The following is a 42936-nucleotide window of genomic DNA, read 5'->3' on the forward strand; positions in this document are numbered from 1 at the left end:
CTCCCGCTCGTTCTTCTCGACCTCCTGGTCGAGCCGCTTGGTCGCGCGCTCGAAGTAGCGCAGCAACTCGACCGGGAAGGGCATCACCAGCGTGGAGTTCTTCTCGGCGGCGACCTCGACGACGGTCTGCAGCAGCCGCAGCTGCATCGCCTCGGGCGAGTCGGACATGATCCGGGAGGCGTTGGCTAGCTGCTGCGCGGCCTGGAACTCACCGTCCGCGGTGATGACCCGGGCCCGCCGCTCCCGCTCCGCCTCCGCCTGCCGGGACATGGACCGCTTCAGCGACTCCGGCAGCTGTACGTCCTTGATCTCGACGCGGTCGATGTGGATGCCCCACTCGGCGGCCGGGCTGTCGATCATCAGGGCGAGCCCCTCATGCAGCCGCTCCCGGTCGGTGAGCAGGTCGTCGAGGTCGCTCTTGCCGATGATGGACCGCAGCGAGGACTGGGCGACCTGGCCGACGGCGAAGACGTAGTCCTGCACCTCGATGGCGGCGCGGATCGGGTCGGTGACCCGGAAGTAGACGACGGCGTCGACCTTCACGGACACGTTGTCCTTGGTGATGCCCTCCTGGGTTGGCACCGGCATGGTGACCACCTGCACGTTCACCTTGCGCATCCGGTCGGCGAAGGGGATGAGGAAGGTGATCCCCGGGTGCCGGTACGTCGGCAGCGCCTTGCCCCACCGGAACACGACCCCGCGCTCGACCTGGTTGACCACCCGCATCCCGCTCCGCAGGACGAGCAGGGCCAGTACGAAGGCGACTACGACCCCTACGACGGCGCCGTCCATCGGCACTCACTCCATTCTCCGACGAGATCCCGACAAGGATCCGGTAAGGAAGAGGACACCGGCCGGGCTCCCCGGGATGCGGGGGCGGGCGTCAGGAGTGCGTAAAGAAAACGACCGGGACCCGCGGGCCCCTCGGTACGAGGTTCACCGCGCGGCAGGGGGCAGCCGGCCGCCCTCACCATGGCCCCGATCCGCCCCTACGGAGAGGACGCGGAGGAACGTAACACTCATGCTCCAAGGGGTTCTTGGCGCTGCGTGGGCCTGTGGTTCGGGGCCGTACGACTCGTCCGGCCGCGGCACCCGGAGCCGTACACCTGGCGCCCCCTGGGCCGGTGGCTCCTCGCCACAGTCCCGGTCGCCGGGCTCGTCCGGGCCTACGCCGCCCTCTGGCTCCGCATCCCCTGGCAGGCCGTGCCACCCGTCGCCATGGCCCTCACGGCCCTCGGCGCCGGCCCCCTGATCACCAGCCACCGGAACCGGCCACACGCCGATCCACCGCCGGCCCCGAGCCCGTAGACCCCGAACGGCTACCGGCTCCGAGCCCGTAGGTACGCCCAGCCAGAAAGAACGCCCGGCCGGGAGAACCCGGCCGGGCGCCTGCCCTGCCCTGTGTGAACCGTGCGCGTGCTGTCCGAGCGCCCCTAGTCGACGTCCACCGGACCGTCGTCCGACTTCCGCCCCTTGCTGGAAGGCAGCTGGAGCAGGGCGCTGCCGCTACCGCTGCCCTCGCTCTTTTCGGGGCGGTGGCCGTCGGAGTCCTGGTTGCCCAGGTTCTGCCGGACCGAATCGAGGATCGTCAGGCCCTGGGACACCAGGCCGGCGGCGATCTCGCCGAGGCCGTCCGCGCCGTTGAGGACGTTCACGTTGGCGCCGGCGAGGCCACCGGCGGCCTCCTTGACGATCTGCGGGAGCTGGTCGATCAGCATCCGGTCGAGCGCGACCCGGTCGTACGACGCCGCCGCCTCGGCCTGGATCTTCATCCGCTGCGCCTCCGCGGCCGCGAGGATCCTGACCCGCTCGGCCTCGGCCTCGGCGGGCTTCACGACCTCGGCGACCAGCTGCTGCTGGCGCAGCTTGGCCTGGCGCTGGGCCAGCTCCGTCTGGGCGGCCAGCACCTCCTGCTGGGCGTGCGCCTGCGCCAGCGGCCCGGCCTGCGCGGCCTGCGCCTGGGCGCGGTCCACCTCGGCCGAGTACTCCGCCTTGACGATCGCGGTCTGCCGGGCGTACTCGGCCTGGTTGCGCGCCGCCACCTGCTCCGCCTCGACCGAGGCCTGGGTGGCCTGCGCCTGGGCGATCTGCGCCTGCCGCTGGATGGCCGCCTTGTGCGGGGCGGACATGGCGTCGATGTAGCCGGTGTCGCCGTCGTCGATGGACTGGATCTGCAGCGAGTCGACGATCAGGCCGATCTTCGCCATCTCCGTCTTCGACGTGTCCAGGACCTCCGCGGCGAGCTTCTGCCGCTCGGTGACGATCTCCTCGACCGTCATCGAGCCGATGATGGCCCGCAGGTGTCCGGCGAAGATCCGGCCGGTGAGCACCGACATCTGTTCCTGGTCGGAGAGGAACCGCTGGCCGGCGTTGATGATGCTTTCACTGTCGTTGCCGACCTTGAAGGCGATGACCGCGCGCACGTGCAACGCGATGCCCTGCTTGGTCACACAGGTCTCGGTGACCTCGGACTCACACATGGAGAGAGTGAGGAACCGGACCTTCCGGAAGACCGGCAGCACGAACTTGCCGTGCCCCGTCACCACTCGGAACGGCGCGCCCCCCAGTCCCCGCCTGCCCCCCGAGATCAACATCGCCTCGTCGGGAGCGGGTACGCGGTATCCGAACATGCTTGTACTCCTCAGCCGGCCTCGGCGCTGTCGCCGAGCGCGTCCAATGGATCCACCCACTCGATGACGCCGACTTCGCGGCATCCACGTGATTCGATCACGAGCACCGTGGCGCCTACCGGCAGGGGATCCTCCGACCAGGCGAGGAAGGTCTCGGAGCCGCCTCGGACCCGTACCAGGACTTCGCCGGGGCCGGCGGAACCACGGGTTCCTATGAGCACCAGTCCCATACAGCCGATCACGGCGTCGTCCTGCGGCATCACCGGCCGCCCTCCTCGTCCTGGCCCATGATTCCGACGATAGACCCACCAGGCCCAGCACCCAACGGCCAGGCGGCACCTCCCGGGAGCCGGACCCGCCGGGCTCCCGCTCGCCCGGCCCGCCCCACGGGCCCGAGGCCCCTCTCCGGGCCACCGATCGTCACCCCCGCCGGGTCACCGGCCCTGCGCCCCCGCCGCTCACCGGCCTGCGCCCCCGCCGCTCACCGGCCCTGCGCTTCCGCCGGCTCACCGGCCCCGTACTCCCTGGACCCCACCGATCCCGCGCCTCCCCCGGGGCTGTCCACGCGGACCCCGCCCGCCCCGCCCTCGCCGCCCGCCCCGTCGAGACGACGATCGGGCACCGGATCCCCGGCCGCCGTCGAGGTGATCGCCGACGCTCGTGGCCGTCCGGTCCGCCTCCGTGGTGTCGTCGCCGTCAACCCGTCGGCTCCCGAACGCTTGTCGATCGGGACGCTTCCCGATCATTACGTTCCCCGATCGGGACGCTTCTCGATCGTCACGTTCCCCGATCGGGACGCTTCTCGATCGGTACGCTTCCGTCCGGAGGCGGGAATGGTCAATGCGGTGGTTTTTGGGGTTGGTGGTGCCATCTGCCTTGCTCTTGGGGCGTGGTTCGTCCGGAGGCAACGCCGTAGACATGCCAGCACCCTCGTGGGGTGGGGCGGACTTGCCATCGGACTGGGGCAGTTGATACGCGCGGTGGCCTCCTTGGCCGGAGACCGGCAGCCGCTCGGTCTCATCCTCGCCATCTGTTTCGCCGTACTCAGCGTGGTCGGCTACACCCTGGTGGCGCGTGGCCCGGACACGTTCCGGAACGGTCGCGGCGGCCGGAAGCGCCGGAAGCTGCCTCCGATCCGCCCATGACGGGCCGCAGCTCCAACAGGCCGGACAACCGCCCATGGCGCGCTCCTGTCACCCGACACCGACACCCACACTGACGCCGATACCGATACCGACGCCGGACCAGGTGCCGCCTCTCGGCTGTTGTCCTAGCCCCGGTCATCGTCGAAGACAAAGAGAGGTTTCGCGCCGTGTGCGGGTGCTTCGGCGAACTCGATGGCTTCGGCGAAGCGTTCGAGCGGGAAGGGCCGGCCCTGAGGGATGGTCATCACTCCGTCGGCGACGAGACCGCGAACCTCGGACAGCGCGCGCAGCGCCTCCGCAGGCGAAGTGCCGCCGAACCAGCGGTTCAGCCAGAAGCCGCGGACCGCTTTGGTCTCGTAGATGACGGAGCGTGCCTGCAGCGGGATCGTCAGCGCCGCCGGGTCGGTCTGGCGATGCGTGGAGAGCGCGCCGTAGACCACGACCTCTCCTCCCGGAGCCAGCGCCTGGGACACCTGGGCGCCCAGCGGGCCCGCGACACAGTCGGTGGCCTTGTGTACGCCGGCCGGTCCTGCGATCTCCTCCACCCGCTGCAAGAGGTCCTCGTCCTCGGTGCAGATGACCTCGTCACCGCCGAGCTCCTTGATCTCCTCGACGGCAGCGCGCCGTCGCACCACGTTGATCGTGGGAATCCCCAGATGCCTGGCCAGCTGAATGACGAGCCGGCCGACGGTGGAGCCCGCGGCCGTCTGCAACAACCATGCACCCGGCTGTACGTCGAGTTCGCGGGTGACCAGGAGCAGCGCGGTCAGAGGGTTGACGGCGAGCTGGCAGGCGCTGGAGTCGCTCAGACTGTCGGGGACGGGCAGGAGCCTGTGCTGGTCGGCGACAAGGTATTCCTGCCAGGTACCGGCCACCGGCGGCCCGGGCACCGCCGGGACGGCCACGGCCACCACGCGCTCGCCGACCTCCAGCCCCCCGGTGTCCGGCCCCAGGGCCTCGATGCGGCCCACGCATTCCATGTGCCCCCCGACGGCGGGAAAAACGGGGGAGAAACCGTAGCGGCCACGCAGCACGTGCAGATCACTGGCGTGCACCGGAGTCGCCTTCACCCGGATCAGCGCCTGGCCGGCCTCCGGCGTGGGAACGGGCCGGGATTCCAGCCGCAGGACATCGGCCGGTTCACCGACCGTACCGGCTACGAGCGCGCGCATGGATCGCGCCATGGGTGACCTCGTCTCTCAGCGCCCGACGAACTCGGCGGACGTCCTGGACAGGAAGAACGCGGACCGCTTGCCGCAGCGTGCAACAGGAGCGTGATGGGCGTGCCGCAGTCATCGCAAGGAAGAACTACGGGGTGCGTCAGGTTTCAGGTTGGCCGGCGGCCGGGTTTCCGGTCGTCGCCGCCCTCGCCGCCCTCGCCGGCAGCTACGGCCGTCGGCACGAGAAGACCACGGCCACGGGAGGGAACCTGCGCGAGGGGACTCCCGCTCCGGGGTGCACACGGGTCGCCCACGCCGGGACCGGGGGCCGTGCCTCAGGACGGGGGCTGGAGGACCGTGTCAATGACGTAGATGGTGGCGTTCGCGGCCTTGATGTTGCCGCAGACGATGTTCGCCTTGCCGTTGACCTTGAAGTCGGTGCCCGAGCCCGATGTGGTCAGTTTGCTTCCCTCCACCGTCGTGAAGGACCCCTTGGAGAGCTGGTCCGGGGTGATCTGCTGGTCCACGACGTGGTAGGTCAGCACCTTCTTCAGCTGCCCCTGGTTGCCGAGCAGCGAGGCGAGCTGCGACGCGGACGCCTTTTGGAAGGCCTGGTCGTTGGGAGCGAAGACGGTGACGTCGGGTTTCCCGTCGAGGGTGCCGCTCAGCTTTGCCCTGACCGCGGCTGCGACCAGATGACTGAGCTGCGGATATGCGGCCGCGGCCTCTACGACCTTGTCCTTGGCCGTGTTGGCCTTCTGGGCGAGCGCCGAGCAGCCGGGACCGAACGTCCCCGACGGGCTGGGAGAGGCGTCCTGCGCGTGGCTCTGCGACGCCAGACCTCCCAGCGCGAGCGGGATGGCGACCAGAGCTGCCGCGGTGGCCTTTGCCGTACGCATGCGGGTGAACCTCATCGCAACCTTCCTCCCATGGAGGCGTGAACACTGCAGAGGTTTGACTGCGGAAGACCTCGTAGCCGGTGGGCGGGGTGGGCGCGACTGCGCGCCCGGCCCTGGGCCGATGTCACCCGATCACTCAGCGAGCGTATCCAGCGGTTACGAGTGACCGCATCTCGGAACGTGCTGAACATCCCCCGAAACCCGCCCCGAAACCGCCCCGAAACCCGCCCCGAAACCCGCCCCGAATCTGTAGCGATCATGACAAATTCGGGTAGGCATGCCGACATGCCTTTACGTCGGTTACATCGATCACGTTCGGGAACCAAACGCCTCGTCCCGCTCGTCGCCGCCGCGGCACTGATCCTGGCGGCCTGTGACAGCGGCGGCACACCGCACTCCGGCGACGGCCGACAGCAACTGACCGTGGCGGCACTGCCGCTCACCGACTCCGCCGCCCTCTATCTGGCCCGGGACCGCGGGCTGTTCGCCAAGGAGGGTCTGGACGTGCGCATCCAGCCCGTGCAGCAGAGCATCCAGGCGCTGCCCGCGCTGCTGAAGGGCCAGGTGGACGTCATCGCGAGCGCGAACTACGTCACCTACTTCCAGGCGTACGAGAAGGGCACCCTGGACCTGCGCATCGTCGCCGAGGGCGTACGGATCGCCCCGCACATGATGGATGTCCTCGTGCCCAAGGACTCCGCCCTGAAGTCGCCCGCGGACCTCGCGGGCAAGAAGGTCGCCGTCGCCGTCCTGAACAACGTCCAGTCTCTGACGCTGAACGCGATCCTCGACGCCCGGCACGCCGGGCGACCCGTCTACCGGCAGATCCTCTTCCCGCAGATGGGCCCCGCTCTGCAGCGGGGCCAGGTGGACGCCGCACACGCGGTCGAACCCTTCGACTCGGCCATCCAGGGCGAGCTGGGCGCGCGGGTGCTGCTCGACGGCGGTTCGGGACCGGCGAGGGGCCTGCCCGCCAGCGGGTACATCACCACCGCCGCCTTCGTGAAGAAGAACCCGAAGGCGGCGGCGGGCTTCCGGCGTGCCGTCGAGGCGGCGTCCAGACTGGCCGCCGAGGATCCGGCGGCGGTCCGCACCGAACTGCCCGAGTACACCAAGGTGACCGCGGACCAGGCCAAGTCGATCCACCTGCCGGCCTATCCGCCGACCGCCGATCCGGCCGCTCTGCGCCGGCTCGTCCACCTCATGCGCACCCAGGGACTGCTGACGAAGGACATCGACCCGGCACCCCTGCTGGTGAAATGACCCGGCGTCAGGAGCTGTCGCTGGGCCTGCTCGGCGCGGCGGCGGCCTTCGGGATCTGTGAGGCGGTGTCCCGGGCCGGGATAGTCCGGCGCAGCTATCTGCCGCCCGCGTCCGAAGTCATCGCCCGCGCCGGGGGGTTGGCGGGTGACCCGGCCTTTCTCGACGGGATCGGGGTGACCCTGCGGGCGTGGGCGCTCGGCCTCGGGCTCGCCTGCGCGCTCGCCGTGCCGCTGGGACTGCTGCTGGGCGCGGTGCCGGTGGTGGAGGCGGCCGCACGCGCCGTGATCGAGTTCCTGCGGCCCCTGCCGTCCGTCGCGTTGATCCCCCTGGTGTCACTGCTGCTCGGGTCGGGCACGCAGACGGAGGTCACGCTGATCGCGTACGCCTCGCTGTGGCCGGTGCTGTTCAACACCGTCTACGGTCTGGGCGAGACCGACCCGCTGGCCAGGGACACCCTGCGCGCCTTCGGGTTCGGCCGGCTCGCGGTGCTGCTGCGGGTGGAACTGCCGGCCACCGCCCCGTTCATCGCCGCCGGCGTGCGGATCTCGGCCGCGGTCGCCCTGATCCTCGCCGTCGCGACGGAGATCCTCTCCGGCTTCGGTCAGGGCCTCGGCATCTTCATCGCCCAGGCCCAGAACGAGACGGAAGGCACCCGGGACGTGCTGGCCGGGGTGGTGTGGGCGGGCGGCCTCGGGCTGGTGATCAACGGCGTACTGGTCGGCGCCGAGCGGCGGTTGTTCGCCTGGGCACAGGAACCCCGTCCGGAGGCAGGGAAATCGAAGCGGAGCCGCCCATGACGCAGACGCAGACGCAGACGCATCGCAGCGAACGGCCTGGATCCGCACCCGGCCCGCCCCGCACCACCACCGTGCCCTTCCTGCTGCGCTGGTCGGTGTTCCTCGGCGCCGTCCTCTGCTGGGAACTGGCCGCCCGTGCCCAGCACAGCGTGTACTTCCCGCCACCGCTGCGGATCGCCCGGCACGCCCGCGACCTGTGGTTCTCGGGCCCGATCGGCCATCTGTTCCTCACCTCGGACGCCGTCGGCACCATCCTGCCGAGCCTGGGCCGGATGGTGGCCGGGTTCGCGATGGCCGCCGTCGCCGGGATCGCGCTGGGGCTCGCGCTGGGCCGCTCACGCCGGGCGTACGCGCTGTGCGACCCGGTGCTCCAGTTCGCGAGGGCCGTGCCGCCGCCCGCGCTGGTGCCGGTGTTCGTCGTCGTCTTCGACGTCGGTACGCCCATGCAGGTGGCGTCGATCGTGTTCAGCGGCGTGTGGCCGGTGCTGGTCAACTCGGCCGAGGGCGCCCGTGCCACCGATCCGCTGCGGCTCGAGGTGGCGGCCGTGCTGCGGCTGACGGCGCCCGAGCGGCTGTGGTTCCTGATCCTGCCCTCGGCGCTGCCCCGGATCTTCGCGGGGCTCCGGCTCAGCCTGTCGCTGTGCCTGATCCTGATGGTGTTCTCGGAGCTGCTGCCGGGCAGCGCCGACGGCATCGGGTTCACCCTCACCGACGCCCAGACGCGCTCCGACCTGCTCACGGTGTGGTCGGCGCTGCTCCTGCTCGGCGCAGTCGGGTATCTCCTCAACACCGGACTGCTGGCGGTCGAGAAGCGACTCGTCGGCCCGGTCTCGTCCGCGTCCGGTTCCGCGTCCGCAAGGAGGACAGCATGACCACGCCCACGGTGCGCGAAGCGGTCGTACGATTCCTGCGCGACACCGGCATGACCACGGTCTTCGGCAATCCTGGCTCCACGGAACTGCGGATGTTCCGCGACTGGCCGGACGACTTCACGTACGTGCTGGGTCTGCAGGAGTCCGTCGCCGTCGGCACGGCGGCCGGGTACGCGCTCGGTACCAGGCGGGCCGCGTTCGTCAACCTGCACTCGGCCGGCGGGGTGGGGCACTCGCTCGGCGCGGTCTTCAACGCCTTCCGCGACCGGGTGCCGCTGGTGATCGTGGCGGGTCAGCAGGCACGCTCGCTGATCCAGCTCCGGCCGTTCCTCGGCGCCGACGAACCGGCCCTGTTCCCACGCCCGTACGTGAAGTCCGCGCGCCAGCCGGAGCGGGCCGAGGACGTGCCGGCCGTGCTCGCCGAGGCGTACCGGGTCGCGATGGCGCCGCCACGCGGCCCGGTGTTCGTTTCCGTGCCCGAGGACGACTGGGACCGGCCCGCCGAGCCCGTCACGCCCCGCACGGTCCACTCGGGGTTCACGGCCGCGCCGGCCGCCCTCGACGCGCTCGCCGCCCGGCTGGAGGCCTGTACGCGGCCGGCGCTCGTGGTGGGCCCGGGCGTGGACGACGAGGACGCGCTGGAACCGGTCCGCGCGCTGGCCGAACGGATCCGGGCCGGGGTGTGGATCAGCCCGCTCTCCGGCCGCTCCGGCTTCCCGGAGTCGCATCCGCTGTTCCAGGGCTTCCTGCCGCCGGTCGCCCGCCAACTGTCCGCGCGTCTCGCGCCGTACGACGTGGTGGTCGCCCTCGGCGCGCCGGTGTTCACCTATCACGTGGCGGACGGCGGCCCGCCGCTCGCGCCCGGCACCGAGCTGTTCCATCTGGACTGCGACCCCGGCCAGGCCGCCTGGCTGCCCACCGGCACCAGCATCGTCACCACCCTGCGGCCCGCCCTGGAACGGCTCACCGGGCTGCTCAAGGAACCCGACCGCGCCCCGCCGCCGCCCCGGCCGGCACCTGTCCCGGCCCGCACCGAGGGACACATCACCCCTGAGCTGTTCTTCGATCTGCTGCGCGCCCGGCTGCCGCGCGACCGGGTCCTCGTCGAGGAGGCGCCGAGTCACCGGGACGCGTTCCACGCGCGCGTGCCCGTCGAACAGGGCGGCGGCTTCCTCACCACGGGCAGTGGGGCGCTCGGATGGGGCCTGCCCCTCGCGGTGGGCCGGGCCCTCGCCGACCGGCGCCGGGTGGTGTGCGTGGTCGGGGACGGCTCGGCGCTGTACTCGGTGCAGGCCCTGTGGACTGCGGCCCGCCACACGGCACCGGTCACCTACGTCCTTCTGGACAACGGCGGTTACGCGGCCGTCCGCGCGTTGGGCCGCCGGATCGGCATCGCGTCCGTCCCCGGCACGGACATCACGGGCATCGACTTCGCGGCACTCGCGGAGTCCCTCGGCTGCCCGGCGGCCCGAGTCGAGCACCCGGAGGAACTGCCGGCCGCCCTGGACCACGCCCTGGACCGGGGTGACCACGCCGGCCCCTTCCTGCTGCACGTCGCGGTGACCGGCAGCGCGGGCACCCTGTACGAGCCCTGGGCCGGGTGAGGGATGCTGCGCCTCGACTCCGTCAGCCGGCACTTCGGCGACCAGCACGTCCTGGACGGCATCAGCCTGACCGTGCCCGACGGACAGCTCCTCAGCGTGGTCGGCCCCTCCGGCTGCGGCAAGTCCACGCTGCTGCGCACCGTCGCCGGGCTGCTGCCCGCACAGGAGGGCACGGTCACGGTCGACGGGACACCGGTGACCGGCGTGCCCGAGCGGCTCGCGGTGGTCTTCCAGGAGTACGGCCGCTCGCTGCTGCCCTGGCTCACCGTCCGCGACAACGTGGCCCTGCCGCTGCGCCGCCAGGGGCTTGCCCGCGCCGCCCGCCGGACCGAGGCCGAGACGATCCTCGAACGCGTCGGCCTGCACGGGGTCGCCCGGCGCCACCCCCGGGAGCTGTCCGGCGGTATGCAGCAGCGCGTCGCCATCGCCCGGGCCCTCGTCTGCCGGCCGTCGCTGCTGCTCATGGACGAGCCGTTCGGCTCACTGGACGCGGGCACCCGCGAGGATCTGGAGGACCTGCTGCTGGAGGTCCATCGCGCCGACGAGACGACCATCGTGTTCGTCACCCACGACATCGACGAGAGCGTGTACGTGGGCGACCGCGTCGTCGTCCTGTCTCCCGGCCCCGGCTCCCGTGTCGTCCGGGACCTGCCGGTCGCCCTGCCGGACGAGCGGGACCAGATCACCACGCGCAGCTCTCCCGCTTTCGTGGCGCTGCGCACGGAGGTGGGACGGGCGGTGCGAAGCGCTCCGCCGCCAGGGCCGGAGTGACCGTGTGCGTCGGCTGTCACTGGGCGTCGCCGTCAGGCGGCCTGGATGGCTGTCCCTCCCGCGCACGGTCATTGCGATCTGCACGCTTACATCACAAGTATCCCCATATTCTTTCAGTTCTTTGGAAATCTTGACCACGGCTCTGGGGCTCCGGTAGCGCTCCCAGCCTCTCCCGGAGAGCCTCCCTGTGGCGTGTAAATCGGCCAAATCGCAGCGCAAGTGATCCGACGGCAGCAGCGGTGACCTGGTGTATTTGCCGATCCTTGATCGACTCTTTGCGTCACCCATGGCGGAATCTGATCGCCTCTCTACCTGAAGTGCAAGATCAGTTCGATCGGTTGACCGATCACAGAACTGACTTGGAAGGAAAGTGACTGTGCGTCACAGACCTGTGGTCCCTCGAGGACCGCGATCGGGACGTGCCCGTCAATCGCGTAGATTGCGGCAGATAGCCCTCGGCATAGTGCTGGCCATGGCGGTCGAGGGCGCTCTGGTGGCGGAGGGCAGCGGACTGGCGTTCGCCACCCCTGCCGAAAGCGCCCCGGCGGAAACGGCAGCCGCTTCCGCCGGCGCTTCAGCCCCCGCCGAGGCGCAGGACGAGGCATCGGCGTCCCTGATGGCCCGTCAGCAGGGCCGGAAGATCGAGGTACTGTCCGACCGGACAGCGGACTCCACGACGTACGCGCTGCCGACCGGGGGACTGCAGACCGAGGCATACGCCGGTCCTGTCCGCGTGAAGGAGAACGGCGAGTGGAAGGACATCGACACCTCGCTGTCCGACACCGGTGCCGACCTCACGCCCGCCGCGGCGGCCGCGGACATCGCGGTCTCCGACGGCGGTGACACCGACTTGGCTTCGGTGACCAAGGGCAAGGACTCCTTCGGGCTGGGCTGGGAGGACAAGCTGCCCGCCCCGTCGGTGAACGACAGCACCGCCTCCTACAACCTGGGCAGCGGCCAGACTCTGTCCGTGACCGCGCTGGCGCAGGGCTTCTCGGAGAACCTCAGGCTCACGCAGCAGCCCGATGACGACACTGTCTCCTACCGGATCCCGTTGAACCTGGACGGACTGAAGCTGTCCCAGGCCGACTCCGGGCACCTCCTGTTGAAGGACGCCGACGGCAAGCTGGTCGCCGAGGCACCGGCCCCGATGATGTGGGACGCCTCCAAGGACGACGCTTCCGGCGAGTCCGCGCACCAGGAGGCGGTCGCGACGAAGATCGAGACCGCTGGCGACGGCTCGCAGACCCTCGTGCTGACCCCGGACAAGACCTTCCTGGCCACCGCGACCTACCCGGTGACGGTCGACCCGACCACCACCCTCGCGGTCACCACCGACACCTGGGTGCAGAACCCGGACTACCCGGACTCGCAGATCTCCTCGCAGGAGCTGAAGTCGGGTACGTACGACAGCGGTACGGACACCGCCCGCTCGTACCTGAAGTTCGACGTCTCGAAGTTCGCCGGGAAGCACGTCACGTCGGCGACGATGTCGCTGTACAACTACTACTCGGCGACCTGCTCCACCTCCGGAGCGGCTACCCAGGCCCGCCGCATCACCTCCACCTGGTCCTCCTCGTCGATCACCTGGGGCGCCCAGCCCTCGACCACGACGACCGGCGTGGCGACCAACACCGGGCACTGGGGCTACTCCTCGTCCTGCCCGGCCAACTGGTCCAACTGGAACCTCCAGCCGATCGTCCAGGCGTGGGCCGACGGCTCCACCAACTACGGCCTGCAGATCCGCAGCGCCGACGAGACCGACTCCACCACCTGGCGGCGTTTCCGCTCCGCGAACTACACCACCTCCGGCTACGCACCGAAGCTGTCGGTGACGTACAACTCGTACCCCGCGGTGCCCACGAGCACGGCGATCGCCCCGTCGCAGGTCAACGCCTACAACGGCAAGCGGTACGCCACCTCGCTGACGCCCGCCCTGTCGGCGAAGGTGACCGACCCCGACGGTTCCAGCACCAAGGGCCAGTTCGAGATCACGGCGGACCCGGCGTACGCGGACACCACCTACTCGTACACCGGCACCAGCGGCTCGGTGGCCTCCGGGTCGACCGCGCAGCTGACGATCCCGTCGGCGAACGCGTTCCCGTCGGGCAAACACCTGCGCTACCGGGTCCGGGCCTACGACGGCACGGACTACGGCTCCTGGACCGGGTACACCACGTTCGTCCTGAACACAGGCAAGCCCGACGCGCCGACGGTCTCCTGCGACACGTATCCGGAGAACGGCTGGACGGCGAAGGCCGCCTCCGCGGTGTCCTGCACGATCGACACGGACTCCACGGACGGTGCGGGCTACTACTGGGGTCTGGACGACTCCTCGGCGCCGAGCAAGAAGCTGGACACCACCGACGGCTCCGGCGGTGACGCGCAGACCGTCTCCATCGCCCCGGCGAACGGCTGGCACACGCTGTACGCCCGGACGGTCGACTCCGGCGGAAACCTTTCTTCGGCCACTACCGCCTACAGCTTCGGCGTCGGCACGGACGGCGCCGCGATCCTGTCCCCGCGGGACGGCGACACCACCGCCCGCCGCCTCACTCTCGCCGCCAAGGGCCTGACCACCTACACGGGCGTGACCTGGCAGTACCGGCGCGGTGAGACCGACTCCTGGCATACCGTCCCGGTCGGCGACGTCACCGCCTCCGGCGACGCCGTCCCCGTCTGGCCGGTCGCGGTGAACTCGGGTGCCGCCACGAAGCTGGTCTGGAACACCGTGAGCAGCCTCTCCGAGGACGGTGTGATCCAGCTGCGGGCCATGTTCACGGACGGCATCAGCACCGGCTACTCGCAGACCGTCGAGACCACCCTGGACAGGGACGCCGGTACCGCGCCGACCGCCGAGGTCGGACCGGGCACGGTCAACCAGCTCACGGGTGACTACACGGTGTCCGCCACCGACGTCTCGGCATTCGCGGCCGAGGTGGAGCGCACCTTCTCCTCGCGCGCCGACGACACCGACACCGAGGGCCAGGCCCAGATCTTCGGACCGGGCTGGACCTCGTCGGTATCGGCTGAATCGAGCGACTACACGCAGCTCCGGAAGACCTCCGCCACCTCCGTCGAGGTGCTCAGCGGCGACGGCGGCTCGGTGGCCTTCACCGCGACCTCCGGCGGCGGCTGGAAGCCGCAGGACGACTCCGCCGACCTGACGCTGACGGGCAGCCTGACCGGCTCGACGTTCACCCTCACCGACACCGACGCCGACACCACGGTGTTCACCAAGGCCGCGGACACGGCGACGACCTGGACACTCTCTTCTTCCGCCGCGGCGGTCGACGACAGCACGGTCACGGTCGCCTCGGAGACGGTCACCTCCGGCAGCGCCACACTGGCCCGGCCGAAGTACGTCATCTCGCCGACCGGTGCGGTCAAGGCGGCCACCTGCCAGGCCACCCCCGCCACGGCGGGCTGCCGGGTCCTGGAGTTCGTCTACGCCGACGCCACCACCGCCACATCGAGCGTGCCCGGCGACTACCAGGGCCAGGTCAAGGCGATCAAGCTGTGGGCCACCGACCCCGGTGCCTCCGCCGCCACCGCCGAGACCGTCGCCTCCTACGCGTACAACGCCTCCGGGCAGCTGTCCCAGACCTGGGACCCCCGGATCAGTCCCGCGCTGAAGACGCAGTACGCCTATGACTCGGACGGCCGTCTGGGCACCCTCACCCCCGCCGGTGAGCTGCCCTGGACGTTCACCTACGGGAAGGCCGGCTCCGCGCTGACCGCGGGAGCGGGCATGCTGCTCAAGGCGTCCCGCCCGGCCCTGGCCCAGGGCAGTGCGGACACGACGTCCGGTACGGCCATCACCACGGTCGTCTACGACGTGCCGCTGTCGGGCAGTTCCGCGCCGTACCAGATGGACTCCGACACCGTCGCCACCTGGGCTCAGGGCGAGGCACCCACCGACGCCACGGCCGTCTTCACGGCCGAGGGCGTCCCCGCCTCCAGCACCGGCAGCGACCTGACGTCGTCGTCGTACGACCGCGCCACCATCACCTACATCGACGCGGAGGGCGAGGAGACCAACACCGCCAAGCCGGGTGGTGGCATCAGCACCACCGAGCACGACGTGTTCGGCAACACCACCTCACAGCTCACCGCCGCCAACCGCGCGCTGGCGCTGAGCGGTTCCTCCGACGAGCTGACGGAACTGGGCCTGGACGGTCTGTCCACGGCCGAACGCGCCCAGCAGCTCGCCACCGTCTCCACGTACTCGGCCGACGGCACGCACGTCACCGACACGTACGGACCGCTGCACCAGGTCACCCTCACCAAGGAACTGACTGGCTCCACCAGCGACTCCACCCTGCCCGCCGGCTCGGTGATCCAGGCCCGCACCCACACCGCGCTCACCTACGACGAGAACCGGCCGGACGGCGCGGCCGTCTCCGGTCTGCTCACCTCCAAGGTGACGGGCGCGGCCATCGCGAGCTACGCCACCGACGCCGACACCAGCACGGTGACCTACGCCTACGACTGGTCGACCGGTCAGCAGAAGTCCGTCACGGGCGGCACGACCAGCGATGTCGTCGCCACCTACGACAGCGCCGGGCGAGTGGCCAGTACCCGTACCGCGGGCTCCTCCGGCTCGGACGCGGACACGCTGAACTACACGTACTACAGCGCGAGCGCCACGGGCACCTGCGCCTCCGTGGAGTGGGACGGCCTGCTGTGCCGGACCGCTCCCGCGGCGACGATCAGCAACGGCGGCAGCAATCCGTCCGACGCGGTCACCACGGTCTACACCTACGACCGCTGGGGCCAGGTGGCCGGCAAGGCCGAGACCGCGAACGGCGTGACCCGCACGACCACCACCACGGTGGACGCGGCGGGCCGCACCACCAGGAAGGCCGTCACGGGAGGTACCGGCACCGGCACCCCGGCCGCCACGACGACCTACGACCAGGACACCGGGCAGCTCGCCAGCCAGTCCTCCAACGGCCAGACCATCGCCTACCGGTACGACGACCTGGGTCGCCAGATCGTCTACGACGACGGCGCGGGCAATACCACGACCACGTCGTACGACATCCTGGACCGCCCGGTCGGCCGCACCGACTCGGCCCCGTCCACGGTGACCTACGCCTACGACACCGCCGGTGACCTCAAGACCCTGACCGACTCGGTCGCGGGCACCTTCAGCGGTACCTACGACGCCGACGGCAGCCTGACCGCCGAGACGCTGCCCGGCAGCTACGCGCTGACCGTGGACACGGACCCGGCCGGGCAGGTCACGGACCGCTCCTACACCACGTCCGACGGCACCACGGTCGCCTCCGACACCGCCGGCTACACGGTCGACGGCCGCCGGGCCGGCCATACGCAGACGGACGGCACCACCGTCCAGTCCGCTTACACCTACAGCAGCGCCGGCCGTCTCACCCAGGCCGTGGACACCACCACGACCGGGTGCACGACCCGCGCGTACACCTTCGACGGGAGCGGCAACCGCACGGCGCTGGCGACCACGTCCGACGACTGCGACAGCAGCACCTCCGACGCCACCACGACCACCGCGTCGTACGGCTACGACACGGCCGACCGCCTGGTGAACAGCGGATACGCCTATGACGCCTTCGGCCGTACCACGGCCGACGGCAGCACGGCACTGGCGTACTACACCAACGACCTGGTCCGTACCGAGACCCTCGGCACCAGCCGCAACGTCTGGGACCTGGACGCGGCCGGACGCCTTTCCGTCCAGACGGCGCAGACCCAGGGCACGGACGGCACCTGGAGCACCGGCACCATCACGACCAGCCATTACGGCGACACGTCGGACAACCCGGTGTGGAACGTGACCGGCGGTACCGTCGCCCGTTACGTACACGACCTCGCCGGGTCCCTCGCGGCGACCACCACGGCGTCCGGCGGGGTGGTCCTCCAACTGTCCGACCTGCACGGCGACATCACCGTGCAGCAGCCGCTGGACACCTCGGCGGCCGTCACCGTGCGGCACTACGACGAGTACGGCAACGTGCTCGCCGACTCCACTGACGGCACCGGGAACGACTGGCTGGGCGCCTACCAGCGCTCGGGCAACACGCTCAGCGGCTACACGCTCATGGGAGTGCGGCTCTACGACCCCACGACCGGCCGCTTCCTGAGCCGGGACGCGGTCTACGGCGGCAACTCCGACGCCTACGACTACTGCTCCGGCAACCCGGTCACCTGTCTCGACCTCACCGGCCTCAGCAAGCACAACTACAACAAGCACGGCTGGCACTACTGGGGCTACGAGATGGACATGACCAACGCCCGGGGCTGGAACGTGGTCAACCGGTTCAACGAGCACGCCGCGGGAGTCACCCTGGTCGCCGCTATGATCGGCGTCTATGCCTGGGCGACGGGCGTGGGGGCGCTGGCGGCCGCGCTCGGCGGGGTCTTCGCCGCCTACTACTGGTACATGAGCGCCAGGATGCAGTCGGTGCTGTACAGGAACCCGCACCGGGGAGTGAAGCTCAAGATCATCTTCGGCTACCCCAGCATCAGCAGGGAGTGAACGTGAACACGGTTGTGGACTACACCGCATTCGTGGTGGGGTGCCTCCTCACGCCGACGGGCCTGGTCTGCGTCCTCTCCGGTTGGGCCCCGTCCTGGCTGCGGCACGTCGAGCGGCCCCGGCTGTTCGGCGCGTGGGCGCTGTCCCTCGGCATCTTCTGCGTCACCCAGCTGCCGGCGCTGCGCACCGAGGTGACCAAGCTCGGCTCAGCCGCCGTCGACGCGCGCGTCGTGCTGCTGCTCATCTCGGCGGCGGCTCTGCTGCTCGGCGTCAGAAGGACCCGCGGCCAGTAGCGGTTCCGCGCGATGTCCAGGGCGCCTCCCCGGCCGGGGAGGCGCCCTCTCGCGACTCCGGAGGGACACGGCCGATGCGGTGCCTGGAGTGACCGCTCACTTTTCAATCTCGTTGTGAACCAGCCGAACCCGAGTCCACGTGGTGTATCGGTCGACTCCCCCGGGGACGGTGAGTCGCCGGGGCCGACGGTGGGTCCGCGTTCGCCGGTACGAACCCGAAGGGAAGCCGGATCAGCGAACACCGGTACGGAGGCCCTCATCAAGCCCGGCACCGTGATGTTCACCAGCGCCGTCATGAACCGTGCCGTCGTCGACGGAATCAAGAACCGTGCCGTCGTCGACGGAATCAAGAACCGTGCCGTCGTCGACGGAATCAAGCAGGCGCCGGCACGGACGGGTTGACGCGGAGCGCGCAGATGTGGGGGAGTCAGCCCCCGGGGACGCCCGGGCGGTGGTCACCACGGCGACGAACTCGGCGGGATCTCCCCGCTCACGCGGCACAGGCGTGAACGGGGAGATCGTACGACCGGTCGTCGTGCGGGTCAGCAGGTCACCGGACGGCCGATCCGAAGGCCTTGCCGCCGGACGGGATGCCGCCCGTGCCCGGCCGGAGCACCGAGACGGCCCCGTCCGCGTCGGCGTTCGTGGTGTACGAAGTGACGTTGTTCCACGGCACCTCGTAGACCGCGCCGCCGGCCTGCGGGCCGTTCGGCATACCGACGTAGACGTGCGTCGGCGACAGGGCGATCGCCTGGCCCATGTGCTGGTTCGCGCCCGGTGTGCCCGGCACCTTGTTGTAGCCGGCGTACAGGACGTCGTTGTGGTCGCCGGAGGCGGTCAGCAGGGAGAAGGTCTGCACGGAGCCCGCGCCGGCCGCGGTGCCCTCGGACTCGCCCGGAACGCCGACCGCGAGCTGCGCGTCGGCCCAGGACGGCGAGGCCTTGCCGGGGGCGAGGTTGATGGCGGCGACGGTCTCGCCGAAGCGGTCGCCGGTCTCGATCCCGTCGGCCACGTTCGGCTGGTCCTGGTGGATGACCTTCAGCTGTGACCAATCGCTCTTGGCCGGGAAGTCGATCGTGTAGACGACGCCCGCGTTGGCCACGTTCGTCGTGCCGTTGGTCGCGACGACCGACTCACCCGGGGAACCCACAGCGATGATCGAGTCGTCGTCCGTGCCCTTCGGGATGATCGCGACGGACTGGCCGAACGCGTCGTCCTTCTCCGCGCTGCCGGCGATCTTGTCGCTGTCCTGGTCCAGGCTCGCGCGCAGGATCGGCCTGAGGTTCGGGCCCAGGTTGTGGGTCAGGACGGCGACGCCGCCCGCGCCGGGCTTGCCGTTGATGTCCTCGCCCGGCATACCGACGACGATGTTGGTCATGTCCGCCGCCACCGAGGTGCCCACCTTGTCCCCGGCCTCCGGGGAGCCGGGCAGGCTGCCGCGGCCGGGCAGGCCGCCGGCCCGGGAGAGGAAGACGTTGGTGCCGCCGTGCACGTACACCACGGAGCCCGCGTCGGCGACGGAGCCGACGTCCTCGCCCGGGTCGCCGATCACGATGTACGGCTCGTTGTCGCGGGTGATCCCGGCGGCGAGGGCGTAACCGAGCAGGTCGCCCTTCTCCTTCCCGGCCTCCTTCAGGTCGCCGTTGCCCTCGCCCTGCGCGTAGGTGTCGGAGGCGGGCCCCTTGCCCAGGCCGGCCGGGGAGCCGTAGACGACGGTGACCATGCCCACGTCCGCGATGGAGCCGGCGTCCTCGTACGGGCTGGAGACGACGAGGTCGGTGTAGCCGTCCTTGTTGTAGTCGACGGTGGCCAGGGCGTAGCCGAAGCGATCGCCCGCCTCCGCGTCGCCGGGCACGAAGTCCGTGCCCTGGTCGATCTGGGTGGTGCCCTTGCCGCCGCCGTAGACGACGTGGACGGCACCGGCCTCGGCGTTCCCGCCGACGGTGGCCTTGGGGTCACCCACGGCGGTGTCCTCGACGCCGTCGCCGTTGAAGTCGGCGAACGGGGCCGACTCGACGGTGGACTTGACCCAGGCGGCGATGTCATCGGTGCGGGTGACGACGGCGTTGGTGGAGGTCTGTGCCGCGTCGGTGCCGAAGCAGCCGCCCTGGTCGGAGCGGGAGGCGATGCCGAGCAGGCCGGCGGAGGTGAACACGGGCGCGCCCGAGTCGCCGGCGCAGATCGCGGCGCCGGAGGCGCCGTGAACGGCGAAGTCGGCGGTGTTGACCTGGTCGACCTGGAACGTCTCGCCGTGGAGCTTCAGTGGCACCCACTCGTCCTTGGTGCGGCCGTAGCCGGTGACCGACACGGCCGCGTCCTTGGCGGGCGCGGCGGTGGCGATGCCGGGGAGGCCGATGTCGGCGACGGGCGCGGAGAGCCGGGCCAGGACCAGGTCGCGGTCGTCGCGCGGGACGAGCTGCACCACTTCGCGGACGGTGCCGGTGGTGGTGGTCAGGTCTGTGCGTCCGATGGTCGCCGTGGTCTTCAGCTTCGGTGCCCCGGCGGGGATCTTGATGGACGCGGCCGGGTTGTCGGCGAAGCAGGACGCGGCGGTGGCGACCCACTGGGGGGCGATCAGGACCCCGGAGCACGCCTTGGTGCCGTTGCCGATGTCGAGGCGGGCGGTGAAGGCGTGGCTGGTGTCTGTCTCGGGCTTGCCGGACACGGCATGCGCGGAGAGGGCCGGTGCGCCGATGACGGCGGCGGCCATGAGGGCTGCGAGCGCGGTGGATCGCTTGCCGGTTGTGGTCATGGTGGTGTGGTCGTCTTCCCCGTGTGTCGGCTACTTGCTCATGCGGATCTCGACCAGGACGAAGTCACGCCCGTCCGGGTCGGCGGCCTCACCGGCTGCTTTCCACTCGCCCTTGCCGACGTCGATGCTCTGCGTGGCCCCGTCGGTGGTGAGCTTCACGGCCGCCTCGTGGTCGGCCTCGCCCTTCACTCCGTAGACGGAGGGGATTTCGAGGCTGAGGTAGCCGGAGGGGCCGGTGGCGCGGAAGCAGATCTTCTCGCTCTTGCGGGAGTAGACCTCCATCAGACCGGTGCCGGAGGCGCAGTCGGCGAGCGTGATGTGGCCGTCGCCGCGCTTGAGGGTGATGCCCTTCTGCGCCTTGATGGTGTCGGCGCCCGGGTAGTTGAAGTCCTCGGCCAGGTAACCGGGCGCGCCATCGACGACCGTGGCCGTACGGTCGGCGGAGGCGTGGTGGGAGGTGCTGAAGGTCGACGCGAAGGCGACCGCGCCGACGCAGGCCGCGGCGACCGCACCGGTGGCGATGATCCGCCGTGCGAGATTCACTCATGTCCCCCTGTGTGAGAGTCCCTTGTATTCCCTTGCGGAAAGGGAGGGTTGAAGTCCGTGAAACGCCTGAGGAATGCCGGGAGGGCATCCGGCGTGTGACCGTGGGTCAGACGGCCACATGGGACGGTGCATTGAAACAGGCGTGCGGGTCGGGCGCTACTGGTTTGACCGATGAATCTCACATGAATGCGGACATATGGGTCGTGTGGCGTTTCTCATCGCTTCCGCGCAGCTGAGTACTGGTCAATTCACACAGGAATCCCATAAGTTCACCCCTGCAACAACATCATCTGTTGATACGTGCGGCAGCACCGCCGTGTTCGCGAGGGCCCGACCAGCCCGTTCCGCAGCGGCACGGACCCGCACAGGTTCAGCCGACGACACCCGGCGGCCCGCCCCTGACCAGGGCGCCACCGCCACCGGGTGCATATCCATGGGGGATTCTTGGACACCACGTACTGGAGCAGGCGCCGACTTCTCACCGTCGCCGGCGCGGCCACCGCGGCCACCGCGGTCTCTCTCGCGGCACCCTCCCGAGCTCTGGCCGCCGCCACCGCCGCCACCGCCACCGCCACGGGGTCCGCGGACCTGCCGAGGCTCCCGCAACTCCCGGACACCGCCCGCGCGAAGGTCGTCACCGCGTGGAAGATCGGCGGACGGTCCGTCAAGAGCGCGGCAACCCAGGCACTGACCGGCTCTGCCGCCGACGTCGACCGCTTCCTGGCCGAGGGTCTGGCGAGCGCCACCGCCGAGGACAACCGCTTCGCCCTCCTCAAGGCGCTGCCCGCCACCGGCAAGGGCACCGCCCGCGACGCCGCCGCCGCGCTCACGGCCGGCGACGACGCCGTCGCCGCCTTCCTGTCCGGCGGCTTCAAGACCGCCGAGCTGGAAGACCTCAGGGTCACCACCCTGACCATCCTGAACAGCGGTGGCACGGGCGTGAAGCGCGAGGCGCAGAAGGCCCTCGACACCGGCACCGACGACGCCCTGACCGACTTCCTGCTGAACACCCAGATCACCGCCCGGCGCGAGGACGAGCAGGCCGAGGTCTTCACCATCCTCGCCACCGCCTCCCCGGAGGTGAAGAAGTACGCCCAGCGCGCCCTGGACGACGGCAGCCCCTCCGCGATCCACTGGTTCCTGAACACCGGTCAGTACATCGCGCGCGCCCGGGACCGGGAGACCGCCACCATCGAGCAGCTGGTGGCGATCGTGGAACGCGAGGGCAAGCGGGCCCAGCTCACCTCCGACCGGGCCGTCGCCGCTTCCGCCAAGGCGAAGGAGGCCGCCGCCAAGGCGAAGGAAGCGGCCGAGAAGGCCGCCGCCGAGGCCGCCGCGGCCCGCGACGACGTCGCCAAGTCCGGCCAGGCGGCCCGCAAGGCCGCGTCCGCCGCGCAGGGCGCCGCCGCCGCGTCCCGCACCGCCATCCAGGCGTCCGCTGCCGCGCACTCCGCCGCCCGCCGAGCCTCGTACGCCGCCACCGCGGCCGCCCAGGCCGCGGCGACCGCCGGACGGGCCGCGTCCGCCGCCTACTCCGCCGCCCTCGACGCGGCACAGGACGCTTCCAAGGCCAAGGCCGCCCGCCTGGCCGCCGACGGGGCGAACAAGGCGGCGGCCCAGGCCCGTACGGCCGCCAAAGCCGCCGATGCGGCGGCGACCGCGTCCAACCAGGCGGCGGCGGCCGGTTCCGCCGCCGCCGGCGCCGCCCGCGACTCCGCCGCCGCGGCCCAGGCCGCCGCCACCGCCGCGGCGGCCTCGGGCGCCGCCCAGTCCGAGGCCGCCGCGGCCCAGGCCGCAGCCGCCGAGGCCGATGCCCAGGCGGCCCGCGCCACCCGTGCCGCGAACACCGCGCAATCCCTGGCCAGCACCGCCGCGCAGGCCGCTGCCGCCGCCCGCGACGCGGCCAACTCCGCCGCCACCCACGCCGAGAACGCGGCGAAAGCGGCCAAGGCCGCGGCGGACGGCGCCGTCAAGGCGGCCGAGTTCGCCGCCACGGCCACCAAGTGGGCGAGCGAGTCGGTCACGGCCGCCGAGGCCGCGGTGAAGGCCGTCCAGGACGCCCAGGCCGTCGAGAAGGCCGCCCGCGATTCCGAGGCGCAGAAGCTGACCGAGGACACCGAGCAGTCCCTCGCCGAGGCCCGGGAGATGGCCCGAGCGGAGGCGGAGGACCGGGAGAAGGCCCGCAACGCCACCACCCAGTCCGATGCCCTGGACAGCGCGAGCAAGGACCTCATCGCCAAGGCCGAGAAGGCCTACGCCGCCGGGGACACCGCCCAGGCCGTCTCCGTAGGCCGCCAGGCCGCGATGAACCTGATCTCCACCACGATCGGCACCTGGAGCCGGGACGCCGCCGACCACGCCCTGGCCGGAGTCGACGAGGATGTCCTGGCCTGGGTCGCCGCCGACCGGCAGATCGCGCAGAACCAGGACGACCGCGAAACGGTCCTGGCCGTGGCGAAGGTGTCCACCGAGCTCGTCGCGAACGCCGCCCAGGCGGCGCTGGATGCCACCGACGCGGGCGCCGTGGGCACCTTCCTGACCTCCGGGATCAAGGCGGCCGCCGCGGAGGACAACCGTGTCGCCGTCCTGAAGATCCTCAACGGCAACCCCGGCAAGGCGGTCTCGGCGTCGGCGCAGGCCGCGCTCAACGACGGCTCGCCCCAGGCCCTGCACGGTTTCTTCACCACGTACGCCGACAACGTCAAGCAGGACGACGAGGTCGCCGCTTTCACCATCCTCAACACGGCCGGCCCTTACACCAAGGCGGCCGCCCAGGTGGCCCTTGAGGGCCCGACGTGGATGCGCCGAGACTTCGTCACCACCGTGTGCCACCGCACGGCGCAGCTCGACTACGACGCCGCCACGCACATCGCGGCCATCCGGGCCTCCATCGCACGCGCCGCGAAGATCGCCCAGGACGCGCAGAAGGACGCCTACACGGCGTCGAAGGCCGCGGCCGACGCGCGCAAGGCGTCGACGGAGGCGGCGAAGTGGGCGGACAAGGCGAACGCGTCCGCCGCCAAGGCCAACGACTACGCCAAGGAGGCCGACGCCAACGCGGACGCCGCCGAACAGTCCGCAAAGGACGCACAGGCGTCCGCGGACAAGGCGAAGGCCGCCGCCGCGTCCGCGCGCACCGCGGCACGGCAGGCGAACTACTCGGCGAACCAGGCCGTGGCGTCCGCCGCTGCCGCCGTGGCGTCCGCAAGCCAGGCGCAGGCGGCGGCGAACGCGGCACGCGCCTCCGCCGCCGCGGCAGGCAAGGACGCCGTGGCCGCCGCCAAGGCCGCCACCGAGGCCCGCGCGACGGAGGTTGCGAAGCGTCGGCAGGAGCTCGCCGAGGCCGCGCGCAAGGCAGCGGAGACGGCGAAGCAGAACAAGCAGAACGGCGTCGACCCCTCCGACAGCAGCGGCAACGACAAGGTCGACAGCCCCGACGGCTGGGGCAGCAAGAAGGACTGGCAGAACGTCGCGCAGGCACTGAACGCCATCAGTGCCGTCTCCGGAACCGTCGCCGCGTTCAGCCTGCTCATCCCGCCGCCCGCCGGTGAGGCGATCTCCGGTGTGGCCGGCACCATCTCGTGGGTCACCGGCATCGGCTCGGCCGTCATCACCGCATTCACCGACGGCATCGATTCCGACGCCTTCTACAGCTCCGTCGCGGGCCTGGCGGTCGGCGCCCTCACCGGCGGCTTCGCCCTCGGCAAGATCAAGGTCCCGGGCCTGTCCCACGCCATCGAGTGGGGTTCGGAGGGCTTGAAGAGCGGTGTGCTGGCCGCCAGCCGGATCGGCCATGAGATGGTGGGCCCGGCGGTCACGTACGCAACCACGTCGTGGCACGCGGCCGGTGACGCCGTGTCGGACGTCGGGGACGCCATTTCCGACGGCTGGGACTCACTCTTCTAGGACTGCCCATGTTCCTGTCGCTGTCCACCAGCGTCTGGATCCTCATCGCGGTGGGGGCGACGATCGTCAACCTCGCCGCGATGCAGTGGATCATCCAGATTCCGAAATACAAGAAGAAGCAGTTCTGGATGCCGGTCATCGGCGTCCTCGGTCTGGGCGTGCGTGGCCTGGCTCAGCACAACGCGCTGTCCCAGACCCTCTATCTCTACGCGGCGGTCATGGTCATGTTCCCGCTCATGCTGGCCCCCGTGCGCGGCACGATCACCCGGGACTACTACCGGTGGGTCGAGGACCCGACGACGAAGGCCAGCACGGGCGCGGTGGCATGGATCGCCATCTCGGCGACGGTCATGATGACCGTGACCGGCGCCGTCTACGCGGCCGGCGTGTAGACGCCGTCCGACCCGCCAGGACGCGCTGGGCGTCCATTCGCCCAGCCAGTCCGCGACCTCATGGTCGGCGTCCTGGGTGTTGGTCGCCCGGGGCCGGCCACCGCGTACGAGACCGGCTCCGGCACCGGTCTCGTACGCGGCGAACCCGCGGCGGAGAGCTCTGAGGTTCACCATTCGCTCCCGGGGATGCGTTCGCCCCGGCTGACCGCGATACGGAGTACGTCTCCCACGGATTCCGACACCCTGGTGAGCGCCAGGCGCACTGCTTCTCGATCCTCGCGGCGAGGAGTCTCCGCTGGTCGAAGACTGCTTGAACCGAGCCGGCGAGGCTGGGGACGATCAGGGCGGCCGCGTCCGTGCCGGGGGCAACGACGGTTTGTTCGTCGAGTGCGGTGAAGATGTCCTCGGCCAGTCGCTCGGCCATCTGCGGAGCCTTCGGGCGTATCAGGTTGACCAGCCGACGCCGTCCGGCCTTCCCATGCAGGGCCAAAGGGCCCCTCGGAGATCAACTCCGAGGGGCCGCGCTGACACTCCGTGCCTGGTCAGGCATGGTGTCCCCGGCAGGATTCGAACCTGCGACACCCGCTTTAGGAGTTTTCTCTGGGCGGGTCCGTGACCTGCGGAAACGTCGACTGCAGGGTGCCTGGCATGGGTAAACACCCCTCCGCTTTCCGTGCAGGCCAGGGTGAAGTTGAAGCCGCGGCTGTACCAGGAGGGCAGCGCGCGGGTCGTACAGTTGCGCGCGACCGCCCGCAAGCACCGCCGGGCCGACCACAGGGCTGTGAAGCCGAGGCCAAGGACTCGTCGAAGGCGAACTACCGGGAGCCCGCCACAGGCCGCGACTTGTAGAAGGACTCCTCCAGGTAGGCGGCCTCGTGCGGCTGGTAGGGCTCCTCCAAGTAGGCGGCCTCTTCTTCGTCGAGTTCGACGTCCACCGCGGCGACCGCGTCGGCCAGCTGGGCCGGCTTGGTGACCCCGACGATGGGCGAGGTCACCGCCGGGTTGCGCATGACCCAGGCCAGGGCGACCTGGGCCGCGGACAGACCCCGCTTGCCCGCGATCTCGTGGACACGCTCGGCCACCGCCTGGTCTCCGTCGCGGTAGAGAATCTTGCCGCCCTCGTCGGTCTCGGCACGCGCCGTGGCGGTGTCCCGGGCCCGCGTCAGCCTGCCCCGCGCCAGCGGGCTCCACGGGATCACGCCGACGCCCTGGTCGGCACAGAGCGGGAGCATCTCCCGCTCTGCTTCTCGGTGAATGAGGTTGTAGTGGTCCTGCATCGACACGAACCGGGTCCAGCCGTTCAGGTCAGCCAGGTACAGGGCCTTGGCGAACTGCCAGGCGTACATGGAAGAGGCTCCGATGTAGCGGACCTTCCCGGACTTGACCGCGTAGTGCAGGGCCTCGAGGGTCTCCTCGATAGGGGTGTCGTAGTCCCAGCGGTGGATCTGGTACAGGTCGATGTAGTCGGTCCCCAGTCGCTTCAGGGACGCGTCGAGCTCGGCGAAGATCGCCTTGCGGGACAGCCCGGCGCCGTTCGGGCCGGGGCGCATCCGCATCCAGACCTTGGTGGAGAGAACAACCTCCTCGCGCCGCGTGAAGTCCTTGACCGCCTGGCCGACGATCTCCTCGCTGCTTCCGGCGCTGTACCCATTGGCCGTGTCGAGGAAGTTGACGCCGCTCTCAAGGGCCTGCTTGATGATGTCCCGGCTGGCGTCCGCACCCAGCGACCAGGGCTCGCCGCCCCGGTCCGGCTCGCCGAAGCTCATGCAGCCGAGGGCGATGGCGGAGACTTCCAGTCCGGTGGTTCCGAGTTTGATGCATCGCATGCTTCCGAACCTAGGACTTGAAGTGCGTTCTAACGCAAATACGTCTCGGTCCGGAATTCGGAGGCGTGGGGCATGTGCGCCCTGTCAGGTTTCGACCGCTTCGGCCAGACGTACCAGAGAATCCAGTGGTAGCGAGTAACAAACTGTCAATTCTCGGCCGAGCGCGTGGGGCACTACTCAGCCCCCGACGGCAAACCGCCCTCGCGGGCCGTTTTTCGTGCGGTTATGAAAGCTTCTCTCCATGGTTCTACCAGCCAATGCCGTTTGCTGGGCGGGACGGCCCGATCCCGGTGAACGGTCACAGGCGGGCGAAACCCTGGCTGACGAGCGCGCGCAGTTCGTGGGCGGACTGCGGCGCCAGACGGTATATCCCGTGCACACTCGCCGCTCTGCGCAGCTCTCCGTCCACGACGTGCTTGATCTGCCGTTCGCTGCGCCGCGACCTGTAGGTGAGCCGGGCCAGCAGATTCCCGGGAACCGGCAGGCCGAAGTTGAGCGGAGTGCCGGGCGGGCCGAGGAGGACCTCACTGACGCAGCTGGTCTTCAGCAACCGCCATCGGATCAGCCGGACGTAGTCCTCCATGGCCAGGTGCTCACCGACAGTGTCGTAGTCCACCAGGCGTCCGACCTCCATGCCTCCGAGCACCCACAACTGCTTGCGGAACACGCGTATCGGATAGATGGCATCCCCCGGCTTGACCCCCGCTCGCGCGAAGCTGGGCAGGGAGTGATGCGGCCCGCCGAAGAGCACGCTCAATCGTTCACCCTCGAAGCCGTCGGCGACGAGCGCCTTGCAGAGGTCGTTGGTCCACAGGGTGGTGTACGCGTCAGCCATGGCTGGAAGTTATTCGATCCCACTGACATCACCATGCTTTTCCAGTGCCGCAAGGGCGCATCAGCATCCCAAGGTGTCTTCGTGGCCGGGCAGAATGGGGCGCCCAAGAACGACCGTGGAGGCAGACGTGACGGTGTATCTGGCTGAGGCTGATCCGCGATGGACTGAGCACTCTGGCGAACCGGGGCACCACGGTGCCCCGGAATGGGGCCCGGAGGACTTGGACCGCGCCGCGGTGTGCCCCACGGGTCATCATGAAGATCCTCGGACACGGCCAGATCAGCATCACGATGGACGTGTACACACATGTCGTGCACAACCCCCAGCGGGAGGCGATCAGCCACATGGGCCGGCTGCTCAAACCCGTCGGCCCGCCGCCTGACAGACTGTGGGCGAGTCATCGCATAGTTTGGGGCGGGATGCTCATAGGTCTGGTGCTACTGCTCGTGCTGGCCATCAGCTGGTGTGTGCTCGGGGTGCACGCGCTGCTACTCGGACGCATGCCTGGCCGACGCCTCTCCCGGCTGGTGCGACAGCCCCGACTGTGGGGTACCGGCGCCCTGCTCATGGTGCTGAGCTGGAATGTCAACTCCCCGTCGCTACTCGCGGTCGGCCTTGGGTTCGTAGCCTTGGGACACCTCATGAAGCCCGAGCGTTGATCGGCCTACGGCCGCAGAGAGGCGAGCGCGGTGCGCTGGGCGAGGCCATCTCCCGCGAGCCGCTGAATCGGAAGGTGCTGCTCGGTGATCTGAACGGCACGATGAACGACCGTTCCCCCCAACGGCGTCACCTCCCAGATGCGCTCCACACAGGGCGCGGCGGTTAGCGGCTTCGGCTGGCCGGCCTCGTTCCCGATGGCACGGATCGACCAGATCATGGTCCAGGGCATCGAGCCGGTGAGCTCGTGGACGCTGCCGAAGACCGGGAGTGATCACCTGCCGGTCGCCGCACGTGTGGACATCGGCACATCCGGGTCCTGAACCGCTCACCGATTCACGGATTTGCGTGCAGGAAACCCCGCCAGGGGCTGCCTGGCGGGGTTCGACCTCATCGATCTGTCGCATCCGTGCAGCGTCGCCGCCTCTTTCATGGCCGGTCCAAGGCCACCCGAAGCGGTCACGTCCGGGTGCAGGTCTTTCCGGTGGGTATCCATGATCGATTCCGACCTTACCCGGACCGCCGAATGAAAACGACTCGATACGCGCCCCAACCCCACCGGCGGCGTCATCCGATGGGGTGGCTTACTACTCGCTCATGGAAGCGACGGCAGAATTCTCTCCCACTCTTGCAAGCGGGGGTCAAGTTCTTCCCCAAAGGCTAGCCTGGCGATCGCAAGGCCCGGCGAGACCAGATTCTTGGCCATGCGTAGAGCTCGAATCTGAGAGATGTCGCGACTACGCCAATCGGCCGACATGATGCTGGCTTCTTCGGCTGACATCGGGAGTTCCGGGAGCAGGAGTTCGATGAGCAGATCCGGGTTGAGGAGATCAACTCTGGTGTTCGGCGGAGTCTTCTGGAGCAGGGCCAGTGAGAGATTCATGCGGCGAATCAAACTCTCACGGTAATCGATTGCGCCCGAGGCGATAGCGCTGTCGAGCGTATATCCAAATGCCGACGAGCACATGTTCCAGTACTCCGTCGACAGGTCGTCGAAGCCCTGCGTGAGGCGCATGGTCAGCAACTCGACAACACCGAGCCACTGGCCGGCCGCCAGATCGGACTGAGCGGGAGCGTGCGATGTCAGGACTTCGGCGAGCGACTGCAGGTCGAGCGCCGTCAGGTCATCGAAACCGTTCATCAGAAGTGAACTCCCGCTGCTGTGAACGCTTCTTTGCCGATCTTGAGACTCTCGCTCGACGGCAGGAAGTGTCCACTGTGGTTGTTGATGTCCAATCCAAAGTAGCCGTCCTTCGCTGAGCCTGCGATGTCAGCCTCACCAGCCGCGCGAACAGGAGCCCCTCCGGTCAGAACCGAATGTGAGATCTCCTTGCCCTGGACGAACTTCGGGATGATTACGAGACTCCCGTCTTCCCGGACTGCCCATTTGATCGTCCCCAAGCTGATTGCGGCGTCAAAAGCCGCAGACCCGACGGTGGCAGGCTTCACGCCCAGATTCTCCGCGAGCGCCAGTTCCTGACCGAGAGTTCCCGGCATGGTGTTGGGGAAAAGACAAATACCGCTGTTGTGCACCAACACAGCCGTGGTACCCGCCAGCACGTAGTACGTGTGGAGGCTGTCAACGGTGAGATTGTAGGCCGGGTGGAGCTGATGGTAGCGATGGACGCGGACCACCGTGACGGTCTCGCCGTTGTTGGTGCGCAGGGTCTGGCCAGGCTCGAGGTCACCGGCGTCGATCCAGCGGTGGGCACTGGGTGACCAGAAGGGGTGGTGCCGTGTGGCGGTGATCCGTGCTTTGCCGACGCTGATTGTGATGTCGACGAAGTCGGTATCGTTCGGTGTGTAGATGGTACGAGTGACGATGTGGCCTAGTCGGCGGTCCGTGCGATCTCCTGACGGGCCAGCTCCAGCGGCGTCAACTGCTCCGCGCCCTCCGCCTCACCAGCCTCACCCGCCTCGGCGGCCTGTTGAGGAGCGGATTCGCCGGGAGGGTCGACGACTTCGGCTTCCACGACTTTCTGCTGCGGTCCCTCCGGTTCCGGTTCCGGGTCGCTGGTCGTCGGCCGTCGTGCGTCGCCAGCGGGCTGCTCGGCGGTGCTGCGCAGGTGTGCGGCCGCGACCTCGACGCGTTCTCGGGACTCAGCGGCGTCCGCCACGTGCATCTCCTCGTCCACGTGCAGCCCGGACAGGTCGGCGGGGCAGGCGCGGCCGCAGCGCGAGCGCCTCGGCCACCTTGCTCAGCTGGCTGGCGGGCATCTGCGGCCACAGGCCGCCGAGTTTGTACTCCTGGGCCTCGTAGTCCCACACCTTCGGCGCGTACTCACGCCAGTGCGCGACCGCAGGAAAACGGGAGTCTCCTCGCCACAGCACCGCCCGGCAGGCCGCCGGGGGCTCGTCACGCAGCCACACGGTGTGCTCGCCACCGTCGGCGTCGTACCAGACGAAGTCCTCGTACGCGATGGACTGTCCGGCCCGGTCGGCCGCCCGGCGCGCGATCAGCCGGTACCCGTCGATACCGGTCTGGATGGTCCAGCGGATCTCGCCACGCGACTTGCGTTTGATCATGTAGATCTGCCGGCCGAACGGGTCGAGCCCGGACGCCTTGCAGTAGTGGAAGAAGATCCCCAGCTGCGCCGGAGCGGCCTCGGCCAGATCCGGGAACGCCGCGCGCAGCGCGCGCAACTGCTGGTCCTCGAACGCCCCCTGGTCCTCGCGGATCGCGAGCCAGGTGACCGGAACGTCGGCCACATCCCCTCCTGTCAACGAATTCCCCAATCGGTCTGACATCTGTCTCCACGTATGCGGAGATCAAATGGCATTGATAAAACTTTATTCCACTGAAACTTTCACCGTCAATGGTTCCTCATCGCTGTTGACGGGGGTTGCGCGCAGACGACGGAGCTCGAGCGCGTCCGCCCATTCCGGGTGCTCGCGGCACAACAAGCGTGCGTAGCGGGACGTGAACACGTTGTTCAACGGGAGGGGTGCGCCACCGGCCGAATCTCGCAACGACCAGCGAAGCAGCTCGAACAGCGCCTTGATGCTGATGCGCCCGCCGCCGCCATCGACTCACTCGGCCATGAGCCCTTCGAGCGCCTCGAACAGCCAAGGGTGCGAGGAGTGAAAGGCGTCGAAGCGCTCGTCGATCGACGGGTGTGGCCGCCGGACCGCCCTCTCGCCTTCCGTCACCTCCAAGGGGAGCTCCTCTTGGCGATACACAACTCACCTCCGCGTGTTGGAGTTACTGTCTCCACGGATGCTGAGGTCAGACTGTAGAGGGTGATCGCGGAGGCGGCCAGAGCGGGACCGTCGCCACACTGTGTGGGGACGCCCCGATCGGCGGCCACCGCGTGGCACGTAACGGCCCTGGGGCAATGGCTGGTTAGCGATGGCGCACCACGGGCCAGCTGGGGCATGGTGGGAGCGAGCGGCACGATTCGGTGCCGTATGGACCCGTCAGGGGGATGCGGCCGCAGGAGGTGATGGACATGTCCACCATGTCCCGCCTGCGCATTCACTGCTACGACCCCGAGATCTAGCCGGGGCCAACCGCGGACGCACTCCTGCGCGGAGTCGGCAGTACCGACCCTGCCGCGCCCTGCCGGTCGCTTCGTACGACCGGCCTCACGTCTCCGTTGGCTTCCCGGCTCTCCGGAAGTTGTCCTGACAGCTCTGGCCTGCCATCGGAGGTTCCCATGACGACGGTCCCTGCTCTCCTCATACAACTCGCCGCTGGAACGCCCGGGTTCCTGCTCGCGGCGGTCGTCGTACTCGCGACGACGTTCCTGGCCGCCCTCGCCCTGGCCATACGCGGTACGCCACCCGAGGAACGCGCGGCAGTCCTACGCGCGTTCGCGCACACGCTGCCCGTACGCCGCAAGTAGCGCTGCCTTGTGGGGGACGCGCCGCACATGTCCCCCAAAGGGCGCCGCACCAGACAGGGTCTACCGCTTGGCGCGCACCGACACCGTCAGCCCCGCCTTCCAGATCTCCTCGATGAAGGCGGTGACCTCTTCGATGCCGGCCTGGCCCGGCTTGTAGGAGCGGGTCGGGGGAAGCTCCGGGAGTGGTGGCTTGGGCGTCGCGCTCTTCTGCCGGCCACGCGGCTTGAGCCCTTCGCGTTCGCCGGCGCGGACCCGCTCGACGGCATCCGGGAGGACGGTGCGGCCGCGGGCTTCGGCGTCCGCCAGGATCGTGTCCAGCAGCCACAGCGGTGAGCCCGAGACGACGGCGTCCTCAACGGCCAGGCTGTTCCGCGTGCGCCACTGGTAGATGTCGCCGTACTTCTTGCCGAAGATCCAGGGGATCTCCTTCAGCCCGACGATCGGTGGGAGGTCGTCCACGTCATCGACGACGAACCATCCGCGCCGCTCCGCCTTGAACTGCTTCAGCCGCTGCGGATCAACCTCGCGCACCCCGCCCTCGGCCATGCTCAGAACGGTCGGCAGGAACCAGCACGGGTTTCCGGAGACGACGAAGTCCGGCTCGGGCAGTACCTCGCGCGTGCGCCACAGCTGCGAGGTCTGGCGCTCCACGCCATAGAGGAACGAGATCTCCCCGTGCCCGAGCAGATAGGGAAACTTGCTCGTCGTCACGATGTCCTCCCGGCCACCGGCCACTATGGAAATGACTTGATGCCTCAAGCATAGACGTCGTGGTTGTTGTGCCCGACCGCTGGCCGGGGCCGGCGGTCGAGAGGGGCCCGTTGGGGGCGGGGGTGGGATCGAGGAGCCGTTGTGAGGCCCAACACGCCGATGTGTTCGAATCGGTGGACTGTGGCGGACTGATTGCATAAGTTGACCCCCGATTGGCTGATGCCGTCGGCGCCTGACCAGCGCCGGATGACGGGCGGCCAGAGTCTACGTAGGGGGAAACAACTTGAGAAGGAATGCTGTCCGCCGTGCCACACGGGGCGGCGTCATAGCCGTGCTCGCAGCCGCAGTCATGGCCAGTACTGCTGCTGGCGCACTCGCCGCCGACGGTTCAAAGGCGACGGGCACGACTGAGGATCCGCAGATCGTGAGCTCGTCCCAGTACGCCGAGGAAGGTGGCACGGATCCTCAGTCCATGGCGCCCGTGGGCGAAGTCGCCCCTGCCCAAGGCGCCAGCGTGCAGAAGCTCACTGACCTGCTGACCAGTACGACCGGGCTGGAAGTCTTCCAGGCGCCCGGCGTGGAGGAGTACGAAGAGATCGGTCAGACGCTCACGTTCAGTCTCGGGGACGGGAACTACGAACACCCGCTCAACGTCACCCGTCTGACCGTCCACGGGGACGTACCGTCGTCGGTCCTCTCAGCTGAAGGCGACAAGACGAACACGACGACGCTGCACAACGGGAGTCAACTGCTGACCGCTGTGGGCAAAGAGGGCACCAGGGTGACCACCCTGTCCAAGGCGGGCGAGCTGACGATGTGGGAGGCCCCGGCCACTGCCGCGCCGAACACCTACAACACAGAGACCCTCGTGCGTTGGGCCACGGCCGTCGACGAGCAGGAAATCAAAGCCTCGAGCTCTCCCCTCCTCGCCGCCCGGGCCAAGCCGCACTGCCAGCTCACCCAGAGCAAGCAGCCGTACCGGCACGGGGGCGACCTGATGATCCAGGCTGACGCTGCGATGCTCTGCGACCAGAAGGGAAAGGGAAACTTCGCTGCTTCACTGCGTCAGTACCAGGGGCTCGGGATCTGGAAGACCAAGGACGTCAGGGGCTACACGAACGAGCAGGGCACGAACTTCCCCGTCATCCTGCGTTTCGAGTGCTCACGGCTCACCACGAGCGGTTGGAGGTACCGCAGCAACATAGGCAATGCGACGCTGCGCAACAGCAACGGTTACTGGGGTGACCACAACGTCTTCTCTCAGACGGCCACCATCCACTGCGCGTAGAGGTCGCCTCCAGCCACTGTCTGCCCTCAGGTGATGCCCCGGTGGCGGCTCGCAGCCGCTGTGTCGAACCTGATCGAGCGGCGTACGTTTGGAGACATAGATACTGCGCACGCCAACTCTTCGAATGATCTGCCGACCAAACGCAAGCCATGAATGGGGAACGGGTGGACAACGAGCGACGCCGTCCTGATTCAGCGGACATCGGCATGGCCGGATGCGGATGGCTCCTGATCGTGGCCGTCATCGCCATGCCCGGACTCATCCTGAACGACGGTCCGCTGACGGTGTACCTGGTCGTTGTCGGCGGGATAATCGGGTTCTTGTGGGCGCGCAAGAGACTGCGCGACTGAAGGGCTCCCCTTCGTGTCAACGAAGCGCGGCCACGCGAAACAGCAGACTGCTGACCGAGCCGCCCTGGGCAAGCCGGAAGTTCCGGCTTTTCGGGGCGGCTCGTTCCGTCCGTCACCTTGAGTCGCGGCATCGGGCGGCTCCACGGTCGGACATCACATAGATCACGGTCATTCCCCGAGGCTCTGCACCAGCACGATGACGGCCGACGCCACGGCCGCGAGTACGGCGACGGTCGGCAGGGGCCAGCGGGATCTCTCAAGGGAGTTGACCCGCTCCTGGAGGTCGGCGATCTCCTCGTCCGTCTGGTCCGAGCGCTGCACGAGCAGGGCGAGTTGGCCGTCGATGCGGGACAGTCCCACCTCCAGAGCGCGGCGCAACTCGGCCAGCGCCAAAGCGATTTCTCCCTCCGGCATGCGGAGACTCCTTGCTGATCGGGCGGTGGATGGACGCGTCGGAGGGCCGGGTCGGCTCAGGAAGCGGGGTCGCGCTTGAACGGGAGCCATGAGGCTGTGCCGTGCTGGCCGAGGAGGGTTCCTGCGGTGCTCTTCAGCGCGGACAGCGCGGCCGGCATGGTGGACACCGCCGCCGCACCGAGCGCTGAGAGGTCGACGAGGGCCGTGGTCCTGGACGCGATGAGCAGGCCGAGGAGGGACTCGGCGTACGTCATCACCGTGCGCTCGGCCGTGTCCGCGAGGCTCTGCGGAAGCGTGATCGTCTTCTTCTCCGTCTCGTCCTCGGCGCTCTGCGGGTTCGGGACGTGGAGCTTGTCCCAGCTGGTCCTGCCGGGGATACCGTCTGTGTCCGTACCGCTGAAGCCGCGCTTGAGCTGCCAGGCGGCGTACGAGCGCCGGTGCGCGGCGTTCCAGGTGCTGCCCGGCTCGGAGGGGTAGGCGTTGCAGCCCTCGGCGACCAGGCGTTTGCCCATCGCGGCGATCAGTGGAGAGTCGCGGCCGGCGCCGAAGTAATCGGCTCCCTGAAAGGGCACGTACGCGGAGTCGGACTGCTCGTCGTTCTTCGGCTTCGAGGCGGACTGCACCTTTTTGGTGGCATCCGACTCCTTGTCCGCGCTGTCCTTCGACTTCGTGGACGACGAGGATGACGATGACGAATTCCCGCTACCCGCGAGGTGCTTGGCGACGCGGGCGCGGGACTTGGCCATGTCGATCCCGTGCGGGTCGATCTTGCCGGGCTGCCACTCCTTATGGCCGATGACGCTGTGCTCGTTCCAGCCGTGCGCCTTGCACACCGCGGCCGCCGCGCGGGCCATCGCGTCGAGCTGGGCGGAGGGCCATGCCTGTCCGGTGCCGGTGTTGATGCACTCGAAACCGTAGAAGTGGCGGTTGCCGTCAGTGTCGGCCTCGTTGTCGGACGGGAGGTTCACCTTCTCGGCGATGACGGCGAGCAGGACGTCGGTGTCGCCCATGCCGGCGTGGTTGGTGCGGCCGTAGCCGACGAGGTGGATGGTGCCGGAGCGGTCGATGACGCCGTGGCAAAGGGGGCCGGGGAGGTCGTTGTAGCCGGTACGGCACAGCTCCACCATGTCGTCCTCGGAGGAGTACGCGCCGGTGTGGTGGATCATCACCCCGTTCACCGGGCCCCAGTTGCCGTGCTGGTTGCGGTTGTGGGTGCGCCAGCCGCCGTGTTCGACGACGCCGAGACCCGCGTTCTTGAGGACGGACATGAACTTGTCCGCGGTCAGCGGAGTGGCCACCCTCGCCTCGCCTTCACCCGGTGCCCGCAAGGGCGGTTGGCCATGCCCGGGTTATCCGGGCCGGTCCCTCGGAGCGGTCCCTGAGGACACGGTGCAGGTGGAGGGTCACGCTGTCGGGGCGAAGTCTATTGCCCAGAGTCACCAAGCCAAGCGCTGGTAGGAGTCCGCTGCAGGTCCGATTCAACTGCTCGTGCTTGTACATCAGTTCAGCGGGGAGTCGACCCTTGACGGGGCCCCACATGGCTGTTGAAACGCGTGTGACCTCTGGAATGCTGACCGACATGAGCGGGGGAGATTCAGGAGAGCACGACAGCGGAGTTCGTTGGCCGCGGCGGCGTGTCGTCGCGATGGTGATGACGTGCGCCGGGATCGGGGCTGCTGTCGTCCATGTCATCGTTCCCAGTCTGAAGATTGACAGCGTCACGGTGGTGCTGCTCGCGGTGGCGGTGGTGCCGTGGCTTGGTGACCTGTTTCGCAGCATTGAATTGCCAGGCGGCGCCCGGTTCGAGTTCAGGGACTTCGAGCGTCGTCTTGAGGCGGCCGAGCGTACAGCGGACGCTGCTCTCGTCGGCGGCGGCCCCGATGCCCGGACCGCGGACGACACTGCGGCCTGGGAGGTGGTCGAAGCGCTGGCCGCCGAATACACGTCTGTCCGGCGCGAGTTGAGCAGCGGGGCGCCGAGGACACACCGCATGGATCAGATCTTCACCCGGATGGTGCGGGCAACGCAGCTTGTCCGCGGTTTCGATGCGGATGCCCTGCTCACCTCCCAGGATGCCGGGCTGCGCTTGGCCACATATGCACGCCTTTACGCGATGCCCGACGCGGCTGGCCTGGGTGCGTTGGTCAACGCCGTGGTCAGTGAGCCGCTTGCCTTCAGCCAGTACTGGGGGTTCCGGGCGGTCGGGAAGGTTGTGCAGGACATGGGGGTGGACCGGGTCCCGTTGGGGGTGGTTCACAGCTTGGAGGACTGTCGTGGAGGGATTCCCAGCAACAGCGACCGAGTCGAGGCGCTCGAATCGGTACTCGCGTTGCTCCGTGACCGCTCACGAGGCTCCGGTCGCTGAGTGCGTCACGCGTTCTCCGGGGCGTCGAGGCGGCAGGTGACGCCGTCGAGGCTGAGCAGGCCGGCCTTGGCCGAGGCGCCGTAGGACAGGCGGAGCAGGATCCGGCCATCGGGGTGGATCTCCAGATGCGGGACTCGGCGTTCGGTGTCGGAGGCGATGGCCACGCGGCGCAGGGCCGCGGGGCGGTAGTCGTCCGGGAGCAGGGCCAAGGCCGCTTGGTCGCGGATCTTCTGGCCGGGGACGCTGATCTGGCCGCTGAGTTCCAGGGTGTTCTGCTCGGTCAGGCGCATCTGCGGGGCGGTCTCGGCTTCCAAGACGGTGGTGTCACCGGTGAGCGGGAGGTCCCGCCACGCTGGCGGGTCGACGCGTCGAGTGCGCTCCAGCGCGGGGACCCGGCGGGCCAGCCCGGCAAGTTGCTTGGCGAGTTTGCTGATGGTGTCCGGCACGGCGTTGCTACTCCTCCGCTTCGGCGTCGTCGGCGTCTTCGGGCTTAGCGGTGCGCTCCAGCGTGAGCGTGATCCGCTCGGCTTCCTCGCCGTCGCGTGGGCGCAGGGTCCAGCCGGTGATGCGGTGCCAGCCCTCGTACTCGAGGTGCTGTTCGTGGAGGCGTACGAGGACGTCGTCGCCGATCGCCCAGGAGCCGAACGGGGCGGCGGGATGGTCGCGGACGTCGAGTTCCGTCAGGTCGGTGAGGGCTTGGCGGGCCAGCCGCTCCTTGTGGGCGCGCTGCTCGAGCTTGGTGGCGTCCTTCTCGCTGGTCTCCAGCAGGTGTTCCAGGCGCAGGCGGCCGTTGCGGACCGTGTCGACGACGTGGAGGCGTTTGCTGCCCGAGCCGGAGCCGAGGACGACGACGGTCTGTGCATAGGAGTCGGCGTCCCGGACGGCCTGCGGGGTGTTGGCGATGTTGATGCCCGAGGTGAAGGTGATGTCCTCGCGGCGGCGGCCGAGGCGGGGCGCGCCGAGGCGGATGCGGTGCTCGGCGGGGCGCCCGGTCCAGGTGACGGTCTCGGTCCATTCCGGGCCATCGTCCAGGTCGGCCATCGCGTCGATGACCTCGCCGAGGTTGCGGGCGTCGGTCTTCGGCAGGCTGTAGGGGGACTTCGAGGTGCCGGTGGTCGTCTCGGACTTCGTGTCGTCCACGACGACGTCGAGGTTGCCGTCCGGCTGTGCCTGTGCGTACTCCCAGACGTCGCGGATGATCTGGCAGGGGTCGGCGTCGATGTAGGGGCCGCGGCCGTCGAGGTTGCCGTGGAGGTCGTAGCGACGGTGGGGATAGGAGCCGAAGCCGGCCGCCTCGATCGGGTACGTCGGGCCCTGCGGCTCGGCTCGCCAGACGATGCCGCCCCAGGCCAGCTTCCCGTTGCGTTCGACGTAGAGGAGGGTGTTGCCGGGGGCGAGGAGCTCGGCTGCGGCGTGGGCGGGTCCGGGTTCGAGGGTCGCGTTCAGGCTGCCGGGGCCGTTGAGTTCGGGGCCGCACTCGACTCCGGTCAGCGGCAGGTTCCAGTCCAGGATTTCGCCGGTCAGGGCGTTCGCGGCGATGTAGCGGTAGTCGGGCATCATCCTCGGGGCCCCGTCCTCACTCTGGGTTCTCGGCGAAGTCGACGGTCGCGACGATCGCCGTGCCCTCGGCGACGTACAGATCGCCGTTGCCGGACTTCGTGCTCTGGTTCGTCTGCACCGTGAGGCGTTGGACGGTGCCGCGCAGGGCGGAGGTGAGGGGGTAGGCGTGGGCGAGGGTGGTGAGTACGCGGTGGATGGCGCTCTGGTTGTCCTCGATCACCGTTGCCTTACCGGCGGTGCCGGCCAGCTGGGTTCGGAGTTCGGCCCAGATGCTGCCGCCCTCGATACGCAGTCCGGCCAGCGTGACCGTGACCGTCGTGCGTGTCGCCCAGGCCGGGATGTCCACGTCCCAGGCCGCCTCGGTGGGCCAGGTCTGCCAGGTGCCGCGTTCGCTGGGCAGATGCTGCGTGGTGCTGGGGTGGGCGGTGCTCCCGTTGGTCTGAAGCTCGAAGCGCACATCCGTGCCGGCGGGAATCCCGTCGCGAACGGCGCCCAGCAGGTCGGCCATGTGTCGGATCCCGGCGAGCATCGGTTCCCCGCCGTGCAGCACGACGTGCACGGCCGACAGGCCGTGCTCCGTTGCGTGTTCACCGATCCGTCGGGCCGCGGCTCCCGCCACGTCCAGACTCATCCGGGCGGGCAGGTGGTGCGCCGCCTGGTCCTTGGAGTTGAAGACGAAGCAGTAGTCGCAGTCGATGTTGCAGCGGTTGGCGACCTTAAGGATGAATGTCCGGAAGGGCGCGGTGACTTCGAGCTTCGTCATCGAGCGAGCGCGCTCACAGGGGCCAGGGCCAGATCAGCGAGGCCGCGTGGCTACCGTCGCCGACGCGGTTCGAGGTGGCCTGCTCGGCCACCCGCCGCTGCTGGACACGGGCGGCGACGCGGTCCAGTACCACGTTACCCCGAGGAGTCCCCTGACCGGCGGAAGACGTGGCGTGCGGCGCGGGAACCGACGTGCGTGACGGCATTCAACGCTCCTCGTGATGGACGTGCCAGGGACCGGCACGGTGCGACGGCGGTGGTTGAAGCAACAATCAGCTCGTAACGTAGCAGCCCTGTCACGCACGGCAACACAGGGAATCTTGCCACGTACCTCCTCTATCCCGCCTGCGAGACAAGGAGCCGATCTACGGCGTCGGCCGGCGAGCTCAGGCCGAGCCGTCGGTACACGGTGACCGCCTGGCGCAGCACTCCCTCTGCGCGTTCGGGGCCGTCGGTCGTCCAGTCGCAGCGGCCGATCCCCTCCAAGGCCCGGGCCTCCTCCAGCGGGCAGTGGATGTCCCGGGCCAGTCCCATGGCCTGCTCGAAGCGCCGGCGCGCGTCGGCCAGATCACCGGACGTGCGCAGCAGGGCACCCCAGTGGTTGAACACTTCCGCCTCACCGCTGCGATCGCCGAGCTCGCACAGGATCTCAAGGCTCCGGCGGAACGCCTCGACGGCATTGTCCCGGTCGCCGGCGGCTCCACGGGCAGCACCGAGCTCACCGAGCGAGGTGGCCTCGCCGCCGCGGCTGCCGAGGTCGCGGTACGCCTCAAGCGCTTCCTCCAGCATGCGGATCGCCGTCGCTGTGTCTCCGGACAGGCGGTCCAGCACGCCGAGATGGCGGGTGCTGTTCGCGCGGCCGAAGCGCTCACCAAGTTCGGTGTAGTGCTCCAGTGCCTGGGTGTGGGCGTCCCGGGCGCCGTCGAGATCACCGGTGAGCTGGCGCACGACCCCCAACTCGTTGAGCGCGTACGCCTGGTGGACCCGGTCGTCGAGCTCCTGGTAGATGGCGAAGGCTTCCCGGTGCCGCTGAGCGGCCAGTTGGTACTCGCCCATGAGGCAGTGCACGACCCCCAGGTCCCGTAGGGAGTTGGCCTCCCCGTAGCGGTCGCCGAGCTCGCGGTAGAGCGACAGCGCTTCGGACTGGGCCTCGACGGCCGAGTCGAAGTCGCTGGTCTGGCGGCGCACCATGTCGAGGTCGGCGAGCGCGTTGGCCTGTCCGTGCTGGTAGCCGACCTCCCGGTAGAGGGCGAGAGCCTCGGTCTGGGCGAGGGCGGAGGCGGTGTTGTCCGCGGTCAGGTACCAGACGATGCCCGCCTGGTTGAGGGCGTCGGCCTTGCCACGCCGGTCGCCGACGGCGTCGTACTGCGCCACCGCTTCGCTCAGAGCCTCGCTCGCCTCGGGGTAGGCGGCCATGAAGCGCCGTACGACGCCGAGTTCGGCCAGCGCGCCGGCCAGTGCCCGCTGATCGCCGGTCTGTCGCGCGGCCTCGGCGGCGGTTCGGTGGAGGGCGACATCCTGGTCCCAAGGCCCGGCCTGTCGCAGAAAGGGCGCCATGGCGGCGGCCAGCCGGATCACGAGGTCGTGTAGGGAGAGTCCGTTCGCCCGGTGGATGCAGGCCAGCACGTTGGGCCGCTCGACCTCCAGCCAGCTCAGGGCGTCCGTGCGCGATTCCATGACCGGGGTCTCCACCTGCGCCGCGCCGTCCGGCGGAAGCGGCACGCCCGCACCGCCCCGGACGAGGTGCTCGTTCGCGACGGTCAGAGCGGCCAGGTAGTAGGTGCAAACGCGTTGAACGGCCTGTACGTGGTCCATGCTGTCTCCTTCGTCAGCGAGACCGCGGGCGTAGTCGCGCAGGAGGTCGTGCAGCCGGTAACGGTTGCCGGGGTGTTCGTCGATCAGATGGGCGTCGTAGAGCGCGTCGAACTGCTCGCGGGCGACGCCACCGAGACCGCGCCGAGCACGGCGCCGACGTACACGTCGAGATCCGTACCGGGGTAGAAGCCGAGCCACCGGAAGAAGTGCTGCTGTTCCGGAGGGAGGTCCCGGTAGGAGAGCTCGAACGTCGCAGCGATCGCGCGATCACCGGCGCGCAGTTCGCCCAGCCGGTGCCGGGCCGCCACCAGCCGCTCGCGCAGGTCCTCGGCACTCCAGGAGGGGTGATGCCGCAACCGTGCCGCGAGCAGCGAGACCCCGAGGGGCAGATACCCGCACAGCCGAGCCAGCTCCTCAAGTGCGTCGCGGTCGAGCGCGTCCGCCGGCCGCCCACTGAGCCGTACGAACAGATCGACCGCGTGATCCGGTGGCAGCGCCTCCACAGGCAGCACCACCTCCTCGTGCGCGGCCAGCCGCTTGCGACTGGTCACCAGCACGAGACAGCCGCTCCCACCGGGCAGCAGCGGCTCCAACTGCCGGTAGCTGGGAGCGTTGTCGAGGATGAGCAGCGCCTTCTTGCCCGCGAGCCGGCTGCGCCACATGGCGGCCCGCGCCTCGGTGATCGCCCCCACGTCGTCGCCGACGGGTATCTGCTGCGTCGGTACGCCGGCGGCCGCGAAGAGAGAGGCGAGGGCCTCGGTCGCCTGCACCGGGCTACGGCTCGTGGTGTGCCCGTTCAGGTTCACGAAGAGCTGGCCGTCGGGGAACCGCTCGGCGAGCACGTGGCCGGCGTGCACGGCGAAGGTTGGAGTGACCCCTTGAGGTCCGACACTTCCGTTTTATGCGGCGAGGTGGAGTCGTTGTCTGTAGCGGGTCCTGGCCTGGTGTGGGGTGAGGTAGC

38 protein-coding genes and 3 pseudogenes (1 of these 41 only partly in view) are annotated in these 42936 nt (G+C 69.4%); 17 read left to right on the forward strand and 24 right to left on the reverse strand.

Translation table 11 applies throughout. The features are described 5' to 3' along the window. A protein-coding gene (locus ACWDGI_RS25205) for a slipin family protein (protein ID WP_450762625.1) crosses the window boundary here: on the reverse strand, positions 1–792 show its 5' portion. Its footprint begins 144 nt before the window's first position; 792 of the gene's 936 nt are visible here — the first part of the coding sequence; the start codon lies at positions 790–792; the stop codon falls past the left edge of the window. Between the two features lie 255 nt (positions 793–1047). On the opposite strand from ACWDGI_RS25205, the gene ACWDGI_RS25210 reads away from it, so the two are divergent. Next, positions 1048–1308 carry a hypothetical protein gene (locus tag ACWDGI_RS25210; protein WP_450762538.1) on the forward strand — a complete coding sequence of 87 codons (261 nt, stop codon included), beginning with the start codon at positions 1048–1050 and terminating at the stop codon, positions 1306–1308. A gap of 125 nt (positions 1309–1433) precedes the next feature. On the opposite strand, the gene ACWDGI_RS25215 is transcribed toward ACWDGI_RS25210, so the two are convergent. The 4 genes from ACWDGI_RS25215 to ACWDGI_RS25230 all read right to left on the reverse strand — a co-directional run bounded on the left by ACWDGI_RS25215 (position 1434) and on the right by ACWDGI_RS25230 (position 5834). Beyond that, a complete protein-coding gene (locus ACWDGI_RS25215; protein WP_450762540.1) occupies positions 1434–2630 on the reverse strand; it encodes an SPFH domain-containing protein in 1197 nt (398 codons plus the stop codon). Positions 2631–2641: 11 nt separating this feature from the next. Beyond that, positions 2642–2890: a hypothetical protein gene (locus ACWDGI_RS25220; protein ID WP_450762542.1), complete on the reverse strand. Its 249-nt coding sequence runs from the start codon at positions 2888–2890 to the stop codon at positions 2642–2644. Between the two features lie 1010 nt (positions 2891–3900). Further along, positions 3901–4947, reverse strand: a complete 1047-nt coding sequence (locus ACWDGI_RS25225) for a zinc-dependent alcohol dehydrogenase family protein (protein WP_450762544.1) — start codon at positions 4945–4947, stop codon at positions 3901–3903. Positions 4948–5270: 323 nt separating this feature from the next. Continuing rightward, positions 5271–5834, reverse strand: a complete 564-nt coding sequence (locus tag ACWDGI_RS25230) for a fasciclin domain-containing protein (protein ID WP_450762546.1) — start codon at positions 5832–5834, stop codon at positions 5271–5273. Between the two features lie 285 nt (positions 5835–6119). On the opposite strand from ACWDGI_RS25230, the gene ACWDGI_RS25235 reads away from it, so the two are divergent. From ACWDGI_RS25235 to ACWDGI_RS25270, 8 genes are all read left to right on the forward strand, one after another. Next, positions 6120–7097: an ABC transporter substrate-binding protein gene (locus ACWDGI_RS25235; protein WP_450762548.1), complete on the forward strand. Its 978-nt coding sequence runs from the start codon at positions 6120–6122 to the stop codon at positions 7095–7097. After that, positions 7094–7894 carry an ABC transporter permease gene (locus ACWDGI_RS25240; RefSeq protein WP_450762550.1) on the forward strand — a complete coding sequence of 267 codons (801 nt, stop codon included), beginning with the start codon at positions 7094–7096 and terminating at the stop codon, positions 7892–7894. The genes ACWDGI_RS25235 and ACWDGI_RS25240 overlap by 4 nt, the downstream gene beginning before the upstream one ends. Continuing rightward, positions 7891–8766, forward strand: coding sequence for an ABC transporter permease (locus ACWDGI_RS25245; protein ID WP_450762552.1), 876 nt, complete (start codon positions 7891–7893; stop codon positions 8764–8766). Before ACWDGI_RS25240 ends, ACWDGI_RS25245 begins: the two co-directional genes overlap by 4 nt. Next, the gene (gene mdlC, locus ACWDGI_RS25250) at positions 8763–10370 is read left to right on the forward strand and encodes a benzoylformate decarboxylase (protein WP_450762553.1); all 1608 of its coding nucleotides are present in this window, start codon (positions 8763–8765) and stop codon (positions 10368–10370) included. Before ACWDGI_RS25245 ends, mdlC begins: the two co-directional genes overlap by 4 nt. Positions 10371–10373: 3 nt before the next feature. Next, entirely contained in the window at positions 10374–11141 is a 768-nt protein-coding gene (locus ACWDGI_RS25255; RefSeq protein ID WP_450762555.1) for an ABC transporter ATP-binding protein, read from the forward strand. 472 nt (positions 11142–11613) lie between these two features. Continuing rightward, positions 11614–17658 (forward strand): DNRLRE domain-containing protein, encoded by a 6045-nt coding sequence (locus tag ACWDGI_RS25260; protein ID WP_450762557.1) that lies wholly within the window; start codon positions 11614–11616, stop codon positions 17656–17658. Between the two features lie 2 nt (positions 17659–17660). Then, a complete protein-coding gene (locus ACWDGI_RS25265) occupies positions 17661–17951 on the forward strand; it encodes a hypothetical protein (protein WP_450762559.1) in 291 nt (96 codons plus the stop codon). A 273-nt stretch (positions 17952–18224) separates the two neighbouring features. Further along, the gene (locus ACWDGI_RS25270; protein ID WP_450762561.1) at positions 18225–18353 is read left to right on the forward strand and encodes a hypothetical protein; all 129 of its coding nucleotides are present in this window, start codon (positions 18225–18227) and stop codon (positions 18351–18353) included. 148 nt (positions 18354–18501) lie between these two features. Here ACWDGI_RS25270 and ACWDGI_RS25275 read toward each other — a convergent pair whose 3' ends face one another. Together ACWDGI_RS25275 and ACWDGI_RS25280 are read right to left on the reverse strand one after the other, a co-directional pair. Then, on the reverse strand, positions 18502–20703 hold the full coding sequence (locus ACWDGI_RS25275; RefSeq protein ID WP_450762563.1) for a trypsin-like serine protease: 2202 nt from the start codon (positions 20701–20703) through the stop codon (positions 18502–18504). Positions 20704–20733: 30 nt separating this feature from the next. Further along, positions 20734–21246 carry a hypothetical protein gene (locus tag ACWDGI_RS25280; protein ID WP_450762565.1) on the reverse strand — a complete coding sequence of 171 codons (513 nt, stop codon included), beginning with the start codon at positions 21244–21246 and terminating at the stop codon, positions 20734–20736. Positions 21247–21693: 447 nt separating this feature from the next. Here ACWDGI_RS25280 and ACWDGI_RS25285 point away from each other — a divergent pair, with 447 nt between their 5' ends. Continuing rightward, positions 21694–25155 (forward strand): ALF repeat-containing protein, encoded by a 3462-nt coding sequence (locus ACWDGI_RS25285; RefSeq protein WP_450762567.1) that lies wholly within the window; start codon positions 21694–21696, stop codon positions 25153–25155. An 8-nt stretch (positions 25156–25163) separates the two neighbouring features. After that, the gene (locus tag ACWDGI_RS25290) at positions 25164–25547 is read left to right on the forward strand and encodes a hypothetical protein (protein ID WP_450762569.1); all 384 of its coding nucleotides are present in this window, start codon (positions 25164–25166) and stop codon (positions 25545–25547) included. Positions 25548–25815: 268 nt separating this feature from the next. On the opposite strand, the pseudogene ACWDGI_RS25295 reads toward ACWDGI_RS25290, so the two are convergent. The 3 genes and pseudogenes from ACWDGI_RS25295 to ACWDGI_RS25305 all read right to left on the reverse strand — a co-directional run. Beyond that, positions 25816–26040, reverse strand: a pseudogene (locus tag ACWDGI_RS25295) (IS110 family transposase); the annotation flags it as partial. Between the two features lie 322 nt (positions 26041–26362). Beyond that, entirely contained in the window at positions 26363–27373 is a 1011-nt protein-coding gene (locus ACWDGI_RS25300; RefSeq protein WP_450762571.1) for an aldo/keto reductase, read from the reverse strand. Positions 27374–27671: 298 nt separating this feature from the next. After that, entirely contained in the window at positions 27672–28208 is a 537-nt protein-coding gene (locus ACWDGI_RS25305) for a hypothetical protein (protein ID WP_450762573.1), read from the reverse strand. A 224-nt stretch (positions 28209–28432) separates the two neighbouring features. On the opposite strand from ACWDGI_RS25305, the pseudogene ACWDGI_RS25310 reads away from it, so the two are divergent. Continuing rightward, positions 28433–28570: pseudogene (locus ACWDGI_RS25310) on the forward strand (site-specific integrase); the annotation flags it as partial. 329 nt (positions 28571–28899) lie between these two features. After that, a pseudogene (locus ACWDGI_RS25315) lies at positions 28900–29188 on the forward strand (endonuclease/exonuclease/phosphatase family protein); the annotation flags it as partial. A gap of 272 nt (positions 29189–29460) precedes the next feature. On the opposite strand, the gene ACWDGI_RS25320 reads toward ACWDGI_RS25315, so the two are convergent. The 5 genes from ACWDGI_RS25320 to ACWDGI_RS25340 all read right to left on the reverse strand — a co-directional run bounded on the left by ACWDGI_RS25320 (position 29461) and on the right by ACWDGI_RS25340 (position 32021). After that, the gene (locus ACWDGI_RS25320; RefSeq protein WP_450762575.1) at positions 29461–30006 is read right to left on the reverse strand and encodes a hypothetical protein; all 546 of its coding nucleotides are present in this window, start codon (positions 30004–30006) and stop codon (positions 29461–29463) included. Beyond that, a complete protein-coding gene (locus tag ACWDGI_RS25325; RefSeq protein ID WP_450762627.1) occupies positions 30006–30689 on the reverse strand; it encodes a polymorphic toxin-type HINT domain-containing protein in 684 nt (227 codons plus the stop codon). Before ACWDGI_RS25325 ends, ACWDGI_RS25320 begins: the two co-directional genes overlap by 1 nt. A gap of 5 nt (positions 30690–30694) precedes the next feature. Next, positions 30695–30982 carry a hypothetical protein gene (locus tag ACWDGI_RS25330; protein ID WP_450762577.1) on the reverse strand — a complete coding sequence of 96 codons (288 nt, stop codon included), beginning with the start codon at positions 30980–30982 and terminating at the stop codon, positions 30695–30697. Beyond that, the gene (locus ACWDGI_RS25335; protein ID WP_450762579.1) at positions 30966–31574 is read right to left on the reverse strand and encodes a recombinase RecT; all 609 of its coding nucleotides are present in this window, start codon (positions 31572–31574) and stop codon (positions 30966–30968) included. Before ACWDGI_RS25335 ends, ACWDGI_RS25330 begins: the two co-directional genes overlap by 17 nt. Before the next feature lie 321 nt (positions 31575–31895). Further along, positions 31896–32021: a hypothetical protein gene (locus ACWDGI_RS25340; RefSeq protein WP_450762581.1), complete on the reverse strand. Its 126-nt coding sequence runs from the start codon at positions 32019–32021 to the stop codon at positions 31896–31898. Between the two features lie 500 nt (positions 32022–32521). Between ACWDGI_RS25340 and ACWDGI_RS25345 the strand changes: the two genes are divergently transcribed. Continuing rightward, positions 32522–32710 (forward strand): hypothetical protein, encoded by a 189-nt coding sequence (locus ACWDGI_RS25345; RefSeq protein WP_450762583.1) that lies wholly within the window; start codon positions 32522–32524, stop codon positions 32708–32710. 60 nt (positions 32711–32770) lie between these two features. On the opposite strand, the gene ACWDGI_RS25350 is transcribed toward ACWDGI_RS25345, so the two are convergent. Beyond that, positions 32771–33421, reverse strand: coding sequence for a hypothetical protein (locus ACWDGI_RS25350; RefSeq protein ID WP_450762585.1), 651 nt, complete (start codon positions 33419–33421; stop codon positions 32771–32773). A gap of 331 nt (positions 33422–33752) precedes the next feature. Between ACWDGI_RS25350 and ACWDGI_RS25355 the strand changes: the two genes are divergently transcribed. Further along, a complete protein-coding gene (locus ACWDGI_RS25355; RefSeq protein WP_450762587.1) occupies positions 33753–34709 on the forward strand; it encodes a hypothetical protein in 957 nt (318 codons plus the stop codon). 164 nt (positions 34710–34873) lie between these two features. Beyond that, complete coding sequence (locus ACWDGI_RS25360; RefSeq protein ID WP_450762589.1) at positions 34874–35059, forward strand: hypothetical protein; 186 nt, start codon at positions 34874–34876, stop codon at positions 35057–35059. Between the two features lie 168 nt (positions 35060–35227). On the opposite strand, the gene ACWDGI_RS25365 is transcribed toward ACWDGI_RS25360, so the two are convergent. Together ACWDGI_RS25365 and ACWDGI_RS25370 are read right to left on the reverse strand one after the other, a co-directional pair. Beyond that, positions 35228–35473, reverse strand: a complete 246-nt coding sequence (locus ACWDGI_RS25365) for a hypothetical protein (protein ID WP_450762591.1) — start codon at positions 35471–35473, stop codon at positions 35228–35230. A gap of 56 nt (positions 35474–35529) precedes the next feature. After that, positions 35530–36771, reverse strand: coding sequence for a peptidoglycan-binding protein (locus tag ACWDGI_RS25370; RefSeq protein WP_450762593.1), 1242 nt, complete (start codon positions 36769–36771; stop codon positions 35530–35532). A gap of 239 nt (positions 36772–37010) precedes the next feature. Between ACWDGI_RS25370 and ACWDGI_RS25375 the strand changes: the two genes are divergently transcribed. After that, positions 37011–37838: a hypothetical protein gene (locus tag ACWDGI_RS25375; RefSeq protein WP_450762595.1), complete on the forward strand. Its 828-nt coding sequence runs from the start codon at positions 37011–37013 to the stop codon at positions 37836–37838. A gap of 5 nt (positions 37839–37843) precedes the next feature. On the opposite strand, the gene ACWDGI_RS25380 is transcribed toward ACWDGI_RS25375, so the two are convergent. The 6 genes from ACWDGI_RS25380 to ACWDGI_RS25405 form a co-directional block, all read right to left on the reverse strand. Next, entirely contained in the window at positions 37844–38284 is a 441-nt protein-coding gene (locus ACWDGI_RS25380; protein WP_450762597.1) for a hypothetical protein, read from the reverse strand. Positions 38285–38291: 7 nt separating this feature from the next. After that, on the reverse strand, positions 38292–39398 hold the full coding sequence (locus ACWDGI_RS25385) for a hypothetical protein (RefSeq protein ID WP_450762599.1): 1107 nt from the start codon (positions 39396–39398) through the stop codon (positions 38292–38294). A 16-nt stretch (positions 39399–39414) separates the two neighbouring features. Further along, positions 39415–40161 (reverse strand): hypothetical protein, encoded by a 747-nt coding sequence (locus ACWDGI_RS25390; RefSeq protein WP_450762601.1) that lies wholly within the window; start codon positions 40159–40161, stop codon positions 39415–39417. A 13-nt stretch (positions 40162–40174) separates the two neighbouring features. Then, on the reverse strand, positions 40175–40366 hold the full coding sequence (gene haaA / locus ACWDGI_RS25395; RefSeq protein ID WP_450762603.1) for a HaaA family cyclophane-containing RiPP peptide: 192 nt from the start codon (positions 40364–40366) through the stop codon (positions 40175–40177). A gap of 130 nt (positions 40367–40496) precedes the next feature. Beyond that, a complete protein-coding gene (locus ACWDGI_RS25400) occupies positions 40497–41975 on the reverse strand; it encodes a tetratricopeptide repeat protein (RefSeq protein ID WP_450762605.1) in 1479 nt (492 codons plus the stop codon). An 83-nt stretch (positions 41976–42058) separates the two neighbouring features. Continuing rightward, positions 42059–42832: an NB-ARC domain-containing protein gene (locus ACWDGI_RS25405; protein ID WP_450762607.1), complete on the reverse strand. Its 774-nt coding sequence runs from the start codon at positions 42830–42832 to the stop codon at positions 42059–42061. Positions 42833–42936: the final 104 nt, after the last annotated feature.

Source organism: Streptomyces sp. NPDC001220, assembly GCF_053597895.1.

Coding starts and splice junctions, on each gene's coding strand:
- ACWDGI_RS25365 (WP_450762591.1), bottom strand. CDS start 35,473: ATGCCGGAGGGAGAAATCGCTTTGGCGCTGGCCGAGTTGCGCCGCGCT.
- ACWDGI_RS25260 (WP_450762557.1), top strand. CDS start 11,614: ATGGCGGTCGAGGGCGCTCTGGTGGCGGAGGGCAGCGGACTGGCGTTC.
- ACWDGI_RS25275 (WP_450762563.1), bottom strand. CDS start 20,703: ATGACCACAACCGGCAAGCGATCCACCGCGCTCGCAGCCCTCATGGCC.
- ACWDGI_RS25400 (WP_450762605.1), bottom strand. CDS start 41,975: ATGGACCACGTACAGGCCGTTCAACGCGTTTGCACCTACTACCTGGCC.
- ACWDGI_RS25215 (WP_450762540.1), bottom strand. CDS start 2,630: ATGTTCGGATACCGCGTACCCGCTCCCGACGAGGCGATGTTGATCTCG.
- ACWDGI_RS25375 (WP_450762595.1), top strand. CDS start 37,011: ATGGCTGTTGAAACGCGTGTGACCTCTGGAATGCTGACCGACATGAGC.
- ACWDGI_RS25385 (WP_450762599.1), bottom strand. CDS start 39,398: ATGATGCCCGACTACCGCTACATCGCCGCGAACGCCCTGACCGGCGAA.
- ACWDGI_RS25290 (WP_450762569.1), top strand. CDS start 25,164: ATGTTCCTGTCGCTGTCCACCAGCGTCTGGATCCTCATCGCGGTGGGG.
- ACWDGI_RS25300 (WP_450762571.1), bottom strand. CDS start 27,373: ATGCGATGCATCAAACTCGGAACCACCGGACTGGAAGTCTCCGCCATC.
- ACWDGI_RS25220 (WP_450762542.1), bottom strand. CDS start 2,890: ATGCCGCAGGACGACGCCGTGATCGGCTGTATGGGACTGGTGCTCATA.
- ACWDGI_RS25235 (WP_450762548.1), top strand. CDS start 6,120: ATGCCTTTACGTCGGTTACATCGATCACGTTCGGGAACCAAACGCCTC.
- ACWDGI_RS25240 (WP_450762550.1), top strand. CDS start 7,094: ATGACCCGGCGTCAGGAGCTGTCGCTGGGCCTGCTCGGCGCGGCGGCG.
- ACWDGI_RS25225 (WP_450762544.1), bottom strand. CDS start 4,947: ATGCGCGCGCTCGTAGCCGGTACGGTCGGTGAACCGGCCGATGTCCTG.
- ACWDGI_RS25390 (WP_450762601.1), bottom strand. CDS start 40,161: ATGACGAAGCTCGAAGTCACCGCGCCCTTCCGGACATTCATCCTTAAG.
- ACWDGI_RS25345 (WP_450762583.1), top strand. CDS start 32,522: ATGACGACGGTCCCTGCTCTCCTCATACAACTCGCCGCTGGAACGCCC.
- ACWDGI_RS25245 (WP_450762552.1), top strand. CDS start 7,891: ATGACGCAGACGCAGACGCAGACGCATCGCAGCGAACGGCCTGGATCC.
- ACWDGI_RS25320 (WP_450762575.1), bottom strand. CDS start 30,006: ATGAACGGTTTCGATGACCTGACGGCGCTCGACCTGCAGTCGCTCGCC.
- ACWDGI_RS25305 (WP_450762573.1), bottom strand. CDS start 28,208: ATGGCTGACGCGTACACCACCCTGTGGACCAACGACCTCTGCAAGGCG.
- ACWDGI_RS25230 (WP_450762546.1), bottom strand. CDS start 5,834: ATGCGTACGGCAAAGGCCACCGCGGCAGCTCTGGTCGCCATCCCGCTC.
- mdlC (WP_450762553.1), top strand. CDS start 8,763: ATGACCACGCCCACGGTGCGCGAAGCGGTCGTACGATTCCTGCGCGAC.
- ACWDGI_RS25255 (WP_450762555.1), top strand. CDS start 10,374: ATGCTGCGCCTCGACTCCGTCAGCCGGCACTTCGGCGACCAGCACGTC.
- haaA (WP_450762603.1), bottom strand. CDS start 40,366: ATGCCGTCACGCACGTCGGTTCCCGCGCCGCACGCCACGTCTTCCGCC.